The organism is Bacteroides faecis MAJ27 (genome assembly GCF_900106755.1).
Lineage (GTDB): Bacteria > Bacteroidota > Bacteroidia > Bacteroidales > Bacteroidaceae > Bacteroides > Bacteroides faecis.
In genome coordinates, this window is the sequence record NZ_FNNN01000032.1 from 1 (window position 1) to 57,671 (window position 57,671).

At 41.9% G+C, this 57,671-nt stretch carries 38 protein-coding genes (1 of these 38 running past the window's edge); 24 read left to right on the top strand and 14 right to left on the bottom strand.

Going from position 1 to position 57,671, the window contains the following annotated elements; translation table 11 throughout:
• Positions 1-485 precede the first annotated feature (485 nt).
• Genes BLW31_RS20750 through BLW31_RS20760 form a run of 3 tightly spaced genes read right to left on the bottom strand, consistent with a single transcriptional unit; the run spans position 486 to position 4,066 of the window.
• Positions 486-1,517, bottom strand: coding sequence for an endonuclease/exonuclease/phosphatase family protein (locus tag BLW31_RS20750; RefSeq protein ID WP_010537319.1), 1,032 nt, complete (start codon positions 1,515-1,517; stop codon positions 486-488).
• A gap of 28 nt (positions 1,518-1,545) precedes the next feature.
• Entirely contained in the window at positions 1,546-2,232 is a 687-nt protein-coding gene (locus BLW31_RS20755; RefSeq protein WP_010537318.1) for a potassium channel family protein, read from the bottom strand.
• Between the two features lie 4 nt (positions 2,233-2,236).
• A complete protein-coding gene (locus BLW31_RS20760; protein ID WP_010537317.1) occupies positions 2,237-4,066 on the bottom strand; it encodes a TrkH family potassium uptake protein in 1,830 nt (609 codons plus the stop codon).
• A 144-nt stretch (positions 4,067-4,210) separates the two neighbouring features.
• On the opposite strand from BLW31_RS20760, the gene BLW31_RS20765 reads away from it, so the two are divergent.
• Entirely contained in the window at positions 4,211-5,581 is a 1,371-nt protein-coding gene (locus BLW31_RS20765) for a TrpB-like pyridoxal phosphate-dependent enzyme (RefSeq protein ID WP_010537316.1), read from the top strand.
• A gap of 56 nt (positions 5,582-5,637) precedes the next feature.
• Here the strand turns inward: BLW31_RS20765 and BLW31_RS24955 are convergent, their stop codons facing one another.
• Positions 5,638-6,027 (bottom strand): helix-turn-helix domain-containing protein, encoded by a 390-nt coding sequence (locus BLW31_RS24955; protein ID WP_022301711.1) that lies wholly within the window; start codon positions 6,025-6,027, stop codon positions 5,638-5,640.
• Between the two features lie 374 nt (positions 6,028-6,401).
• Between BLW31_RS24955 and BLW31_RS20780 the strand changes: the two genes are divergently transcribed.
• From BLW31_RS20780 to nfo, 19 genes are all read left to right on the top strand, one after another.
• Positions 6,402-7,139 (top strand): anti-sigma factor antagonist, encoded by a 738-nt coding sequence (locus BLW31_RS20780; protein WP_010537313.1) that lies wholly within the window; start codon positions 6,402-6,404, stop codon positions 7,137-7,139.
• 13 nt (positions 7,140-7,152) lie between these two features.
• Positions 7,153-8,103, top strand: coding sequence for an ABC transporter substrate-binding protein (locus BLW31_RS20785; RefSeq protein ID WP_010537312.1), 951 nt, complete (start codon positions 7,153-7,155; stop codon positions 8,101-8,103).
• Between the two features lie 12 nt (positions 8,104-8,115).
• Positions 8,116-10,038, top strand: a complete 1,923-nt coding sequence (locus BLW31_RS20790) for a SpoIIE family protein phosphatase (protein WP_010537311.1) — start codon at positions 8,116-8,118, stop codon at positions 10,036-10,038.
• A gap of 27 nt (positions 10,039-10,065) precedes the next feature.
• Complete coding sequence (locus BLW31_RS20795; RefSeq protein ID WP_022301715.1) at positions 10,066-10,473, top strand: ATP-binding protein; 408 nt, start codon at positions 10,066-10,068, stop codon at positions 10,471-10,473.
• A gap of 101 nt (positions 10,474-10,574) precedes the next feature.
• Positions 10,575-14,636: a hybrid sensor histidine kinase/response regulator transcription factor gene (locus BLW31_RS20800; protein WP_010537309.1), complete on the top strand. Its 4,062-nt coding sequence runs from the start codon at positions 10,575-10,577 to the stop codon at positions 14,634-14,636.
• A gap of 633 nt (positions 14,637-15,269) precedes the next feature.
• Positions 15,270-17,528, top strand: a complete 2,259-nt coding sequence (locus BLW31_RS20805) for a glycosyl hydrolase family 95 catalytic domain-containing protein (protein WP_029425436.1) — start codon at positions 15,270-15,272, stop codon at positions 17,526-17,528.
• Positions 17,529-17,836: 308 nt separating this feature from the next.
• Positions 17,837-19,960: a heparin-sulfate lyase HepC gene (gene hepC, locus BLW31_RS20810; RefSeq protein ID WP_010537306.1), complete on the top strand. Its 2,124-nt coding sequence runs from the start codon at positions 17,837-17,839 to the stop codon at positions 19,958-19,960.
• Positions 19,961-19,980: 20 nt separating this feature from the next.
• Complete coding sequence (locus BLW31_RS20815) at positions 19,981-22,146, top strand: surface glycan-binding family protein (protein WP_010537305.1); 2,166 nt, start codon at positions 19,981-19,983, stop codon at positions 22,144-22,146.
• Between the two features lie 20 nt (positions 22,147-22,166).
• A complete protein-coding gene (locus BLW31_RS20820) occupies positions 22,167-25,319 on the top strand; it encodes a SusC/RagA family TonB-linked outer membrane protein (protein WP_010537304.1) in 3,153 nt (1,050 codons plus the stop codon).
• A 12-nt stretch (positions 25,320-25,331) separates the two neighbouring features.
• Positions 25,332-27,023, top strand: a complete 1,692-nt coding sequence (locus BLW31_RS20825; protein WP_010537303.1) for a RagB/SusD family nutrient uptake outer membrane protein — start codon at positions 25,332-25,334, stop codon at positions 27,021-27,023.
• Positions 27,024-27,123: 100 nt separating this feature from the next.
• Positions 27,124-30,051, top strand: coding sequence for a chondroitinase family polysaccharide lyase (locus BLW31_RS20830; protein ID WP_010537302.1), 2,928 nt, complete (start codon positions 27,124-27,126; stop codon positions 30,049-30,051).
• 1 nt (position 30,052) lies between these two features.
• Positions 30,053-32,488 carry a glycoside hydrolase family 95 protein gene (locus BLW31_RS20835; protein ID WP_022301723.1) on the top strand — a complete coding sequence of 812 codons (2,436 nt, stop codon included), beginning with the start codon at positions 30,053-30,055 and terminating at the stop codon, positions 32,486-32,488.
• A gap of 184 nt (positions 32,489-32,672) precedes the next feature.
• On the top strand, positions 32,673-33,959 hold the full coding sequence (locus BLW31_RS20840) for a DUF4995 domain-containing protein (protein ID WP_010537300.1): 1,287 nt from the start codon (positions 32,673-32,675) through the stop codon (positions 33,957-33,959).
• A 28-nt stretch (positions 33,960-33,987) separates the two neighbouring features.
• A complete protein-coding gene (hepC, locus tag BLW31_RS20845) occupies positions 33,988-35,988 on the top strand; it encodes a heparin-sulfate lyase HepC (RefSeq protein ID WP_010537299.1) in 2,001 nt (666 codons plus the stop codon).
• Between the two features lie 114 nt (positions 35,989-36,102).
• Positions 36,103-37,713: a sulfatase family protein gene (locus BLW31_RS20850; RefSeq protein ID WP_010537298.1), complete on the top strand. Its 1,611-nt coding sequence runs from the start codon at positions 36,103-36,105 to the stop codon at positions 37,711-37,713.
• A gap of 155 nt (positions 37,714-37,868) precedes the next feature.
• Complete coding sequence (locus tag BLW31_RS20855) at positions 37,869-39,497, top strand: PHP domain-containing protein (RefSeq protein ID WP_010537297.1); 1,629 nt, start codon at positions 37,869-37,871, stop codon at positions 39,495-39,497.
• Between the two features lie 160 nt (positions 39,498-39,657).
• Positions 39,658-40,629, top strand: a complete 972-nt coding sequence (locus tag BLW31_RS20860; RefSeq protein ID WP_010537296.1) for an ROK family protein — start codon at positions 39,658-39,660, stop codon at positions 40,627-40,629.
• A 76-nt stretch (positions 40,630-40,705) separates the two neighbouring features.
• The gene (locus tag BLW31_RS20865) at positions 40,706-43,324 is read left to right on the top strand and encodes a DUF4962 domain-containing protein (protein ID WP_010537295.1); all 2,619 of its coding nucleotides are present in this window, start codon (positions 40,706-40,708) and stop codon (positions 43,322-43,324) included.
• 139 nt (positions 43,325-43,463) lie between these two features.
• Complete coding sequence (gene nfo / locus BLW31_RS20870; protein WP_010537294.1) at positions 43,464-44,297, top strand: deoxyribonuclease IV; 834 nt, start codon at positions 43,464-43,466, stop codon at positions 44,295-44,297.
• Between the two features lie 104 nt (positions 44,298-44,401).
• On the opposite strand, the gene BLW31_RS20875 is transcribed toward nfo, so the two are convergent.
• The 10 genes from BLW31_RS20875 to BLW31_RS20920 form a co-directional block, all read right to left on the bottom strand.
• Positions 44,402-45,973, bottom strand: a complete 1,572-nt coding sequence (locus BLW31_RS20875) for a ClC family H(+)/Cl(-) exchange transporter (protein WP_010537293.1) — start codon at positions 45,971-45,973, stop codon at positions 44,402-44,404.
• 121 nt (positions 45,974-46,094) lie between these two features.
• Positions 46,095-48,824 (bottom strand): outer membrane beta-barrel protein, encoded by a 2,730-nt coding sequence (locus BLW31_RS20880; protein WP_010537292.1) that lies wholly within the window; start codon positions 48,822-48,824, stop codon positions 46,095-46,097.
• Between the two features lie 59 nt (positions 48,825-48,883).
• Positions 48,884-49,474: a DUF4890 domain-containing protein gene (locus BLW31_RS20885; protein ID WP_010537291.1), complete on the bottom strand. Its 591-nt coding sequence runs from the start codon at positions 49,472-49,474 to the stop codon at positions 48,884-48,886.
• Between the two features lie 33 nt (positions 49,475-49,507).
• Positions 49,508-49,867: a hypothetical protein gene (locus BLW31_RS20890; RefSeq protein ID WP_010537290.1), complete on the bottom strand. Its 360-nt coding sequence runs from the start codon at positions 49,865-49,867 to the stop codon at positions 49,508-49,510.
• A gap of 4 nt (positions 49,868-49,871) precedes the next feature.
• A complete protein-coding gene (locus BLW31_RS20895) occupies positions 49,872-50,408 on the bottom strand; it encodes an RNA polymerase sigma factor (protein ID WP_010537289.1) in 537 nt (178 codons plus the stop codon).
• A gap of 181 nt (positions 50,409-50,589) precedes the next feature.
• Positions 50,590-50,766 carry a DUF4250 domain-containing protein gene (locus BLW31_RS20900; RefSeq protein WP_010537288.1) on the bottom strand — a complete coding sequence of 59 codons (177 nt, stop codon included), beginning with the start codon at positions 50,764-50,766 and terminating at the stop codon, positions 50,590-50,592.
• Positions 50,767-50,827: 61 nt separating this feature from the next.
• Entirely contained in the window at positions 50,828-52,369 is a 1,542-nt protein-coding gene (locus tag BLW31_RS20905; RefSeq protein ID WP_010537287.1) for a carboxypeptidase-like regulatory domain-containing protein, read from the bottom strand.
• Positions 52,370-52,385: 16 nt separating this feature from the next.
• Positions 52,386-53,228, bottom strand: a complete 843-nt coding sequence (locus BLW31_RS20910) for a FecR family protein (RefSeq protein WP_010537286.1) — start codon at positions 53,226-53,228, stop codon at positions 52,386-52,388.
• The gene (locus BLW31_RS20915; protein WP_010537285.1) at positions 53,225-53,776 is read right to left on the bottom strand and encodes an RNA polymerase sigma-70 factor; all 552 of its coding nucleotides are present in this window, start codon (positions 53,774-53,776) and stop codon (positions 53,225-53,227) included. The genes BLW31_RS20910 and BLW31_RS20915 overlap by 4 nt, the downstream gene beginning before the upstream one ends.
• 50 nt (positions 53,777-53,826) lie before the next feature.
• Positions 53,827-55,083 (bottom strand): carboxypeptidase-like regulatory domain-containing protein, encoded by a 1,257-nt coding sequence (locus tag BLW31_RS20920; RefSeq protein WP_010537284.1) that lies wholly within the window; start codon positions 55,081-55,083, stop codon positions 53,827-53,829.
• 240 nt (positions 55,084-55,323) lie between these two features.
• On the opposite strand from BLW31_RS20920, the gene BLW31_RS25215 reads away from it, so the two are divergent.
• The 4 genes from BLW31_RS25215 to BLW31_RS20940 form a co-directional block, all read left to right on the top strand.
• Entirely contained in the window at positions 55,324-55,764 is a 441-nt protein-coding gene (locus BLW31_RS25215; RefSeq protein WP_010537283.1) for a DUF8440 family protein, read from the top strand.
• Positions 55,765-55,912: 148 nt separating this feature from the next.
• On the top strand, positions 55,913-56,554 hold the full coding sequence (locus BLW31_RS20930; RefSeq protein ID WP_010537282.1) for a DedA family protein: 642 nt from the start codon (positions 55,913-55,915) through the stop codon (positions 56,552-56,554).
• Between the two features lie 79 nt (positions 56,555-56,633).
• On the top strand, positions 56,634-57,281 hold the full coding sequence (locus BLW31_RS20935) for a DUF47 domain-containing protein (RefSeq protein WP_010537281.1): 648 nt from the start codon (positions 56,634-56,636) through the stop codon (positions 57,279-57,281).
• Positions 57,282-57,297: 16 nt separating this feature from the next.
• A protein-coding gene (locus tag BLW31_RS20940; protein WP_010537280.1) for an inorganic phosphate transporter crosses the window boundary here: on the top strand, positions 57,298-57,671 show its beginning. It continues 646 nt past the right edge of the window; the window shows 374 of its 1,020 coding nt (coding positions 1-374); the start codon lies at positions 57,298-57,300; its stop codon lies beyond the right edge, outside the window.

The following is a 57,671-nucleotide window of genomic DNA, read 5'->3' on the forward strand; positions in this document are numbered from 1 at the left end:
TACAAAAACTTTGGGTAATAACAAAGCCCGGGCTTGTGAAAGTCTGGGCTTTGTGCATAAAAAAAGGTTGTGCCAGCGTTTTGACACAACCTCTTCACGTTGCTATTTCATCTTAGCTCCCTCCTGCACTTCTACTGATATCAAGTCAAGTTCGTTTCCCTATTTGAAACTATAGTTCCCATTGCTTGAAACTCTAGTTTCATACGCTCGAAACTTTTGGTTTCAAGCCTTTGGAACTATGGTTTCTTACTGATGAAACTACAGTTTCTCACCGATGGAACCCTAGTTTCAAGCAGTGGAAACTAATTAAGCTACAACGAGTGGCAGTAGCGTGACGGCAAATTCTGCCATCACACTGCTGTCACTCGTTGCCGTCACCATATTTATACCTAAAAATCAACCTGTTACCTCTAAAACAGTGACAGGTGACAGATAATATTTGTTTTTATTTATATAGGATGAAGAAAATATAGATGCTACTGATATTATTTACAGATAAACGTAACCAACAATCCTTTGTGATCGGTTGGCCATACATCAAGCGGCAATAAGAACTTATCTTTGGATGTCTCCTGCACGCGCTGTGCGCGGACAATAGAACCTTTCGGTCCGAAGATGACCGCCTTCCTTGCATCCAGTCCTTCGCCTTTATAGAAAATAAAGTCGATCCGGTCCCGCTCGTCTGCTTTGGGAGCCCATGTGATTTTCTCCGGAGTTTTTGCCGGATTGTCCGAAGGATAAGTAAAGCCGGGATGTGTCAAAGGATTGGGATATATCTTACGGTAACTATCTACAAATCCGGCTTCTTCGAGCAAAGTCGTTACCGTCCAGGGCACAACGAAGCCATTGTGATCGTACATATCTTTATTCTTTTCTATCCAGTCACGGTAAGACGGTTCGTTAAAGTCACCGCCGATAATCACTTTATACCCTGCTGCCAGGTCTTTCTCAGCCTGAGTGATAAACAAACGGATAGCATCGTCACGCTGGGAAGCAACGTTTACTTTCAGTATCTCTTCTACCGATGCCGGCAACGGTATTTCCTTCCAGGTAGAACCGTCATAGCCGCGGGCATTGTAGTATGCACAATCCAGATAATCCAGATGTGACGTGTAAACCGCTACCTTATGCCCGTTTACCGAACTGGTCAGGCGATAGATACTTCCGTGATCGTCTTTCTCGGGAAAAACAGTCAGGGAATCGGTGATAGGATGTTTGCTCAGCAGCCCCGTGTCATAACTATAAAAAGAATAATACGAAAGCCCCTTCTCTTTCAGCGAAGCACAGACGCGGGCTGTGAAATTCGTCTTATTGTAATTCCTGACTTCACTGAAAGTTACAAAGTCCGGTTTCAGGCGAACAATCTCATTGACAATGGCGTCATATCCTCCCGGTACCATCGTACCTTCCTGCCATACATTCCATTGCAGTACTGTAAATTCATTACTCTTCTGACTTCGTGCAAAGACGGAAACAAATAGTAAAAGTGTCGTAAATAGTAAGTTGGTTAATCGCATTTCATTTATTATTTAGCGTGATGTATCTTTAAATAGCTTTCCAGAAAGACTGAAAATCACGGTATTTGCCGTAGCAGACCAGTTCGTCTCCTTCTTCCACCTTTTCATCTCCGGGCAACTCATTTTTGACATGAAGCTCTGTCAGAGAAATGCCCAGACAATTAGTGACACTGTTCGCCCGCTTCAATGCGATAACTTTCAGATGAAACTCTTCATCCATATTCAGTTCATTCACAAAGTATCCTACAAACTTCTTCGGAACGGTAAACTTCACCACATAATAATCCTGGTCGATACGGAACGCTTCCATCGTCGCTCCAAAATCGAGCAACTGCACCAGGCTGCGGGCGGCATCCTCTTCCGGTGTCAGAATCTTCTCCAGACTGAAAGCCTCCAGCACCGCTTTGTGTACCGCATCAATGGCACGGGCAAAGATACGCGATACCTTTTTCTGCTTCAGCAATGCAACAACACGTATGGAGGCACCGAAATTCTCACCAATGGCAACAATGACGATATCTACACTATTCAAAGGCAGCACCGACAATGACTGCTCGTCCGTAGCATCAATGACAAAAGCGGTAGCAACCTTGTCTTTGATTGAATCTACACGGCTTTCACTGATATCCGCTCCAATAATCTCATGTCCCAATGCCGACAATTCCTCGGCAAGCACATGTCCGTAATTTCCTAAACCAATAATAATATACTTCATGATGTTAGTTTATGATGATGTTATCACTCGGATAACGGTATTTTGTATTCTTTTTCTGTTTGACGATTCCCAGCATCAGAGTGATCAGCCCCACACGACCGATAAACATCAGCAAAGATACCAGCAACTTACTCGCATCACACAGCTGAGGAGTCAGATTCAAGCTCGATCCTACCGTACTGAGGGCAGAAACACATTCGAAAGTCAGCGCCAGTAAAGAAGCCTCCGGCTCGAGTATGCTCAATATAAAGATAAAGAGAAACAGTACTCCCAGCGACATGACTACCGTCGCATTGGAACGCCGGATAGAATCGTGAGACAGTTCCCTGCCAAATACTTCCACCCGCTCACTCCCCCGCAATACAGCGACAAGATTCAGCACGACTACTGCAAAAGCATTCACTTTGACACCGCCTGCCGTAGACTGCGAACCACCGCCGACCCACATTAAGAAAAGATAAACCAGCAGAGTCTGCACACTCAAGGATGCCAGATCGACACTGCTGAAACCGGCTGTTCGCGGACAAGTAGCATTAAAGAAAGCTTGCGTCCACTTATCGGCGACAGGCATACCGGCAAAAGAGGCATTCCACTCAAAAGCAGCAACAGCCAATGTACCGGTCAGCAAAAGCAGGAAAGTCATGATTAATACGATTTTCGTATTCAGGTTATAGAGGTGCTGCACCTTATGCCTTTCCAGTTTACGGGTACGTACAAACTTCCAGAAACGGCGCAAATGGTATAATACGATATCTTTGAAATTAACCAGAATCGGGAAACCGATACCTCCAAATATGATAAGTAAGGAAACGGAAATGAACAACCAGTTGTGGTTAGTCATCACCATCGGATTTCCCAAGTTACCGGAAAGGGTGGAAAAACCCGCATTACAGAAAGCAGAGATGGAGTGGAACGCGGCAAAAGCCAGCTCTTCTTCCAGATTCATCCCCAGTGTACCGTGAATGCTGAACCAGATCGATATCATACCTATCCCTTCGATCACCAGCGTAAATCCCAATATATACAGCAAAGTGGACAGCAATGACCCCAGCGAATTGGAACTGACCATATCACGTACGACAAGCTGATTGTAAATGGAAGTATTTCCCATAAAGAACATGGCGAAGAAACTGGTCAATGTCATCACACCCAGTCCGCCAATCTGAATCAGCAGGATAATGACAACCAATCCGCTGGTGGTGAAAGTGGTGGATACATCTACCGGGACCAACCCCGTCACACATACGGCACTGGTCGCTGTAAACAGAGAATCGACCCAGGTGATGCCATTGACCGTACATCGCGGAAGCATCAGCAATCCCGTCCCGATCAGAATAATAGCCAGAAAGCTGACAGCCAGTATCAGAGACGGATTCGTGCGGCGTCCTAAAAGACGCACCAGCCCATTGGATAAGTTCAGCAGAGAAAAGATCAGCAACAATACCAAATGATAGAACTTCCCGTGAAGGAATTCCCAAACCTGCAAAATCGCTCCTTCTTCCTCCGGACGATGGAAGATGACAGGTACCAGAGTGAGATAGAGCAATCCGCTCAATATCCATGCCAGCCTTCGATATTGCTTTTTCGTATTCCGGTATTCCAGCGAAATATGCAATGTGACATCAATCAGGAAGATGATCCATACAGCTTTATACAAGACCTGTATCTGCTCTACTTCCCCCGGGGACAAGGGAAAACCATGTTCGTAAACTACTCCGACAATCAACAACAGAGATGCCAGATACGTGAGTGCTTCTACCAGCCCCAGTATGATGCGTATATAGGGTTTCAGAAGTTTATTCTGATATAACAGAAATTTATGATAAATCTTCATATCACATTTTTTATTGTCGTCTTTGCTATGTCGTGCAAACTTAATTAAAATAACAATCGGATTCCATTCTTTGTTGACAAAATTACACGAATATTAAAAATTTTGCCTACTTTTGGCAGCAGAAAACTAATAAACCACAATATCATGAGTGACAAAAGAAAACGGTATATCCTGCCGGAAGAAGAAATTCCACATTACTGGTACAACATTCAGGCTGACATGGTGAACAAGCCAATGCCTCCGTTGCATCCGGGAACCAAACAACCGCTGAAAGCGGAAGATCTGTATCCAATCTTTGCCAAAGAACTGTGCCATCAGGAACTTAACCAGACGGACGCATGGATTGAAATACCGGAAGATGTACGCGAAATGTATAAATATTATCGCAGTACGCCGCTTGTACGCGCTTACGGATTGGAGAAAGCGCTCGGGACTCCGGCACATATCTATTTCAAGAATGAAAGCGTCAGCCCGATCGGTTCTCATAAGTTGAACTCTGCGCTGGCTCAGGCATACTATTGCAAAGAAGAAGGCGTCACGAACGTTACCACCGAGACCGGTGCAGGACAATGGGGAGCCGCTCTTTCTTATGCAGCCAAAGTATTCGGACTCGAAGCTGCCGTTTATCAGGTAAAGATCAGCTACGAGCAAAAACCTTACCGCCGCAGCATCATGCAGACTTTCGGTGCACAGGTGACTCCTTCTCCGTCAATGTCTACCCGTGCGGGAAAAGATATCCTGACTGCTCACCCTACGTATCAGGGTTCTCTGGGTACAGCCATTTCGGAAGCTATCGAACTGGCGCAAATGACTCCCAACTGTAAATATACACTCGGTTCGGTACTCAGCCACGTAACTCTCCATCAGACAATCATCGGTCTGGAAGCTGAAAAGCAAATGGAAATGGCAGGCGAATATCCGGATGTGGTAATCGGTTGTTTCGGAGGTGGTTCCAACTTCGGAGGTATCTCTTTCCCATTTATGCGTCACAACATTCTGGAAGGAAAGAAGACCCGTTTCGTTGCTGCCGAACCTGCTTCCTGCCCCAAACTGACTCGCGGTAAATTCCAATACGACTTCGGTGACGAGGCCGGATACACTCCGCTGCTCCCGATGTTTACATTAGGACATAACTTCGCCCCTGCCCATATCCATGCGGGCGGTCTTCGCTATCACGGCGCAGGTGTCATCGTTTCACAGTTACTGAAGGACAACCTGATGGAAGCAGTAGATATCCAGCAGCTGGAATCTTTCGAAGCGGGCTGCCTGTTCGCACAGATGGAAGGTATTATTCCGGCACCGGAATCTTGTCACGCGATTGCCGCCGCCGTACGCGAAGCAAACCAGTGCAAGGAAACCGGAGAAGAGAAAGTGATTCTGTTCAACCTGTCCGGACATGGATTGATTGACATGGCATCTTATGATAAGTATCTGGCAGGCGATTTAGTGAACTACGCATTGACTGACGAAGATATCCAGAAGAACCTGGATGAAATAGGAGACTTGTCCAAATAAACTTCGGTATCAGAACCGAACATTATCATTATAAAGCCCGGTACACTGTGCCGGGCTTATTTATTTTCTGCATGCAGCATATCCATATACTCACCGGGGGACATCTTTTCAACATTCGCAAAATAGCGGTAGAAACTGGAACGGGAAGTAAAGCCGCTCATGAACATCAGTTCCTTCACAGAAAGGTCTTTCTGCAGTCTGGCCTGTTCTTTAAAATACTGCAAACGATGGAAATTGATAAAGTCTCTAAAGCCGGAAAAGCCATCGTAATGAAGAGCTTTATCGAGCCTGTTCTCATTCGTATTCAAGTCATTCAACAAGTCCTGCAATGCATATTGAGGATTGGTAAGACAATCACCCGGACAATATGCCACAACGAAAGATGATTCATCGGTACTTCTGTTAAGCGGGGTAACGCATTCGATCCCCCCTGGCTGAAAAGCCATATCCATTCGAGATTATCGCATAACAAAAGAAGAGACAGGATAATGGCAAGCATTCCCCAGGCTTTCTGGAGTCTGTTATCAGAAGAACGGAAAAAAACAATAATTCCCAATACCAGACCCACAACATCCAGCAATAATTCAATGCATAATACTATGACATTTACCATCCTTTTTTTTAAAGGGGCAAAAGTATACTTTTTCAGAAAAGAAAGAGGAGTTCCTTTCTTTAAAAAACGTCCCATTTTAAGAAAATCAACTAAAATGGGAATCTTTTGGAAGGTACAAATTTCCTCCTTCTAATCGGAACAAATACCTTTGTCCGAGTATTCAATTCAAACAATACCAATTTAAATATGACACGCTACTTAAAGAATATGGAAAAAGAAATTATCATCAACAATCAACCTGATGAAATCACAAGAATTGCCCAATTCATCGACGAATTAGGGATGTCATTACAACTTCCGCCGAGTATTACAATGAGTGTTAACCTCGCTATCGAAGAAGCCATCTCCAATATTATCCATCACGGTTACCCGACAAACAAAGAAGGTGAGATCACACTCCTAACTTCTGTTGCCCCCGGAATACTCACCGCCCGAATCATAGACAATGGTATTTCATTCGATCCCACTGAAAGAAACACCGATGCTGACAACATTATATCGCTCGACCAACAGCTGACACAGGGATTAGGACTCTTTCTAATCCGGCGGACGATGGACAAAGTGGAATATCACTCTACGGAATCTCAAAATGAACTGACCCTTATCAAAAAGATCGATATGGACTTCAAACCGGAAGCTTCGCTCAAAACCAATATTTGCAAAATAGAAGAAGTGACCATACTAACTATTGAAGGACGCCTGGATACAGCAAACAGTAACGATTTCAATGTAGTCATCAGTCCGCTGCTAAGCATGCCGACTCCGAATATCATAATCAATGTCGAAGGTTTGCTCTATATCAGCAGTTCCGGTTTGCGCAGTCTGATTACCCTTCAGAAATGCGTCCGGCAACATCAGGGAGTGCTTGTCATAGAAGCAATGAGACCTGAAATCCTGAAGATATTCGACATGACCGGTTGTTCTTCCCTGTTTACCATTCGCTAAAACGCCCTGTCTTATGAAGAAATCAGGTATTATATCCTGTATTCTGCTGTTAACCGCTTTCTTTTCAGCAGGCACAACGAATGCGCAGTCTATCGTCCTCACTCCCAAGTGGACCGCACAGGCACAATTCGCCGGTTACTATGTAGCCGAGAAGATGGGATTTTATAAAGAAGAAGGGCTCGACGTGCGCATACAGCATCCTTCTCTCTCCGAAAGTTCCTTTTCTTTTCTGAAGAAGGGTAAAGCTCAGGCAGTTGTCATGAACTTGTCGTATGCGCTGACTGAGTTCTTTGCAGGCGCACGCGTAGTCAACATCCTGCAGACCTCACAGGAAAACAGTCTGATGCTGGTCAGCCATTCACCATTGAAAGGTCTTACTGCCCTGCAACATCAGAAAATAGCCGTATGGAATCATCTCAGTCAGGAATTACTCGGACAAGTTGCCAATAAATACCAGCTTCAGGTGGAATGGATACGCTTTAACGGCGGAATGAATATCTTTCTCTCAAAGGCCGCGGATATCTGTCTGGTAGGAAGTTACAACGAATTCCTCCAATTGGCGGAATGCGGTATGAAAACAGATTCTACCCACGTCATGCATTTTGCCGATTACGGATACAACCTGCCCGAAGATGGCCTTTACGTTACCGAGGAATTTTACGAGAAGTATCCGGAAGCCGCACGAAAATTGGCAAAAGCCAGTATGCGTGGCTGGGAATGGGCCAATGAACACCGGGAAGAGACCCTCGACATCATTATGGAAGAGGTGCATCTACACAACATAGGAACCAATCGATATCACCAGCGTAAGATGCTGGATGAGGTATTGCGATTGCAAACAAACAGAGAGAGCGGCAAACGAACCTTCCGGCTAAGCCATGAAGGTTTTGACCGGGCAACAAGCATTTTGCTGCCTGCACAGAAGAAAACAGCCCATATCCGTTATGAGAATTTCGTAAAATAACCAGATCATTCCATGAAACATACTTTTTCACGTTCCTTCGCCACACGTCTGAGCATCTACGTGCTTTCATTCACGTTGATTGTCTTCACCACCATCATGGTGCTGGCATATAACTACAGCCAGGAGAAGGTCACCAATTATGCTATCGAACGAACCCACGGATTGTTGAATAACATGGTCACGGAAATCTCCAGCCAGTTGAGTTCTGTAAAAACAACCGTCAACCAATCGCTCTGGATGCTGGAAGGAGGACTGAATCATCCCGATTCACTGCGCCATATCATTACGGAAGTGGTGAAGAACAACCCGTTCATCGTTGGGAGCGGCATTGCCTTCCGACCGGATTATTACAAAGACAAAGGAAAATATTTCATGCCTTACGCCGCGTTCCGCAACGGGAAGGATGGAGAGATTGACTATCATGTATTAGGCAGCCAGAATTATGATTATCCCTGCATGGACTGGTACCTGATTCCCCAGTTACTGAAACAAGAATACTGGAGCGAACCGTATTACGATGAGGGAGGGGGAAATATAATCATGAGTACGTATGCCAAACCGCTATACAACAGTGACGGAGAAGTTTTTGCCATCTTTACCGCCAACATATCCTTATCGCAGTTTACCGATACAATCAGTCACCTGAAACCCTACGAATCAAGTTATACCTATCTGCTCAGCCGCAACGGAAGTTTTCTGACTCATGCGGACCGAAGTAAAATCATGAATGAAACAATATTCTCCGAAGCCTTTGACGGCAACAATCAGGCACAGGAGCAGATAGGACATGAAATGCTGGCAGGGCATACCGGAACGAAGCATTTCAATTATAAAGGAAAAGATTCATATGCCTTCTACACCCCTATCCAACATATAGGATGGTCGGTATGTACGGTCTGCCCGAGCAAAATTATTCTTCATGACCTGGACTCTATTTCCAGAGAGATTATCTATACCTTCCTTGCAGGTATGCTGGCACTGTTCCTGATGGTATACAGCATCATCCGCCGGCTTGCCCGCCCATTGGAGAAGTTCTCCGAATCGGCACGCCAAATCGCTCTCGGAAGGTTTGATGTCAAGCTTCCGAATGTACATTCGAACGACGAGATAAAGGATCTGCACGACTCGCTCTCCTATATGCAACATTCCTTGTCTGCTTATGTAACTGAGTTACAGGCAACCACCGCAAGCAAAGAACGGATTGAAAGCGAATTGTCCATTGCCCGGGAGATACAGATGGGAATGATTCCCAAAATATTCCCTCCCTACCCCGACCGTAATGATGTGGATTTACATGCAATCCTGCATCCTGCCAAAGAAGTAGGCGGCGACTTATATGATTTCTACATAAACGACAACCGCCTCTATTTCGTGATTGGAGATGTGTCGGGCAAAGGAATTCCGGCTTCATTGTTTATGGCGATTACCCGCAGCCTGTTCCGTACCTTGTCTCAGCAGGCTGTTTCACCGGCCAGAATTGTCACCGAAATGAATAACTCGATCTCCGACAATAACGAATCGAATATGTTCGTTACACTGATTGTCGGGATACTCGACTTGCAGACCGGAATACTTAAACTGAGCAACGCAGGACACAATCCCCCTTTCATTATTTATCCGGACGGAGAGGTCTCTCTTCTGGAATTCAAGACGTATCTTTTCGCAGGAGTAATGGAAGACGTGGTCTACTCCGATGAAGAAATAACGCTGAAAGAAGGAAGCAAACTATTCCTTTACACAGATGGAGTAACAGAAGCCGAAGATATAGACAAGCAGCTATACGGAGAAGAAAAGCTGCTGGAAGTTCTGTCTCAAAACACTTCATCGGATGTGCGCAGCACGGTCGACGCCGTAGTCAGTTCCGTAGCCGGACACGTCAAGGAAGCCGAAGCCAGTGATGATTTAACAATTTTACTAATACATTATAAGCCTTAAAAAGACAAACAATAAAGCACAATGATTATGGAAAAAGAAATAAGAATCTCCAACAATCTAAATGAGATTGCCACTTTAGCAAACTTCATTGAAGAGCTAGGTGAGGAACTGTCTTTACCTATGGAAGCAATCATGAACATCAATCTGGCATTGGAAGAAGCTGTTGCCAATATTATTATGTATGCCTACCCTTCCCAGGAGGAGCATATCATTCTACTAAAAGTGACGTCTACTCCCAAACAACTCGTTTTCCTGCTGACAGACAAAGGAGCTTCCTTTGACCCGACACAAGTGGAAGACACGGACATCACCCTTTCTCTTGAAGAACGTCCGATCGGGGGATTAGGAATTTTCCTTATACGAAGCATCATGAACGAAATATCGTATCAGCGTCTTGACAATGAAAATCGATTGACAATGAAAAAAGACATCTGACAACAGACGGAAAAAAGATCATGTAGTTTTCTATCCACAGACATGAGGTATTTAAAGGAAATTACTATCTTTGGTGCCATTATTAATCTCGTGAACTAATAATGAGCAAGCTTAAGAAGATAGTAATCTACTTGTTTTTCCTGTGCATAGGAATGCATTCCGCCTTTCCCGAAACTCCGGAACAAATCACATTTTCCTATATTTCCATCAATGAGGGACTGTCACAAAGTACTGTGTTCTCTATTGATCAGGACAAAAGGGGAAATATGTGGTTTGCCACTTATGACGGTATTAATAAATATGATGGATACGCATTTACGGTTTATCAACACAATGAAGATGATCCGAACAGCATCGCCAATGACATCTCCCGTATTGTAAAAACCGACAGTCAGGGACGGGTGTGGATTGGTACGCGGGATGGATTGTCCCGTTATGATGAAGAAAAAGACATCTTCCAGAACTTTTTCTACGAGAAGAAAGGAAAACACCTGCAAGTCAACGGCATCGAAGAGATTTCACCGGAGCAGTTGCTGATCAGCACTCCGGAAGGGCTGATCATGTTTGATATCAAAGGGTCGAAATTTATAGATGACTCTTTCAGCACTGCGATGCACAAGACCATAGCCTCTACTCTTTACAGACAAGACGATCAAATCTATATTGGCACTCCGACCGACGGACTGTACAATTATTCCATTACCCAGAAGAGTTTTAAGAAAGTGATCCCTGTTTTAGGAACCAAACAGATTCAGGCTATCCTCCAGCAATCCCCTACCCGCATCTGGGTGGCAACCGAAGGAGCCGGACTATTCCTCATTAATCCGAAAACGAAGGAAATAAAGAATTACCTTCATTCCCCCTCCAATCCGAAGAGTATCAGTTCTAATTATATCCGCTCACTGGCACTGGATTCACAGAACCGTTTGTGGATCGGTACTTTCAATGATTTGAATATTTATCATGAGGGCACTGATTCTTTTGCATCCTACAGCAGTAATCCCGTAGAAAACGGCAGCCTGTCCCAGCGCTCGGTCCGCAGTATCTTTATGGATTCGCAAGGTGGTATGTGGCTGGGTACTTATTTCGGCGGACTGAACTATTACCACCCTATCCGAAACCGATTTAAGAATATCCGTAACATTCCTTATAAAAACTCATTAAGCGACAATGTAGTAAGTTGTATTGTCGAAGATAAAGACAAGAATCTGTGGATAGGCACGAATGACGGAGGATTGAATCTTTATAATCCGGCTACGCAACGATTTACATCTTATACGTTGCAGGAAGATGAAAATACGAGAGGTATCGGCTCCAATAATATCAAGGCGGTATATGTAGACGAAAAGAAATCTTTAGTATATATAGGTACCCATGCCGGCGGACTAAGCATTCTTCACCGTAATGGCGGTCAGGTAGAAAGCTTCAATCAGCGGAACAGTCAGCTGGTGAATGAGAACGTCTATGCCATACTTCCCGACGGAGAAGGGAATCTTTGGCTGGGAACTCTTAGTGCACTGGTTCATTTTAATCCGGAAAAGCGGAGTTTTACTACGATTGAAAAAGAGAAAGATGGCACTCCGGTCGTTCTCAAACAAATCACGACTCTATTCCGGGACTCCCATAAACGTTTGTGGATTGGTGGAGAAGAAGGTATATCGGTTTATCAGCAAGAAGGTCTGGAGATACAAAAAGCCGCTATACTTCCGGCTTCCAATGTCACAAAGCTCTTCACAAACTGTATTTACGAAGCTTCCAACGGGGTTATCTGGATAGGTACACGTGAAGGATTTTATTGTTTGAATGAAAAAGATAAGCAGATCAAACGGTATAATACAACCAACGGCCTGCCTAATAACGTAGTATACGGCATTTTGGAAGACTCTTTCGGAAGACTTTGGTTAAGTACCAACCGGGGCATTTCCTGCTTTAATCCGGAAACGGAGAAATTCCGCAACTTTACGGAGTCGGACGGGTTGCAAAGCAATCAGTTCAACACATCTTCGTATTGTCGTACTTCCGCAGGACAGATGTATTTTGGCGGTATCAACGGAATCACAACTTTCCGTCCGGAGTTATTGCTTGACAATCCTTACACCCCTCCGGTAGTTATCACCAAACTGCAACTATTCAACAAAGTAGTCCGTCCGGATGATGAAACAGGTATTTTGACCAAGAATATCAGTGAAACGGAAAGTATCACACTGAAATCCTGGCAAACGGCATTCTCCATTGAATTTGTAGTCTCCAACTATATCTCGGGACAGCATAATACGTTCGCCTATAAACTGGAAGGGTATGACAAAGAATGGTATTATCTGACGGACAGCCGTACTGTCTCCTACTCCAATCTGCCACAAGGAACATACCAGTTCCTCGTAAAAGCCGCCAACAGTGATGGCAAATGGAATCCTATTCCTACAGCATTGGAAATTATCGTTCTGCCGGTCTGGTATAAAACCTGGTGGGCATTACTCATCTTCTTCGCAACCTTCGTCGGTTTCATCACTTTCGTATTCCGCTTCTTCTGGATGCGTAAAAGCATGGAAGCCCAACTCGAAATAGAACGCAGAGACAAAGAACATCAGGAAGAAATCAATCAGATGAAGATGCGTTTCTTCATCAATATCTCACATGAACTCCGTACACCTTTGACATTAATTCTGACCCCGCTGCAAGAGATCATTAATAAAATCAGTGACCGGTGGACGCGCAACCAACTGGAATATATCCAGCGAAATGCAAACCGGCTGCTTCATCTGGTCAACCAATTGATGGATTACCGCCGGGCCGAACTCGGAGTATTCGAACTAAAAGCGAAAAAGGGAAATGCCCATCAACTGATACAGGACAACTTCCTGTTCTACGACAAACTGGCACGCCACAAAAAAATCACTTATACTCTACATTCGGAACTGGAAGACAAAGAAGTTCTTTTTGATGCCAACTATCTGGAACTGATCGTGAACAATCTTCTTTCCAATGCTTTCAAATACACGGAAAGCGGACAAAGCATCACTGTAACGCTGAAAGAGGAAAATGGCTGGTTATTATTGCAAGTCAGTGATACCGGTATAGGTATCCCCATCAACAAACAGGGGAAGATATTCGAACGTTTCTATCAGATAGAAAGTGAGCATGTAGGAAGTGGTATCGGACTTTCGTTAGTACAACGTCTGATAGAACTTCATCATGGACGTATCGAACTGGACAGTGAGGAAAACAAGGGCAGTACATTCTCTGTCTATCTGCCCCAGGATTTATCTGTTTACAAACCTTCCGAACTGGCTTCGAACGACGAACTGAATGAAGAGGAACAAGTATACTCTACCAACTCCAAAGCTATGTATTTCATCGACACGGAGAAAGTGGAAAACGAATCGGTGGAATCCGGTGATAAGAAACGCGGGACAATTCTGATCGTAGAAGACAATAATGAGATCCGCCGCTATCTCAGTAACGGACTGGCTGATTTATTCAATACGCTGGAAGCCGGAAATGGTGAAGAAGCACTGGAAAAACTGAAAGATAACGAGGTGGATGTGATTGTCACCGACGTGATGATGCCGGTTATGAACGGTATCAAGTTATGCAAAAATGTAAAACAGAATATCCGGACTTGTCATATTCCGGTCATCATTCTCTCTGCAAAGACCGATATCAAAGATCAGATGGAAGGTTTGCAAATGGGTGCGGACGACTATATCCCCAAACCTTTCTCGCTTGCCATTCTGACGACCAAAATACAGAACATGATGCGTACACGCAGACGAATGCTCGAGAAATATGCTAAGTCGCTGGAGGTAGAACCGGAAAAGATCACGTTCAACGCAATGGATGAAGCCTTGTTGAAACGCGCTATGGCAATTGTGGAAAAGAACATGGATAACATCGAATTCTCTACCGACGAGTTCGCCAGAGAAATGAACATGAGCCGTTCCAACCTGCATCTGAAATTAAAAGCAATTACCGGAGAATCAACCATCGATTTCATCCGTAAAATACGTTTTAATGAAGCAGCCAAGCTACTGAAAGACGGACGATATACCGTAGCGGAAGTCAGCACCATGGTAGGATTCAATACGCCGTCATACTTTGCGACCAGCTTCAAGAAGTATTTTGGATGTTTGCCTACCGAGTATATTAAAAAGTCTAAAGGATAGTTCGGCATAGACTATAAAGTTACCATTGACAACCTGTGACATTTTTGTGTTATATTAAAGTATTATATGGGGAAAAACAAAAATGTCACAGAGTTATGGATCAGCTATTTAAGTTCAGTCAGAGGTTATTTTTAAGAGAAGTTTACAGAAAACAAGCGGATGTTTTTGCTTTTTTCGGAGGAAAAATTGCACTTTTCTTATAATACAGTCTGTATCATGCCTTTACACCACATTTCTAAACACGATTTATTATTAGTGAATTACTGTGCTGCAACTGCCAAGAAGGACAAGAACAACCAAGCGGTTGCTGAACAGTATTACATCGGTTGCACAAGTGCGACAGAATAATTCTCTCAGAAGAAATGAGCAATAGGCCCAAGCTTTCAGTTAATGCATATGAAGCAAACAGCTAATTCTTCCGCATCATTTGGATGAAAGATACGGTAGTTCTCATTGAAGAAAGTATATTGTTATACAAATTTGATATATAATTCAATAAAACTAATAGTAGCCAAGTTGTTTTTGAATAAAGTATGAACGTTACAAACAAGCATTGGCTGCATTACTCTCTATTTTTGTATAGAGATATTAGAACCCTAAAAAATAAACCAAATGAAAGTAAAAGTTTATACTATGAACTCCAAAAAACGTTTTTTTTTCTATGCCGTTTTATCTTTCTTCTGCACGCTCATGGTCGATGCACGTTCAATAACCATACAGCAGAAGATTGACTGGCCTCAATTCATGAGTAACCAAGACATGATATGGGAAGTGCTACCCGAATATTGGCACGAATCAGCCTATCTGGGAAACGGCAGGCTCGGACTAATGATCTATAAAGAGCCGGAGAAAAACTACATACGACTCGAAACGAGCAATTGTGATGTACACGACCACAGGGAGAAAAGAGATGTATTCGGAATCCCCCGATTGCTTACCGGTCACTTTGCATTGCATCCCAAAGGAAAAATCATCAGTGGTAAAATGCGCCTTGATCTTTGGAATGCAGAGGCTACAACAGATATCATTACTACGAAAGGGAGTATTCATCTAAAAGCATTTGTCCATGCCAACGATATGATTATAGTTATAAAAGCAACGACAGAAGGAGAAGAGAAAGACTTTCAATGGGAATGGATAGCCGCTGAAGGTAACAGCCCCCGCTACCTTTTTTTCAAGAATCAAGGTAAAATGGACAAAATTCCGCAAGACTATCCGCTCAACCCCGTCGCTGAGATCAGTCAAGAAAATGGCATTCACTTATCTACCCAAAAGTTACTTGCCGGCGGCGAAACAGTAGTAGGATGGCAGGAAAATAAAGCAGAAAAAGGAGAACGCATTCTATGGGTAAACCTTACACATACATATCCGCAAACAAATGCCGGAGAAACATGTATGAAAGAAATAAAGAAAGCCAAACGACAGGGATTCAAAAAACTGCAAAGTACCCATCGCCAATGGTGGAATGCCTACTATCCGGCTAGTTTCATCACATTACCCGAAATCCAGAAAGAAAATTTTTATTGGATACAGATGTATAAACTGGCCTCTGCCACTCGTGGTGACCGTGCCTTAATAGATAATACAGGACCTTGGCTGACAGAAACTCCCTGGCCAAATGCCTGGTGGAACCTCAACGTACAACTGACTTATTGGGCATTGAATGCGTCTGATCATCTGGATCTGGCTGCTTCACTCGAAAACGCACTTTACAACCACACAGACGAGTTACGCTTAAATGTTCCTGCTGCTTACCGTTCCAACTCATTAGGGATAGGTGTTGCTTCCAATCTGGAATGTATGTCAACGGAGATAGGTATTCCCGGCAAAGGAAAAGCACAAGTAGGCTTATTGCCATGGGCATGCCATAATCTCTGGCTCATTTATCGTCACAAGATGGATGATAATGTATTACGCGACCAGTTATTCCCACTTTTAAAAGGTGCCATCAACTATTACCTGCACTTTCTGGAAAAAGGAGAAGATGGCAAACTGCATCTTCCTGCCACTTACTCACCTGAATATGACATTGTAGAAGACTGTAATTTCGACCTTGCCCTACTCCGTTGGGGATGCCAGACCTTACTGGAATCGGCAAAACGTCTGAACCTTCAGGAACCATTGATTGAAACCTGGCAAAATGTACTCGATAATCTGGTTTCGTACCCTATGGACGAGAATGGGTTGTTGATAGGAAAAGATATGCCTTATGCTTTTTCCCACAGGCATTACTCCCATTTACTTGCTATTTATCCTTTATATTTGCTCAACACAGAACAACCCGGTGCTGTTGATACGATCGAGAAATCATTAGCCTTTTGGCAAAGTAAGCCCAAAGCGCTCCAAGGTTACTCCTGTACCGGCGCCTCTTCCATCTCATCTGCCATCGGCAAGGGAAATGACGCACTTTCTTACTTGAACAAGTTATTCGGGAAATTCCTCAGCCCTACCACTATGTATAAAGAAGCAGGTCCTGTGATCGAAACTCCATTATCAGGCGCTCAGTGCATCCATGACATGCTGATACAGAGCTGGGGAGGAAAGATCCGGATTTTCCCGGCTGTTCCGGATGCCTGGAAAGATGTCGCCTATTCCGGTTTGCGCACAGAAGGAGCATTCAAAGTTTCTGCCAGCAGGAAACAGGGAAAGACTGAGTTTATACATATAAAAAGCCTCACCGGCGAGCCTTGCGTAGTAATGACTGACATTTCTGATCCTGTTTTTACCGGAAAAAGAGACTTCTCCATCAAATCATCCGATAATGGTACTTATCAGATCGACTTGAAAAAAGGGGAAGAAATCATCATTTATCCTAAAGGTGCATCTCCGGATTTTAGCATCTCACCTATATCACATATGTCTCAAAACTATTTCGGTAAGAAGGCAAGATGACTCATTGAAATCAGCATGTAAAAGAGCTGCTCGAATGAACCTTAAAATCATCCATTTGAGCAGCTTAAATTGTACAAAAGGTAGCTTATAAGAGCATGTAGAGATATTACATTCTGATATCTAAAAAACTAGAATTCAGAGAAGAAACCGGCTTTTTACACAAAAATAGTATATGACTCAACAAAATTAATATCAAAAAAATCATTTTTGAACAAAGTGTGGACAACATAAATTAAGAATCATATTTAATGAGGTTACATTTGCAACAGTAAAATAACACTTTTAATAATTATAAAACCTAATAAAGTATGAAGAACATCTTCTTTATTTGCATTTGTGCCCTATTCGCATTTACCGGATGCACAGATGACGATGATGAACTATTGGCAAATGGAGACTCTAATATTAATTTGCTTCCGAATCCCCAGCCGAATGACGTAATTAATGAAAAGTTATTCGATGTAATCAACCTGGATTATCCGGGACTGGAGAAAGTGAAAGAGTATTATGAAGCTAATGAGTATTATTACGCTGCTCATGAGTTATTAAAATACTATAGAAACAGAGCGGATATCAGTAATCCGAATATTAATCTGATTAACCCTACTATCACTGCTTTTGATCAGAATATAGCCGATCAGGCACTGGAACATAGATTCTATGTACGTAATTTCAAGGAAAAAGAAGAAAATGGCAAAGAAGTCTATTATTCATTTGATAAAGACAAGAAAATAGACTGGACCTATGTGCCTACTGAAATTACAGACCAGGAATTTAAATCTCAGACTCACCGCCACCAATGGATGCTTCCACAGGCTAAGGCTTACCGTGTGAACCAAAATGAGAAGTATATCCAATCATGGATAGAGGTTTATAGCGACTGGCTGAATACTTTCCCTTGCCCGGAAGGAACGGTAAGCAAAGATGCAGTTCAGTGGTATGGCCTGCAACCTGCAGAAAGGGTGCTTGACCAAATCGATATCATGCCTCATTTTATTCAATCCACCAATTTTACTCCTCAATGGCTTTCAACATTCCTCGTTGCCTTTGCCGGTGAAGTAGAATGTATTCGCAACAATTATTATACTGATGGCAGCAATATCTATGTAACTCAGGTACAAGCCATTACCACAGCTGGTATTTTAATGCCCGAGTTCAAAAATGCGGAAGCATGGTTGAGTGAAGGTTCGCAAAAGATCACAGAACAGATTACCGCACAATTTCTGGAGGATGGAGTTCAAAATGAGCTGGACCCAAGTTACCATATCGGAGTAGTTGCCGGCTTCTATAATATATATAAAATCGCTCAACTTAATAACAAGCTAAGCTTATTTCCTTCTACTTACATAGAACAGTTGAGAAAAGCAGCCCGCTTTGTTATGGATATCATCTATCCGGATTATACAATTGATAACTTCAACGATACACGTTCTGCTTCCTATACTAAAAATGTATTATTGAGAAACCTGAGACAGTACTCTGAAATGTTCCCGGATGATGCAGAAATGAAATGGATGTCAACAGAAGGCAAGCAAGGAACAACACCTGCCGGCCTGGTACAGATATACGACGCTTCCGGCTATTATATGTTGCGCAGCGGATGGGGAAAAAGCTCAACCATGATGATTCTGAAGAATAATAACAATCCGGATAACAAATGGCATTGCCAACCCGATAACGGAACATTCGGTATCTATCGCAACGGACGTAATTTCTTCCCGGATGCCGGTGTATATTCTTACGGAGGAACAAGTGCAAGTAATGAAGACCGCAAAACATTCCTCGCAACTAAGAACCACAATACAATGACAGCTCTAAGTGCAACAATTGCCGATGGATATATGAAAGGTGAATTCCTTAAGCATGAAACTAAAGGGAACACACAAATTCTGGTCACTCAGAATCAGATCAAAGCCGGTCTCACTCACCGTCGTGCCGTATTCTTTGTAGATAAAGAATTCTTCGTACTGGTAGATGAAGGATACGGAGATGGCAACAAAGACAAAATCAACCTGAATTTCCATCTTTGTTCAAGCGAAGCCAATGAAACTGTATATGATGATTTGTCCGCTTCTTACCAATATGGCGCACATACCACATTTGCAAACAATAATATGCTGGTTCGCACTTTTGCTGAGACTAACCAAGATTTCGACAAATCAAATGTCAGTTCTGACGTTTCCAATAAATTAGGAGAGAAGAATGCGTCACGCAAAGGGTATCAATACACGATACGGAAACCACAGAATGGAGCAGCCCGCTTTATTACTGTAATCTATCCATTCGAAGCTGTTTCTACACTTGACAAACTGACTATGGATGCTCAGTTTACCGATAATTCCAGCGAAGATGCAGGTACATTCCATACAAACGGTGCTGCTGTAGAAGTGACTATCAATGGCAAGAAATACGAACTGTCTTATACTTTATAATTTAATATACCTAAGAAAAAATGAGATCTAAATTACAAAACATTACTTCAAGATTCCTGGCAATCTTAATGGTAGTTGGGTTGTGTGTCACGAACTCCTCCTGTACGGACCCGGAGACAACTGACTCTACCAAGTTTGCGCTTTTCTATGCCGGTATCACTGACATAGGCCCCTCTATGAGTTTTAATTTGGACGCTCCTACTTATATTGGAGGTGCTCCTTCTGATTTTGCAATAACACGCGTAACTCTGAATGGCGAAACTTATGATACAAATAGTTTTGCAATAGACACAAATACAGGATCAATTTCACTTTCCAATACAAGCGAATTGCCTGTAGGACTATATACCTTAAGTGTATCTTGTTATTCTAATGGTAACTATTATGAGTTTAAGGATATTGTAACGATTAATATGATGAAACCGGTACCGGATGGTATCAGTGTAGAACCTAATAAAATAAGTGCAGAGTTTGCTGACATCATAAGTACAGAAAGCACAATAGAGTTACCTACTGCACAAGTTACTACTGAAGGTGATCATATCTCTATTCAGAAATATATCATTGCCAATGTACGTAAAGACGGAGTACTGGTTGAGGAGAATGATTTCTTCACTATTTCCAGTACAGGTGAGATTTCTATTGTCAAAGGTGAATCTAAAATTCAACCGGGCAAATATGTACTTGATTTAAAGTTAACCACAGCAATTGTGGACGAAGCAGCAGAAGAAGGTATCTTTGAAAATGCCATAGAAATAGATATAACTTCTAAACCTTTAACGTTGACTTATACTCCAAACACGGTCAAAGTAGAAGAAAATGCTCAAAATATATCTGCTGTACCGACATTAGTCGGCTCTTCCGAAGGATTGACTTATGCTATCAAATCAGTAAGCCCGACCTCCTCTTCCGTTACGATTGATCCTGTGACAGGAGTTATCACACTGGCAGCCAACAATCAGATGGAAATCGGCACTACCTGTGAAGTATCCGTAACTGTAACGAATCAATACGGAAGTACTGATTTCGAGAACGCATATACAATGACTATTGTAGAGTTTATTAATCCTATTACCAAATTCGAATACAGCGACACAGAAGAACTCATTCAAGCGACTGCTTTTGAACACCCCGTTAAGACAATAGATGGAGATGAAGTCAGCTTCTCATTTGTCAATCTGGACTCTAAATTAAGCGATTTGACTATCGATGCGACTACAGGTACAATTTCTGCTAAAAAAGGAAATAACATACCGGTAGGTCAACATACAGTTACTGTTTTGGCTAAAAACAACAAAAGTGAATTGCAGGCTTCTTTCAAATTAAATATCAAAACAAATCCATATTATTTCACTTATGTGCATTGGGGAAATAATTTAAATCTTTCACCTGCTCAAAATTATGCAAGCCAATATAGAGTTACATCCAACAACGCTCTGCTTTCTTTATCTATTCCAGTAGCAGAAACAGATATACCGGAAGGTGTAGAAGTAGAATGGACTATTGATAATAGCAGTTCCAGTATATCCGGAGGTTCCATTGATGAAAATGGTACGATTACCTTCACCGCAGGATGGACAAACGCTAAAGTTCTTATGATCCTCGTTAAAGCAACTACAGGTAAAGGTACTGCAGGTGAAATAACCATCAAGACTCCTGTATTTATCCATTGCTCGGGTGCTGTAGCCGGAGTTACAGTGAATTATACTCCATTCGTATTCCAGGTGAATCCACGTACCGGAGGAAGTTCCGTAGCCCCCACAATAACAGGTACAGACTTAAGTACATTTATTGCAGACTACCGCCGTACCTTTAATTACTATAATATCAATGGACCTGCAGAACACAAAAATGGTCAACCGGGTGGTGGTAATGACACCTTCATGTACAGCCTTTGGAAAGCATATTATGAGTCAATTGGAGTTGCAAGCGTAAATACCGGACAGAAGTGGCCGTTATCATATTACGACAATACCTCCAGGCTTGCCGCACCATTAGGATATGTAGATGCAACCAACAACTGTGCTGTTAAAATCAATCCAAACAAATGGCTGAATGAATATGGCTATGCTAACGGAGTAATGATTGGACAGATGACGTTCGTAACAGATGGTAATTCAGGTGGTGTCAGCAGCGGATCATCAATGTTCCCATTGGCAATCTGGTTTGATACGAAATTCCAATAACGAAATAAATATATATCATAATGAATACACATAAATCTATAGTGAACACATTGAGCAAAAGAGGGTATCTCACCCTCTTGGCTCTCTTGATAGCAATCACCTCCTTCGCTCAGGAAATTACAGTGAATGGTACGGTGCTCGACGAGACTGACACTCCTTTAATTGGAGCAACCATCCAGATAAAGAATACTCAAAAGGGTGTAATCACAGACTTTGACGGAAAATTCTCTATCAAAGCAAACAATAATGCAACATTGGTAGTCAGCTATATTGGTTACCAGAATCAGGAAATCAAACTGAAAGGACAAAAGAACCTGAACCTCAAACTTATTCCGGACAATGCTATGCTGGACGAAGTGGTAGTCGTAGGTTATGGCAGCATGAAAAAGAGCGACTTAACCGGCTCTGTTTCTTCCGTGGCAGCCAAATCTATCGAAGGTTTTAAAACCGGATCCGTAGTAGAAGCCCTCGGAGGTCAGATTGCCGGTGTACAAATCACCCAATCGGATGGTACTCCCGGTTCTGGTTTCGATATCAAGATTCGCGGTGTCGGCACAGTAAACGGAGATTCTTCTCCGCTTTATATCGTCGATGGCTTTGAAGTGAGTGATATTGACTACCTTCCTAATTCTGATATTGAATCAGTCGAAGTATTAAAAGATGCTTCTGCATCAGCTATTTATGGTGCTCGTGCTGCCAATGGTGTAGTTTTGGTCACTACAAAATCCGGTAAAGAAGGAAAACCAGTTATTACTTATAACGGCTCTGCCACTTATCGTAACATTCCTAAAAAACTGGATATGTTGAGCACATATGAATTTGCCGCATTACAAGTAGAACTCAATCCGACTAAATACGGAACAACCTACTTTCAGGAAGGAAATGATGCTGACGGAGTACCTTATCGTCATCAAACTCTGGAAGATTATCTAACCGATCCGGGAATTGACTGGCAGGGTGAATCGTTCAAGCCGACTTGGTCTCAGAACCACGATTTCAGTATCAGTGGCGGTACAAAAGAAACTAAGTATGCTGCCTCCTTCTCACATTTCGATGAAAATGGTATCTTCACAAACAGCGGTTATAAAAAGAATGCAGGTAAATTGCGTATCAACCAAAAGATTAATAAATTCATTACCTTCGATGCCACTATCAATTACGCAAATACTGTGAAAGAAGGTATCGGTACTTCAGGTACCGGAGGAACACTGAATATGCTATCTAATATTCTGCGCTTCCGTCCTACCGGAGGTAACAGCGTTACAAACGATGAACTTCTGAATTCTGTATTCGACCCATTGGAACTAAGCGAGAACACAACTTACTCACAAATTAACCCGATCAAACAGGCTGAAGCTGTAAAAGACCGGAGACAATCTGAGTTGTGGGGAGCCAATGCCTCATTGACTGTCCAATTGATGAAAGATCTTACGTTCAAAGCATCTGCCACCTACAATACAACGAATACAAGAAGAGATATCTTCTATGGTGAAGACTCCAGCCAGGCATACCGTAGCGGTGGTGTTTATGGTTCTACACAAATGCAGAAAGACTTGCGTTGGCAGAGCAGTAATACATTGACTTACAGAAAGAAGATCAATAAGAAAAATACATTTGATGTCATGTTAGGACACGAATTCGCATTCAGGAGTTCAGAACTTCTGTATGGACAAGCTAAAGACTTCCCATTCGCAAATCTCGGTAACGACAATTTAGGAATAGGAGCTACTCCTAGTAGTGTATCTACTTCCAGAAGTGACAAGAAACTGTTATCCTACTTTGCAAGAGGTAATTACAATTTCGATAACCGTTACCTGTTCACTGCTACCGTTCGTGCTGACGGCTCTACGGTATTCTCTGCAAAAAACAAATGGGGATATTTCCCGTCATTCTCTGCTGCATGGCGTGTATCGGAAGAAAAATTCATGAAGAACATTACTCCGGTATCAAATCTTAAACTCCGTCTCGGATGGGGTACAGTAGGAAATGACCGTATCACCAACTATCTGTCTATGGATTTGTATACATCGAGCAAATATGGACTGGGACAACAAATGGTAACTGTACTGAATCCGAAACAACTAGCTAACAAAGACCTGAAATGGGAAGGTTCTACTACTGCCAACTTAGGTATTGATGTGGGTCTTTTCCAGAATCGCCTGAATCTGACAGCGGATTTCTTCTTAAAGAACACCAAAGACCTGTTGCTTGAACAAAAACTTGCTTATGTAACCGGATTCAACTCACAATGGCAAAATATCGGTAAAATTGAAAATAAAGGTATCGAATTGAATATCAATTCTACTAATATTCAAACCCGCAATTTTTTATGGCAGACAGATTTCAATATTTCATTCATCAAGAATACATTGAAAGCGTTACAAGATGGAACATCATACATACAGTCGGCTACTAAGTTCAACAGTAATTTCAACGGAAATGACTATATCTCAATCGTAGGATCTTCTCTTGGACAGATGTATGGATATGTTTTTGACGGTGTATACCAAACTTCTGACTTCAACATGCTCCCTAATGGTACTATGCAACTGAAGCCCGGAGTAGCAGACATCAGCAAACATGCAGGAAAAACAGCAGTACCGGGTATGGTGAAATATAAAGATATAGACGGAGACGGTATCATTACGCCTGACGATCGTACTACCATCGGAAATGGCCAGCCAGACTGGTATGGAGGTATCACCAACACTTTCAATTATAAAAATATTGATTTTAGTTTCATGTTCCAGTTCCAGTATGGCAATGACGTTTATAATGCGACACGTATGTTTAATACACAATCGCAAGACGAACGCAGTAACCAATTGGCTGAAGTTGCCGACCGGTGGACTCCGACAAACGCTTCTAATCGCGTGCCTTCTGCGAAAGGGTATGTGAAGTATGAATTATACTCACGCTTTGTTGAAGACGGTTCGTTCCTCCGCTTAAAAAATGTAACTTTAGGATATACACTTCCCAACAAGTGGACCAAGAAAGCATATATCAACCGCCTACGTGTGTATGGTACGGCCCAGAATTTATTCTGCCTGACTAAATATAGTGGTTATGATCCGGAAGTGAATATGAAAAGCAGCCCGCTCATGCCAGGATTCGACTGGGGTGCTTATCCAAAAAGTAGAGTATTTACATTTGGTGTAGAAGTTCAATTCTAAACAAAAAAGACAATGAAAAAATTCAAATACTACTTATGCACATTAGCCTGTGCAATCACCGTTTCATCTTGCTCGTTAGATGAAACCAGCTATACAGAAATTGAGAAAGGAAACTACATGAAGAATGCAGCAGAAGCTGAGAATGTGCTTCTGGGTGTATATCGTGACATGGTTCAGGATGGTATTTACGGTTTCCACTTATCCTTGTATTTTACTATTCCCAGTGATATAGCCAAAGTAACGGGTAATAGTACTGACGGACTCCGTCTGATTCCTTCTAATGCTTATACCAGTTCACAGACCGAAATCGCAACAACATGGGCTAACCTGTACAGTGCTATCTATGATGCGAACGATTTTATCGAAACACTGGGACAAAAAATAGGAACCTATGACGAAGGCAACTACAAGAAAGCAGCTGTTTATATGGCAGAGGCGCGTTGTCTGCGTGCCATGTACTATTTCGAGTTAGTACGCTGGTTCGGAAATGTAGCATTGATTACCAATACGGCTCAATCCCGTCAGCATCCATCTACCTTCACACAAGCTGATCCGGCAGATGTATACAAATTTATAGAAGCAGATTTGCAATATGCCATCGACAACCTGCCTTATGCAGTAGATGATAATATACGTTCCGACAACAGTTTCCGTCTCTCCAAAGGCGCCGCACTCGGATTGTTGACTAAAGTATATGCTACTTGGGCAGGCTACCCTGTACATGATACAAGCAAATGGGAAAATGCAGCGAAGACTGCTAAAATTCTGGTCGAATCGGGCAAACATCATCTGCTTTCCGACTTCGAACAATTATGGAAGAACACTTGTAATGGCGTTTGGGATGGAAACGAGAGTCTGATCGAAGTAAGTTTTTATGCTCCAACTGTTACCGGAGTATCAGCTAATGACCCTTGTGGACGTATTGGCAAATGGAACGGTGTACAGGCAAGCGGTATCAGAAGCGTTCGTAATGCCGGTAACTGGCGTGTTATCCCAACTTTCCTGCGTGACTGGAAAGATCGTGAAAGCGATAACAGATGGAAGTATTCTTTTGCTGATTACAAATATGGTAAAAACACCGAAACCGGTGAAGACGGAGTCAAGCTCGTAATCAATACTAGCGGCAATATTGAAGACGCTATTAAAGACGACGCAACAGACGCATTAAAGAAAGCGTATATCGATAACGTATGCCCGAGAAAATGGGATACAGAAGAATATGTGAACAGTGCCAACTACTTGGTTGATGCCAATCTTTCCAACATTAACTGGTACATATTGCGTTATGCCGATGTATTGCTTTTATATGCCGAAGCTTTGAATGAATGGAAACAAGGACCGACCGATGAAGCGTATAAAGCTATCAATATGGTACGCAGACGCGGCTTTGGTCTTCCGGTAGAAACCGACAACAGTGCTTCAGACTTATCCGGAATGTCTTATACCGAATTCCAGCAAGCTGTACGTAATGAACGAGCTTACGAACTGGCATTTGAAGGACATCGCCGACAAGATCTGGTACGCTGGGGAATCTATTATGAAAGTATCAGAAAAACATCTCAAGATTTAGTGGATTGGTATAGTGGCGGTTACGGATATTATGTTTGTGTCGATTATACCAAAAAGAACAAGAATGAGCTACTCCCCATACCACAACAGGAAATGGATATATGTACTCAATTTGATCAAAACCCGGGATGGTAAATAACCTCACCATAATATAATATGAAAGCGTTACCGAAGAAATCCCCTTTCTTTCGTAACGCTTTTATTTAATCATTCAGTCCACAGATTTCTATATACCATGAAAAAGAATATTAGCACAGCCATTCTTCTGATATCTTTAGCTATCAGCCAATCAGCATTCTCTCAAATCTATTCATTTGAGAATGGAATAGTACCCGAAGATTGGAAAGCGGATAAAGGGACGCTCAGCATCTCCTCCGAAAAATATAAGTCAGGTACTCAGTCACTCCAAATCAATTGGAAACAAGGAGATATCCTTACCATCCCCTCACCTGCCGGTATTTCCGAAGCATGCAAAAGTAAAAATGGAGGTATGAATGTATGGATTTATAATGAATCCCCCATCAAAGAAAAGATAGTCTTTTCTTTCAGAAATGAGGCTGAAAAAGAAGTATGCCAACTCCCCTTTCTACTCAATTTTAAAGGTTGGCGATGCATTTGGGCTAAATTTCAAGGAGACATGAATATGCCATCTAAAAGTAGTATTCAGTCTGTCGAAATACAATTTCCGCAACATACCCAAAAAGGAGTCACTTACATCGACCTTTTAGAATTTACGCCTAAAGTTTCCTGGCAGAATATGTCAGATGCACAATATAAAGTGAACCGTACTGACTACAGCTTAATTCCCGATTTTACAGGCTATAGAAATGCTATTCCAAAAGTAGAAAAAGTAATCACAGATAAAGATGATCAGATTACGGTAATTACAAACAGACTAACAGCATGGTATCTTGGCAGCGAACAGCAATCATCCGAAAAGTGGGTGAAAATGAGAAAAGAAAATGAAAAGGTATTTATTCAAAATGGTCTGAAAGCTGCTCAAAAAATTAAAATACAATATAATGAAGATCGTACTCCTAAGGGAGAGCCATTATTTCCAATGGGTGCACCCAGTACCATAGATGGAATAGAAGCCAAGAAATTCAGAACAATCAACGAAAACATCTTGCTCCCGTTAGCACTGGATTACCGTAAAAATAAAAATGCCCAAAGTCTTAAAAAAGCACTTTATATTTATGACTGGTTCAACGACCAAGGTTGGGCAGACGGTAGCAGCATGGGAACCTTATGTTTTGAAAAGCTGAGAAGTTCGGGCTATTTTCATTCATTCTTCCTGCTGAAAGATCAATTATCTCCTGAACAATTAGAGCGTGAACTTCAGTCACTAAACTGGTTTACCATGTTCGGAATATGCTATCAACTTCCTTCGCACCCGGGCGAAGTAGCAGACAACCTACGCGCGCTGGCTATTCCCAAACTAATATATACTCTATCACAAAACAAAATACAAGAAAGAGAAGTTGCCCTGACCGCATTCAAGCATTATATGGATAACGCATTAGGTATTGCACCGGGATTCTTCGGAACGTTCAAAGCCGATTTCTCCGGCTATCACCACAGAGGGCCTTATAATAGCGCCTATTACCCTCATGCACTTTACGCAGGTGCATTAATCGCCTATTTGTTACACGATACTCCTTATGCACTGTCTGAAACGACCTTGCATAATCTGAAACAAGGATTATTGACTTTCCGTTTCTTTTGTGCCGGTCTGGATGTACCTGCCGGAACAGTCGGACGCTTTCCGAAAGGACAACAGATTCTAGAGACTTTGTTACCAGCATTTGCCTATACCGCTCTGTCATTTAAAGAACCGGATAAAGAATTGACCGCCGCTTTTAAACGAATACTGGAATCCAGTGATAATAAACAGGCCATTACAGAATACATCAGCAATGTGAACTCCAATCTGGCATATACCAGCACCGTAGGAGAAATTGAGTTAATGGCTCAATTGGCATCAACTTCCATTACCAAAGAAAAACCTGTCACCGGTACACTCTTTATGCCTTATTCCGGATTATTGGTTGCCAAAGACAGTCTTTTCCATTTTAATATCAAGGGATTCAGCCGCTATATATGGGACTTTGAATCTTCAGCTACAGAAAATACCAAAGGACGTTATCTGGCATATGGTCAAATAGAATATTTTGACTTAAAAAACAGACACAAATCCTTTAACCCGCAAGAGCCTGACTTTGACTGGAATTATATTCCGGGAGCTACTACTAAAGTATTACCTGATAAAATATTACAAGACAAAGGTGGCTCCAGTTCCGGACATCGCAATTTCTCTGATGAAACATTCTTAACAGGGGTATATGCTTCTGATAAAAACGCCATGTTTTCTTTCAGAATGCACGACATCACATATGATCAATCATTCCGTGCCAACAAATCTGTATTTGTATTCGAAGATTTTCTGTTTTGCCTGGGCTCGGATATCCAAACCAAAGATAAAAGATATCCGACCGTGACTACATTGTTTCAGTCATTCAGCAGAAATACCGGTGAAGAAAGAATACCGGAAGGATATATCCTGACAGACCCTTCACTCATGTATGCAGTTAAAAGAGGAGCTGTCCGAACATCTTGTGAGGGATCACATACACGAGCTTATATAGAACACGGGAATGCACCGGAAGCAGCTAAATATCATTATTATATACTCAAAAATAAAAACAAAGTATTAGCCCGTCAGTTATTGTCCAATGAGAGTCCGATAGAAGTGATAGCTCAAGATAATGATGCGCATATCGTTACTCATAAAACGAAAGAAATCACATGCGGCGCTCTCTTCAATGCACAAAAGACGTATGATGGGCAACTGGTTTCTCAAGTGAATATTCCGCTTTCTTATATACTGGAAAAGCAGAAAGACAATTCATTTAAACTCTCTGTCTGTGAACCGGATATGAGAAGAATATCTCATGCACATATGGGGCTACTGACGGAAGAGGACGTGATACAACAAGAGAAGCCTTATGATACCCGGCTGACAATCAATGGACTATACAATGTGAAAAGTCCTCAAAAACCAGTGGAAGTATCCCTCGACAGGGAAAAGGATAAAACCTATATTACCATTTCTACTATCCGTGGGGAAAACTATACGCTTTTATTACAACAAGCTGATAATTAATATGAAGAATAGATTAATAACATTGTTTATTGTTTCCCTTGGCATAGCAGGTACCAATGCTCAAAACCATCTGACACTCTGGTATAAGTCTCCTGCAAAAGCATGGGAAGAGGCATTGCCTGTAGGAAACGGACGTCTGGGAGCTATGATTTTTGGAGATACTCAAAAAGAGAGAATACAATTCAATGAGAATACTCTTTATAGCGGAGAACCGGAAACGCCCAAAAACATAAATATAGTACCTGATCTTGCTCATATACGCCAGTTGCTCGGTGAAGGGAAAAATGCAGAAGCAGGCACCATCATGCAAGAAAAATGGATTGGCAGGCTGAATGAAGCTTACCAACCTTTTGGAGATTTGTATATCGACTTTGATTCCAAAGAAGCTGTTACAGATTATATGCACTCGCTGGATATGGAAAATGCAGTGGTTACAACTTCTTATAAACAAAACGGCGTAGACATAAGCAGAGAAGTTTTTGCATCCTATCCGGCACAAGCTATTGTCATACATTTGAAGTCTTCCAAACCTGTTTTAAATTTCACCGCCTATCTGGCTTCACCACATCCTGTAACCAAGGAGTCCGATTCGCAAGTAGTTTATCTGAAGGGACAGGCACCTGCACATGCCCAGCGGAGAGACACAGACCACATGAAACGCTTTAACACTCAACGTTTGCATCCGGAATACTTTGATGCTTCAGGACACATCATACAGAAAAAACAGGTGATTTATGGAAACGAAATGGATGGAAAAGGCACTTTTTTTGAAGCATGTCTACTTCCAACCCATAAAGGCGGACAATTGTCCATTTCAGACAATCAGATCACTGCCCGGAATTGCAGCGAAGTGACTCTCATGTTGTATGCAGCCACCAGTTATAACGGACCACGTAAAAGTCCGAGCAAAGAAGGAAAAAATCCGCATCAGGCGATCATGAACTATCGGAGAATCAGTGAGGGAGAAACCTACAAAGAATTAAAGAGGCAACACACCACCGACTATCAGGCTTTATTCAACCGAGTATCTTTCGATCTTCCTGCGAATAAACAGCAAAAAGAATTACCTACAGACGAACGATTAAAAAGATTCAAAGATGAAGAAGACCAGGCACTGATCGCACAATTATTCCAGTTTGGACGCTATTTAATGATAGCCGGCTCCCGGGGTGAAGGTCAGCCCTTAAATCTGCAAGGTCTATGGAATGACCAGATATTGCCTCCATGGAACTCAGGCTACACTTTAAATATCAACCTGGAAATGAATTATTGGCCGGCAGAGGTCACTAATCTATCAGAATGCCACCAACCTTTATTCAAACTTATTGAAGAGATAGCAGATAAGGGAAAAGATCTTGCGCGTGATATGTACGGTCTGAACGGCTGGGCTATTCATCATAATATATCTATTTGGAGAGAAGCATATCCGTCAGATGGATTTGTATACTGGTTTTTCTGGAATATGTCCGGTCCATGGTTATGTAATCATCTGTGGGAACACTATTTATTTACTAAAGACGCCAATTTCCTGAAGAAATACTATCCGATACTTAAAGGCGCGGCCACTTTCTGTTCCGAATGGTTAGTCAAGAACAGCAAAGGTGAACTGGTAACCCCTGTCAGCACTTCTCCCGAGAATGCTTATCTCATGGGCGACCATACTCCGGCATCCGTTTGTGAAGGAAGTACAATGGATATAGCCATTATCCGCTCTTTATTTTCAAATACCATTCAAGCGGCAGAAATACTTCAGACCGATATGGATTTCCGTTCTGAGCTAATCAAGAAAAGGAATAAACTGAAAAAATACCAGATCGGCAGTAAGGGACAACTACTGGAGTGGGATAAAGAATACAAAGAAAGTGAGCCACAACACCGCCACGTATCCCATCTCTTTGGATTGTATCCGGGATGTGATATTACAGATAGTACTCCGGAAGTATTTAAAGCAGCACGAAAATCTCTGGATGACCGTGGAAATAAAACTACAGGATGGAGTATGGCATGGAAAATCTCTCTTTGGTCACGTCTATACGATTCTTCGAATGCTTATGAAGCATTGAGTAATCTTATCAATTACATTGACCCTCATATGAAAGCTGAAAATCGGGGTGGACTATACCGCAATTTATTGAATGCGCTTCCTTTTCAAATTGACGGGAATTTCGGGGCAACTGCCGGTATTGCGGAAATGTTATTGCAAAGTCATAAAGGAAATATCCATCTGCTTCCGGCCTTACCTCCAACCTGGAAAGAAGGAAATATCAAAGGACTCAAAGCAAGAGGTGGATTTACTGTAGATATGGAATGGAAAGAAGGAAAAATAACAGTTGCAAACATCACCAGTCCATATGAACAGACCGTCGAAATTGTTTATAATAACAGTATAAAAAAGACTCATTTCAATGCAGGAGAAAGAAAAAAGATCTCATTTTAAATAATCGAGAACAGGGCCATAACCCCCTTGAAAAGGGTATACTTGACAAATTTAATAGTTTTTTCAACAAAACTAATAGTCGTAAATCTGTTTCAATGTCCTTTTCAACATTCGTATCATTTAAAATTAAATAGATCACCTACTTTTGCATCAGTTACAAAACTTCTAAAAACAATCACTTAAAATGAATAACATGAAAAAGAAACTTGTTCTCTTTGCTTCAGTTGCCATCGCACTTGCGTCGTGCCAAACAACTCCAAAGGAAGACTACAGTTGGATTAAAAAAGGGTTGGATGTAGCTTCTGCCCAATTACACCTTACAGCAGAAGAAATCGACGGAACAGGTCAGCTTCCACGCTCTATCCGTACAGGATATGATATGGATTTTCTATGCCGTCAATTAGAAAGAGATCCATCTACCTTTCAAGACTCACTCCGCCCGCAACCCACTCCCGAACAAATGGGCAAACGTCGTTTATGTGTAGTATACGACTGGACAAGCGGTTTCTTTCCGGGTTCACTGTGGTATGCCTACGAGCTGACAGGAAACGATACACTGAAAGCAGATGCCATTCAATATACTAATCTTCTGAATCCGGTACGCTACTATAAAGGCACACATGACCTGGGTTTCATGATCAACTGCAGCTACGGCAATGCCGAACGTCTGGCTCCGAATGATACTATTAAAGCTGTCATGAAAGAAACAGCAGACAATCTTTGCGGACGCTTCAATGATTCTATCGGTGCTATCCGCTCTTGGGATTTCGGAAGCTGGAACTTCCCGGTAATCATCGACAATATGATGAACCTTGACCTTCTGTTTACTGTAAGCAAATGGACCGGTGACAACAAATACAAAGATATTGCCATCAAACACGCTGTCACTACGATGAACAATCATTTCCGTCCTGATTATACTTGTTGGCACGTAGTCAGCTACAACAATGACGGTACGGTAGAGCGTAAACAAACTCACCAAGGAAAAAATGACGATTCTTCCTGGTCGCGCGGACAGGCTTGGGCTGTATACGGATATACTTCCTGCTACCGTGAAACAAATGATACCACTTTCTTAAACTTTGCAGTGAACATTGCTGACATGATTATGGAACGTGTAAAAACAGACGATGCCATTCCTTACTGGGATTATGACGCTCCAGTTACCGAAGAGACTCCCCGTGATGCTTCAGCTGCTGCTGTAACCGCTGCCGGATTCATTGAACTGAGTACAATGGTTCCCGATGGAAAGAAATACCTGGATTACGCAGAAAAGATACTAAAGAGTTTATCCAGCGATGCATATCTTGCCAAAGCAGGTGAAAATCAAGGATTCATTCTGTTGCACTCTGTAGGTTCATTGCCTAACGGCTCTGAAATAGATACTCCATTGAACTATGCTGACTATTACTATCTGGAAGCATTGAAGAGATTCATGGACCTGAAAGGTATCAATTACCAAAACATCTAATCAATAAAACCATCATTCTGATTATATCATGAATAAAACTATCAAATATATTGTCCTGCTGGCATTTGCATGTTTTGTAGGCAAGGGGTATGCACAAGAATTGAAAAGCGAAGTATTCTCGCTTCTCAATCTGGATTATCCGGGATTGGAGAAAGTAAAGGCATTGCACCAGGAAGGTAAAGATGAAGATGCCGCCAAAGCATTGCTCGACTATTATCGTGCCCGCACGAATGTGAAGACTCCGGACATCAATCTGAAAAATATCACCATTGGCAAGGAAGAACAAAAATGGGCGGATGACGGATTGCAGCACACATTCTTTGTACACAAAGGCTATCAGCCTTCGTATAACTACGGAGAAGATATCAACTGGCAATACTGGCCGGTGAAAGATAACGAACTTCGTTGGCAACTCCACCGTCACAAATGGTTTACTCCGATGGGTAAAGCATATCGCGTATCCGGTGATGAAAAATATGCCAAAGAATGGGCGCACCAATACATCGACTGGATCAAGAAAAATCCGTTAGTTAAAATGGATAAGAAAGAATATGAACTGATAAGCGACGGAAAAATCAAAGGTGAACTGGAAAATGTACGTTTTGCATGGCGTCCACTGGAAGTCAGCAATCGTCTGCAAGACCAGACTTCACAATTCCAGCTGTTCCTCCCCTCTCCTTCTTTCACGCCGGACTTCTTAACCGAATTCCTTGTGAACTATCACAAACATGCCGTACACATTCTGGGTAACTACTCGGATCAGGGCAACCACCTGTTATTTGAAGCTCAGCGTATGATCTATGCAGGTGCATTCTTCCCTGAGTTTAAAGATGCCCCTGCATGGAGAAAAAGTGGTATCGATATTCTGAATCGTGAGGTTAACGTTCAGGTATATAATGACGGCGGACAGTTCGAACTCGACCCACACTACCATCTGGCAGCAATCAATATTTTCTGCAAAGCTCTGGGTATTGCGGATGTTAATGGATTCCGTAATGAATTCCCGCAAGACTATCTGGATACAATCGAAAAGATGATCATGTTCTATGCCAACATCTCTTTCCCCGATTATACCAACCCATGTTTCAGCGATGCCAAACTGACCAATAAAAAAGAGATGTTGGGTAACTACCGTTCATGGAGTAAACTGTTCCCTGAAAACCAGGCTATCAAGTATTTTGCAACAGAAGGTAAAGAAGGCGCATTGCCTGATTATATGTCGAAAGGTTTCTTGAAATCAGGTTTCTTCGTTTTCCGCAATTCTTGGGGAACGGACGCTACACAAATGGTAGTGAAAGCCGGTCCTAAAGCCTTCTGGCACTGCCAGCCGGATAATGGTACATTCGAACTGTGGTTCAACGGTAAAAACCTTTTCCCTGATTCAGGTTCATATGTGTATGCAGGCGAAGGTGAAGTGATGGAACAACGCAACTGGCATCGTCAAACTGCCGTACACAATACTGTGACATTAAATAACAAGAATCTGGAAACGACAGAATCCGTGACTAAATTGTGGCAGCCGGAAGGCAATATCCAAACATTGGTTACAGAAAATCCCGGCTATAAAAACCTAAAACACCGCCGTTCTGTATTCTTCGTTGACAATACTTATTTTGTTATCGTAGACGAGGTGGCCGGTAGCGCCAAAGGTTCTGTCAACCTACACTATCAGATGCCTAAGGGAGAAATAGCCAACAGTCGCGAAGACATGACCTTCCTTACCCAATTTGAAGATGGAAGCAACATGAAACTGCAATGCTTCGGCCCTACCGGCATGACTTTGAAAAAAGAACCGGGATGGTGTTCCACTGCATACCGCAAACGTTACAAACGTATGAACGTTTCATTCAATGTGAAAAAAGAGAATGATGACGCAATACGTTATATCACCATTATCTATCCAGTCAAGAAAAGCGCAGATGCCCCTAAATTTGCCGCTAAATTCAAGAACAAAACATTCAATGAAAACGGATTGGAAGTAGAAGTGAAAGTAAACGGAAAGAAACAGTCATTAAAGTATAATTTATAATATAGCGACCAGCGAGCCTCCGAAGCCTTTTTCCGTAGCAGGCATATATATCCATACGGAAATCAGGCTCCAGTGTCTCGCTGGTTATCACTGTAATCTGATAGTATTTCTATTATGAAAAACAATACCTCCACTTTACTTCTTCCACTGGCAGCACTGAGCCTTGCTTCCTGTGCCGGCCAAAAGAAAGAAGAAACTAAACGCCCGAATATCATTTTTATGATGACGGACGACCATACCACCCAAGCAATGTCGTGCTATGGAGGAAATCTGATTCAAACTCCCAACATGGACCGTATTGCCAATGAGGGTATCCGTTTTGACAACTGCTATGCAGTGAATGCTCTTTCCGGCCCTTCACGCGCTTGTATCCTCACCGGTAAATTCAGTCACGAAAATGGTTTTACCGATAATGCAAGCACATTCAATGGCGATCAGCAGACATTCCCGAAACTGCTTCAACAATCCGGCTACCAGACTGCAATGATTGGTAAATGGCATCTCATCAGCGAACCTCAAGGATTTGACCATTGGAGTATCCTGAGCGGTCAGCATGAACAAGGTGACTACTATGATCCTGACTTCTGGGAAAATGGAAAACACATAGTAGAAAAAGGATATGCTACGGATATCATCACGGACAAAGCGATTGAGTTTCTTGAAGGTCGTGACAGGAACAAGCCTTTCTGCATGATGTATCACCAGAAAGCGCCACACCGCAACTGGATGCCTGCTCCCCGTCATCTGGGTATATTCAACAACACTACTTTCCCCGAACCGGCCAATCTGTTTGACGATTACGAAGGACGTGGAAGGGCAGCCCGCGAGCAGGATATGTCCATTGAACATACTCTGACAAATGACTGGGACCTGAAACTGTTGACCCGCGAAGAAATGCTGAAAGATACAACCAACCGACTATATAGCGTTTACAAACGTATGCCGATAGAAGTACAGGACAAATGGGACTCTGCTTATGCACAACGCATAGCCGAATATCGCAAAGGTGACCTGAAAGGCAAAGCACTGATCAGTTGGAAATATCAGCAATACATGCGCGACTATCTGGCTACCGTTCTTGCTGTAGACGAAAACATAGGCCGCCTGCTGAACTATCTGGAAAAAACAGGAGAACTGGATAATACCATCATCATCTATACTTCCGACCAAGGCTTCTTCCTTGGCGAGCACGGTTGGTTTGACAAACGTTTCATGTATGAAGAATGTCAGCGCATGCCGCTTATCATTCGCTTTCCAAAAGCAATCAAAGCCGGAAGCACCAGCAATGCTATCAGTATGAATGTGGACTTTGCTCCCACTTTCCTCGACTTTGCCGGAATAGAAATTCCATCGGATATCCAAGGCTCTTCTCTGAAACCAATTCTGGAAAATGAAGGTAAGACTCCGGCAGACTGGCGCAAAGCTGCTTACTACCATTATTATGAGTATCCGGCAGAGCACTCTGTAAAACGTCACTACGGAATCCGTACACAGGACTTCAAACTGATTCATTTCTATAACGATATCGATGAATGGGAAATGTATGATATGAAAGCTGATCCGAGAGAGATGAACAATGTTTTCGGGAAGCCGGAGTATGCTGAGAAACAGAAAGAGTTGATGCGACTACTCGAAGATACTCAGAAACAATATAAAGATACTGATCCGGACGAAAAGGAAACAGAACTTTTCAATGGAGACAGAAGACTAATGAAGAATCGTTAAATAATAAATATAGGCACGAATGTCACGGATTTCACGGTTTTGCTTCGCTTTATCGTGTTCGAGAATCCGTAAAACCTATATCATTTGTGCCTAAAAAAGTATAATACGAAAGTTTCATTTGAATAGAAAAAGAATTAACCCAAAATAATTATATCATGGACAGAAGAAATTTTATAAAAAGCACTGGTTGGTCTTTTCTAGGACTGGCAGCTTCAGGCAACCTGCTTGGTTCTTGCGCAGCAGGAAGCAAAGAAGCTAAAAAGATAATGCCATCGGCGAGTAATCTGAAGATGTACTGGGGCGACTTACACAACCATTGTAATATTACATACGGACACGGTGACATGCGCGATGCTTTCGAAGCAGCCAAAGGACAACTGGATTTTGTAAGCGTGACTCCCCACGCTATGTGGCCCGACATACCCGGTGCAGACGATCCGCGTCTGAAATGGGTGATTGATTATCATACCGGTGCTTTCAAGCGCCTACGCGAAGGGGGATATGAGAAATACGTAGCTATGACAAATGAATACAATAAAGAAGGCGAATTCCTTACTTTTGTCGGCTATGAAGCTCACAGTATGGAGCATGGTGACCATGTTGCACTCAACTACGACCTTGACGCACCGCTTGTAGAATGTACTTCTATCGAAGACTGGAAACAAAAAGCCAAAGGGCACAAAGTATTTATCACTCCGCACCACATGGGTTATCAGGGAGGCTATCGCGGTTACAACTGGAAATGCTTTACCGAAGGAGATCAGACTCCTTTCGTAGAAATGTATTCCCGTCATGGTCTGGCAGAAAGTGACCAGGGTGATTATCCGTATCTACATGATATGGGGCCTCGCCAATGGGAAGGAACCATCCAATACGGTCTTGAATTAGGAAATAAGTTCGGAATCATGGCTTCTACGGACCAGCACTCCGGTTATCCCGGAAGTTATGGTGACGGACGTATCGGTGTATTGGCTCCGTCACTGACTCGTGACGCCATTTGGGACGCTCTTCGCACTCGTCACGTATGTGCCGCAACCGGTGATAAGATATTAATAGACTTCCGTCTCAACGATGCTTTTATGGGCGATGTAGTACGTGGCAACAGCCGCCGTATCTATCTGAACGTTGACGGAGAAAGTTGTATCGACTATGTAGATATCGTAAAGAACGGACAGATTCTGGCCCGTATGAATGGTCCATTGACTCCGGTTGCTCCCGAAGGTGACACGGTACGCTGCAAAGTAAAAGTAGACTTCGGTTGGAACCGTGAAGAAAGGTACGTACACTGGCAAGGAAAATTGTCTGTTGACAAAGGACGCATCCTGAGTGTAACCCCATGCTTCCGCGGCGCAGCTTTCACTTCTCCGCAAGAAGGGGAAACAGAATTTCACACTCATGTGAACCGTATTGTATCTGTAGGCGATAAAGAAACGGAACTGGATATGTACAGCAGCAAAAATCCGAATACGACTACCGCCGCCATGCAAGCTGTCATCCTTGAACTGGAAATGCCCAAAGATGGAAAAGTCATTGCCGAATTCAATGGCAAGAAATTTGAACATACATTAGGAGAGTTGCTTGAGGGGTCACGCTCTCACTTCATGATTGGCTGGCTGAGTGAAGCGATTCTTTTCAACCGTGCTATGCCCGAAAGTTGTTTCAAGCTGGAACATTACATGGAAGATAAAGAGCCTCAACGTGATACGGACTATTACTATGTACGTGTTCGTCAACGCGACGGACAATGGGCGTGGAGTTCACCCATCTGGGCAGAAAGAGTATAAGTTGGTATATGAAAGGAAACAGTTGCTTTGTTTGTGCCAAGCCGTTGGCACAGTTGTGTCAAGCCGTTGGCACTACTATGCCAACGCGTTGGCACAAGCGTGCCAATAGGGTGGCACAAACATGGCACAGTATAAACGAATTTAAAGCATACCTGGTTATATGAAAAAAGAATACGCTATAGGAATTGATCTTGGCGGGACTTCTGTGAAATACGCTCTTATTGACAATAACGGCGTATTTCACTTTCAAGGGAAGCTACCGTCGAATGCCGACGTATCAGCCGAAGCTGTCATCGGGCAATTGATCAAGGCAGTCAATGAAGTGAAAAACTTTGCCGAAGCAAAGGGATATACAATAGCCGGTATCGGGATAGGAACACCGGGAATTGTCGATTGTACGAATCGTATCGTATTGGGAGGTGCGGAGAATATTCAAGGTTGGGAAAATCTGAAACTGGCAGACCGGATGGAAAAAGAGAGCGGACTTCCGACCCAACTGGGAAATGACGCTAATCTGATGGGACTCGGCGAAACAATGTACGGAGCCGGAAACGGAGCCACCCATGTTATCTTTCTGACTGTAGGAACCGGTATCGGTGGCGCAATCGTAATTGACGGCAAGCTTTTCAACGGATATGCCAACAGAGGTACCGAACTGGGACATGTCCCTTTAATAGCCAATGGCGAACCTTGCGCCTGCGGTTCAGCAGGGTGTCTGGAACATTATGCTTCCACTGCTGCACTGGTCCGTCGTTTCAGCAAACGGATAGCCGAAGCCGGCATATCTTATCCGAATGAAGAAATAAACGGAGAATTGATCATCCGTCTCTATAAACAAGGAGATAAGATCGCTGTCGAATCACTGGAAGAACATTGCGATTTTCTCGGACACGGTATTGCCGGATTTATCAATATCTTCAGCCCGCAAAGAGTCGTTATCGGTGGAGGACTGTCTGAAGCCGGAGATTTCTATATTCAGAAAGTAAGTGAGAAAGCCCTCCGTTATGCCATTCCCGACTGTGCCGTAAACACGGAAATTATGGCTGCTTCTTTAGGAAACAAAGCAGGAAGTATCGGAGCGGCATCACTTGTATTTACTCAACTTTCCGCTCCTAACTTAGTCAGATTATGAAGAAAAAACAGGGCTCACCCACTGATCAACAATAGGACCGTCAGCCTGAAAGAACTCTTTCTAAAAAATGATTCTAATGAAACAACGATACTACTTACTCCTATTATTTACAGCACTGCTTTCCGGCACTGGATATGCGCAGAAAAGCGTTATGCATTTAAGTCAATCCACGCTGATGCATGAAGTTCGTGAAACACCTTCTCCATTGGACGGACAACACATTGCTGTCAATCCGCCACGCTTTATGTGGCCGGATAAATTTCCTCATCTCGGAGCCGTACTGGACGGTGTAGAAGAAGAGGACTACAAACCGGAAGTTACTTACCGTATCCGGATCTCACGCGACCCGGAGTTCCAATCAGACGTAATCACCGCCGAGAGAAACTGGGCATTCTTCAACCCTTTCAAACTCTTTGAGAAAGGAAAATGGTATTGGCAACATGCCTATGTAGATAAAGATGGAAAAGAAGAGTGGTCACCTGTCTATCATTTCTATGTAGACGAACAGACACGAACATTCAATCCGCCTTCCTTACAAGAAGTATTGACTAAATTGCCTCAAAGCCACCCACGCATTCTGCTCGATGCGAAAGACTGGGATCATATCATTGAACGGAATAAAAATAATCCGGAAGCACAGCTATATATTCAAAGGGCGCAGGAATGTCTCAACCATCCGTTGAAACACCTGGAAGAAGAAATCGATACGACACAAGTAGTCAAACTGACTAACATTGTACAATACCGTTCTGCCCTGATTCGCGAAAGCCGAAAAATAGTGGACCGTGAAGAAGCAAATATCGAAGCTATGGTACGTGCTTACTTACTGACCAAAGAAGAGATTTACTACAAAGAAGGAATCAAGCGTCTTGCCGAAATCCTTTCATGGAAAAACAGCAAATACTTTGCCGGAGACTTCAACCGTTCAACCATCTTATCTATGAGCACTTCCGCCTATGACGCATGGTATAACTTGCTGACTCCGGAAGAAAAGAAACTGCTATTGAGAACTATCCGAGATAATGGCAAGAAATTCTATCATGAATACGTAAATCATCTTGAAAACCGTATTGCCGACAATCACGTCTGGCAAATGACTTTCCGTATTCTGAATATGGCAGCCTTCGCCACCTATGGAGAATTGCCGATGGCTTCTACTTGGGTAGACTACTGCTACAACGAATGGGTATCACGTCTGCCGGGACTTAACACGGACGGAGGATGGCACAATGGAGATTCTTACTTCCACGTCAATCTTCGTACGTTAATCGAAGTTCCTGCTTTCTACTCACGTATCAGTGGTTTCAACTTTTTTGCCGATCCCTGGTATAATAACAATGCGCTTTATGTAATCTACCACCAGCCTCCGTTCTCCAAATCTGCCGGACATGGTAATTCACACGAGACTAAGATGAAACCCAATGGAACACGGGTAGGCTACGCCGATGCACTGGCACGGGAATGCAACAACCCGTGGGCTGCCGCTTATGCACGTACGATCCTGCAAAAAGAACCGGACATCATGAAAAAGTCTTTCCTTGGAAAATCAGGAGATTTGACCTGGTATCGTTGTACAACCAATAAATCTCTCCCCAAAGAGGAACATTCCCTGGCGGAACTGCCTATGACGAAAGTCTTTAATGAAACAGGAATTGCAACCATGCATACTTCACTGGGAAATATAGAAGAAAATGCTATGTTATCATTCCGCTCCAGCCCGTACGGTTCTACTTCACATGCACTTGCCAATCAGAACGCATTCAATACCTTCTACGGTGGCAAAGCTATTTTTTATAGTAGCGGACATCGTACCGGATTCACTGACGATCATTGTATGTATTCATACCGGAATACCCGTGCTCATAATAGTATTCTTGTGAACGGAATGACTCAAACTATTGGTACAGAAGGATATGGATGGATTCCACGCTGGTATGAAGGAGAAAAGATTTCGTATATGGCAGGAGATGCTTCCAATGCATATGGAAAAATCACCGCTCCTATCTGGCTGAAACGTGGTGAACTATCAGGTACTCAATATACTCCCGAAAAAGGATGGGATGAGAATAAGCTGGATTATTTCCGTCGCCATATCATCCAGCTAGGGAATACCGGTGTATATGTGATTTACGATGAATTGGAAGGTAAAGAAGCTGTCACGTGGAGTTACCTTCTACATACAGTAGAGCTCCCTATGGAGATGCAGGAACTTGGCAATGAAGTAAAAGTCACAGGAAAGAACAAGGCGGGAGGTATATCTGTCGCGCATCTTTTCAGTTCTGCTAAAACAGAGCAAGCCATTGTAGATACATTCTTCTGTGCTCCGACCAACTGGAAGAATGTAACCAATGCCCAAGGAAAAGCGGTGAAGTATCCTAACCACTGGCACTTCTCCTCCACAACTGTTCCTTGCAAGATTGCCCGTTTCCTTACTGTAATGGATACGCACGGAAATAACCGTCCGGACATGAAAGTCATCCGCAAAGGAAACACAGTACAAGTAGGTGACTGGATAATTACCTGTAATCTGACTGATAAAGGAAAATCAGCTATCAGCGTCACTAATAAAACGGAGAAAGTTTCTCTAAACTATGATGCTGGTAAAAAGGAAGGTGTAACTATTGTAACCGATCAGGTAAATGGCAAACAAGTAAATAAAGTTTTAACAGACTATTTACCGGACTTCGAAATATAATTATCAGTTCTCAATCATTAGCCCCCGATATTTATGGCATGCCAACATATCGGGGGCTATTATTATATATGCAACGATCAAACATTGAATCCTGCAAAAACGTTATATTTGCAGACAGAAATAAAAAAAGAAACAAAAAATGAAGTATATCGGAGCACATGTAAGCGCATCCGGCGGTGTGGAGTTCGCCCCCATTAATGCGCATGAGATAGGAGCAAATGCGTTTGCTCTATTTACCAAAAACCAACGTCAATGGGTGAGCAAGCCTTTGACCGAAGAAAGTATCCAACTTTTCAAAGAGAATTGTGAGAAGTACAATTTTCAGGCGGACTATATTTTACCACACGACAGTTACCTCATTAATCTGGGACATCCCGAAGAGGAAGGACTGGCGAAAAGCCGCGCTGCCTTTTTGGATGAGATGCAACGCTGCGAACAACTAGGTTTGAAACTACTCAATTTCCACCCTGGCAGTTCTCTCAATAAAATAGCGATAGAAGATTGTCTGGCACTTATCGCAGAAAGTATCAATATCACCCTTGAAAAGACTAAAGGAGTAACGGCAGTAATAGAAAACACAGCCGGACAAGGCAGTAATCTGGGAAGCGAGTTCTGGCAACTTAAATATATCATCGACCGGGTAGAAGATAAAAGCCGTGTCGGTATCTGCCTGGATACTTGCCATACATACACGGCAGGGTATGATATCGTAAATGATTATGATAAAGTGTTCGATGAGTTTGAGAAAGAAGTAGGATTCAAGTATTTACGTGGTATGCACCTGAATGATTCTAAAAAAGAATTAGGCAGTCATGTTGATCGCCATGATAACATTGGTAAAGGGTTAATCGGAAGTACGTTCTTTGAAAAATTAATGAAAGATTCAAGGTTCGACAATATGCCGCTTATTCTCGAAACACCTGATGAAAGTAAGTGGGCAGAAGAGATTTCATGGCTGAGAAGCGTTGAATAACAGAGATAACCGATCCCAATTATACAAAGAATATGCCAATAGCCGGAAGTGTATCATTCCGGTTATTGGCATAAATTAGTAACACAAATTCAGTAGATACTTCACTAATAAATATTTGCCATACTGACTAAAGGCTCATAGAGTTTCTCTATATCCTGTGAATCCATCTCTATCTGCACCTGATCGCCCGGCATCAGCCGTTGTCCTTTAGGAGCCCAATTTTTCCGGTCACGATGAACGTTAATAATAACACAACGTTCCGGCAAGCGAAGTTCATCTACTATTTTACCATCCAGATAAGAGCCACTCATGACCTCTACTGATAAAGTATAGCGGGGCTCTTCTTTAAAGGCAGGGGAGTTAATCATATCATCATATAAAATCACATTGAAGGGTTTTATCTGGAGCATCTCCGTGAAATAGTAAGTCAATCCCCCCACGACAATAGATGGATAAAAGACTTCCAGATGTCCCGTTATCTCTGTAATAAGTACGATAGCCGTCAGTGGAGTACGAACTACAGCTACAAGAAAAGCTGACATACAAATTAACATGATATAGCTGATGTTTTCATAAGCAATCACTCCCTGCCGGACCATTATCAAGGCTACGATTTGTCCCAGCAATCCTCCTGTTACCAATGTAGGGATGAAACTTCCTCCCGGCAAACCCGAAGAAAAAGAAAAGATACTGAATACAAAGTGTAGCAACATCATGCCTACAATCCAAAGAATATGCGTATCCGGACTCGTTGCCTGCAAAAGTAAGAATTGCTCTCCTCCACCAGTCAGATTGACTTCGGCCATAGAAATAAGGAAAGCGATAAAAAGGAGATATAGCATCTTCACATACTCCGGATGCTTGATGGCGGGATAAATCCGTTTAACTTGAAGAGTCGTGACGGAAAAGAACTTTCCGAAAACAGACACCACAGCTGCCAACAAGAGAAACAGCTTAACCTGTGACCAGAAAGTCATTCCCGGTACAATGGCATCGATCTGAAAATAAGGGCTGATCGGAAATATCCAACTGGCAACTCCACCCGCCACTACTCCTGCCAAAAGAGTAGTAATGGCTGTCTTTGGAGCATCAAACCGTTCAATAGATTCGATAACGAGTAAAGAAGAAGCCAATGGGGCAGCAAACGCGGCAGCTAGTCCCGCACCGGCACCTGCGGCCAATAACTGTTTTCGTTCACCAGTAAGCACTCTCCCCCATTTAGAGACCAAAAATCCTACATACGAACCAATCTGTACAGAAGGACCTTCGCGTCCTAAAGACAACCCGGTGCTTAACGCAAGTATTCCACCCACGAATTTAGCAACCAGTTCGATGAACGGATGTTTATATGCCACCCTGCCGTTAATTACTCCACGTGTTTGCGGAATACCTCCACCCGTTATCAAGGGCATCTTCTTCACCAACCATGATACGAATATAAGAATCCCCCACATCAACAGGAAGAGAGGAAGATACCAGTACCATTTAGGGTGCGAATTAAAGAAATCATGCCGAAGATTAAAGAAATACTGAAGCATATAATGGTAGGGTACAGCAATAAGCCCTGTCAGTAATCCAACAAAGATACTGACAAAGTAAAGCCGCGCATCAATCAATTTAAGCTTAAAGATACGCCAGCGCCCTTTATCTTTTAATTTTTTTATCAGTCGAAACATTCAACAGGGGTTTCATTGTTTTAAATGCATGGATACAACAATGGAAACCCCGTTGAGGTTTTTGAATTTCCTTTAAAATTCAGGTGAATAACGATTTAAATAACATCTATTGTTATCTTCTTCAATGTCCCATCAGATTGAGACGCAATATAACATGTACCATAAAATAAGAACCCAGGGCATTATAATCTACATCACGAATAGCCGAGGGAGTAATGGTACGTACCAATGAAATGTCCTGGTGGAGTATATCATATATTTTAAAACGAATCAATAATTGCTTCTTTTTCAGAAACGCCTTGGAAAGTTGACTATTCCACATAAAGTTCTCGCGTGCATTCCCTTCATAGTCATAACCTTCCCGGATAAAGTAAGTCAGGTCTGTATACAGTTCTACCCCCCAGGGAAGATAAAGCTGCAACTGTGTTCCGATCTGGTAATCATAAGTCTCAGTCCTCTTTTCTCCAACATTATTATACGAGCTATTATAAAGCAATCCGGCAAATCCTGTAATCTCTACCTGACAGGTTCGATAAGTTAACTGTAAGCGTTCACGGGCCGTCAAATGCTTTACTGTACTTTTCATTGGTTCCTCTCTATTCAGCGTAGTATATCCATTTTGATTTCGGTATTGTACATAAGAATAGGTGCGGAATATCCAGCTACGATTCCTGAAAGGAGTGTTCAGAGAGAAAGAACCTAAGGCCCGCCAATTACCATTCATATTCATCGGAGTCGTAACACGTCCACCCGTTTCTTCATCATAGGTCACTTGATTGGTTACACTGTTGACTGTATTCTCCACCAAAAGGGAAGCTACAATGTTGCGCTGACGCTTCGTATGATACGAATTGAAGTTTAACGTAAAAGTATTCGTGTATGAGGGCTTCAAAGCAGGATTACCGATACGGATATTCAACGGATTCGTCCGATCTTCCACCGGTTGCAAATCACGGACATTAGGCTGACGTCCTTTTCCCCGATATACTATCTGTAAGCGGGTACGCTTCGAGAATTTATATCGGAAGTTAACCGTAGGAGAGAAATTCAGAACTGATCTCTTCAAAGGCTCTTCCGGGGGATCACTCAATAAAGAATGACTGACCGACTTTTGAGGCTCCAAATCTACACCTACATTATAATTATACTTCTTACGGGAAGTACGCACAGCCAAGTTGAGCAGATGATTGCTATATTGATTTTCAAACTGATTGCTAGCACTTTCATCATAGTCGGGAGTAAATTCTCCTAAATCCTCATTCCAATCATAAACAAAACGATCCGAATTATTCACCTTATACTGATAACTGTAACGAAGCTGAAGATGATGCATCCAAAGTAACGGTTCTACATATACAAGCTGTACCCTATAATTATATCCGTCGATATCATCTTCAATCTTTTGATTCTTACTATCTTCTCTGTCATTTTTAAAGTAATGTGTAGTAGAAAGATTCTTCCTGTCATTAGAAGAAGAATTCGTTCCATAATCTACTTTTAAGGCAACATTCCTTCCTTTCTGGCTAAGTTTACGGCTAAGTTGTAGCATCATTGTCACATTATACTGGGAATTGTGGTTTGAACCGGATGATACTTTCTCATTCAGCAGCACGTCATTCCCCCACCCTTCCTGAAAGCCTTTATTCTCTCTGTCATTGGCAGAAAAACGATATTGAGGACGAAATATCAAGGTAGTTACAGAGTCCATTTTCCATTCGAGGAAAGCATTAGCAACCAGGTTATTATTCTCCGTGCGACTATTATTCGTACTCCGGGTAATTGATTTGTCTTTTCTAATATAATTATCGACGGTGGTACGACTGTCTTCCAAACGATCTGTTCCGACATATTGGATGTTTGAACGGAGTTTGACACGTTTCCAGTCATAAGTCGCATTCACACCCAAAGAACGGGATGTAGTCAGTCCCATACGATTGCGGATATTCCCAGTGGAACTTGAAGATTCTTTCTGTATTTCCGAGAATCCCTGATTATTGGTATTATTGAGATTACCGATGACGGTCAACTGAGAATTATCGCGGAAACGATTCAATGTATTCGCCACCTCATAGCGATCCTTACTGCCATATCCACCCATAAAATTCTCAAGCCAACCTTGTTTCATGCCTTTCTTTACCGATAAATCAAGAATCATTTCTTCTTCTCCGTCATCAATACCTGTCAGACGCGCCAAATCCGATTGTCGTTCATAGGCTTTCAGTTTCTCTACCATTTCTACAGGAAGATTCTTTAGTGCAGCTTTCGGGTCATCGGAGAAAAACTCCTTGCCATCTACCAGAATCTTCTTCACTTCCTTGCCGTGAATCAGCAACTTGCCATCTGCATCAATCTCTCCGCCAGGAAGTTGTTTCACTAATTCTTCGAGCATAGACCCCTCAGGAGTACGGTAAGCAGAAGCATTAAACACAGTTGTATCTCCTTCTGTTATTACCATTGGCGCTTGCCCTACTACCACCGTTTCATCCAGAGCATAGCTTTCCGGTGTTAAGGATATATCTCCCAAATGGGCAGAAACAGTCTTTTGAGAATTGAATACAAGCTGATAAACAGGCTTATATCCAACGAAGGAAACATGAAGAAGCAGAGACTTATTTGGAGTCTTTCTTATGAAAGAAAGCTGGAACTTTCCATTTATATCTGTAGCTCCACCCACTAATAATGTGCTGTCCGGTAAAGACAAAAGCCGGATCGTTGCAAACGATACCGGCTGATAGGTTTCAGTATCAACTACCCGCCCGGCAAAGCTCTCTTTGCCGGACTGTGCATAGACAGCCAAACTTATCAGTAACAAGACATAACAACTAATCAAACGATACTGAAAAGAATACATCTGTCTATGCGCTTTTGTGTTGAATCAGTAAAATAAAACTATAATAAACCTAATATCTATTACTTATTCTGACCTTGATGAGGAGCGTGTTGTCTTTGTCTCTGACGATCTCCCTGTCCGGGTTTGTGACCCTGCCCGGGTCTTTGGTCTTTTCTGCGGTCAAATTCTTTTCTGAATTTATTCATATTGCTCTTCTCTTGCTGGTAGATCTTCATAATTTGCTTCTGAGAGAGAATCTTACTGAACTCATTATAATACTTCTCACGGATATCCAGCATTTTACGGCTTTGTGCAAACTGACCTTTCAGCATCTTGGCTATTTCCGCATCAGTCATTACAGGTCTCGGAGTTCCTTTTGCAGTCTTCGCTTCAGTACCTTGAGCGGTTTCTTTTTTCACTCTAGGCTCACGATTCATCATACGGCAATCACGTAACTCCTTCAGATATTTCTCATAAATGGGAGTAAATTTAGCAGCTGTAGCATCATCCAACATGAGTGCTTTCACCATTTGATTGGTCTGCATCTGCATCATTTGTTCCGGTGTAGGACGTTGTTTCTTTTCTTTATTATCCTTTTCCTGAGCGGAAAGAGTCATCTGGCTTCCCATAAACAAAACCGCCAGCACCACATAAATAAATTTAGTCTTCATAATCTTCACTGTTTAATAATTATTGATTGAGTTTTAGTTTAAAAATATATCGTTCTCAGAGAAGCTGACGAGCTCTTCCAGCTCCTCATCTGATAATTCTTTGATCCATTTATCTACCGGATCAGCAGCTACATTATTATTTTCAATAGCGAGTCTGTTCGAAGTAGCCGGAACATCTGTATTCATATAGCGGAGAGACGGAGTAAACAAAATTCCCGCCAAGACCGCTGCAACAGCTATTACAGCAGGGATAATCCTCTTTAGCCGACGGTTTCTTCGTTGTTCGCCAACCGTACGTTCCAGAATCTTATGCTGTGCCTCCTCGAAAAAGTTCTCCGGAGTGCGATAAGGCGTCCGCTTACCAATATTGTCAAAATCAAAATCCTTATCCATGATGTTACCTATTTAATATGTATTCCTTTATTTTATCCTTCGCATAGTGATAATTCACTTTCAAGGTTTCAACCTTGCTATCCAACACACGTGCAATTTCTTCATATTCCAATTCATCGTAATAGCGCAAGTTGAAAACGATCCGCTGCTTTTCCGGCAAAGTCAATATGGCTTCCTGAAATTTCACAGCCAACTCATCTTCGTAGTCTATATAGTCAGAAGCTTTTAGCTTGTTCATCAGCTCTTCCTGAACCTCTTCTGCCGATATTACTTCTTCTTTACGACCATTCAATAACCGAAGACATTCATTAGTTGCAATTCTGTAAATCCATGTACTCAGCGAACTTTCATCCCGAAATTGGTCTAAATGACGGAATACACGAATAAAGACTTCCTGCAGCACATCTTCTGCATCTTCATGAGACACCACCATTCTCCGGATATAATTATATATCGGTCCCTGAAAACTGTCCACCAGTAACCTGAATCCCCGTTCGCGATCGGAAGAACAAGCTTTTCGGATTTTATCTTCGTTTATCATCTATTATTTCTGAACTTTGATTATTAGAACGTCGAAAAGGAACGAAGTTAAATGTACAAAGAGCGATTTCACATTTATTAATAGAATGGAGAGAGTGAAGAATAAAAAAACACCTTCATAGTCTTTTTCAAGACTATGAAGGTGCTATTCATCCTTTATATACAAGTTAGTTGCCTTAAACTCACCAGAACTTATTATGTTCTGCACTATATTCAAAGCCAACAGCTTTCAACTGACTGATAATATGTTCTTTACTTACGCCCATATCTTCGCAAAGCTCATCCAGTGAAGAATAACAATCGCGTAACTTCATATTGATGACACTAAACAGCATCATCGGATCTTTAGGTAATTCCATAATTCACAATCTTTTAAACCGGGTGCAAAGTTACAGCAATCTCACCGAATAGCAAAACAAATCAAGGACCGATTTCTTCTATTTTCAAAGAGATTCTCTCAATCAGTTTGCTAAGTTCTTCCTCCAAAGGTATCACATTGAAATCTTTCCAGAAATCTTCGTCATATCTGAAATTCATATCAGAAAAGATAGTACGTGTAGGTAATCTCTCTGCCCGAGGAAATGCAGTCACCTGTTCCGTATCCACTTTGCAAGTGATCATTTCAAACCAAATCTGCATATGCGGACTACCAGACAGCAAGCGCCTTCGTTTCACTTTGAAAGAAAGATCGCCGCGGATATGATGAATATAATAAATTCCTTGCCATGGCTTGTAAGAAATAGTATAAACCACCTTTTGCAGTATCATATTAATACCACGCGTACGCCTTTCTACAAACATTCCCGATGCTTTCTTCACACGTTGAGGATCGACCTCAAAACGAGCTTGCAACAAAGCATTTGTCTCAGCATCAATATACAAATCTCCACAGTAGAGAGGCTCGATTATCTCTTTCTTTTGTTCAAAGTGTATAACATTAACACAGCGATCATCAATGAATGTCACTCCCTGTGAAGTGTAGAGATAGCCGTTATCACCTGCATCAGGTATCAGAAATGAAGGCATATCTTTCATTATATCCATCTGAAAACATGCCTGAATGCCGGACTTTACCTTAACAAGCAGACTATCCTTAGCTTCCACATTACTCAACCGACTCATCTTTAGCAGCTTTACCTGATCGGAAACAGAAGGGTGAGTAGCGATTTTATAAACTTTAAAGACTGCTTCAGTTAGATTCTGAACCTTATTTTTCAATAGAACCCCTTCACGGTAGAATGTTGTCAGGTAAGTGGGAGAATGAGAATAATTCTGCTCTCTTTGCCGTCCCATTTCCTTCAACAATTTATAAGGATCAACCCATTGAACCACCACTTCCTGCAGAGGGACCACCTTCGGTTCCAAACTCAAAATATTATGCCTTCCTGCCAAAACGGAAACTTCCAAAGTTTGTGAAACATATCCTATATGGGAAAACACGACCGAATCATTTTGCAAAGAATCCGGTAAAGAAAGTCTGAACTCACCTTCCTTATTAGTGACAATACCCACAGATGTCCTCCGAACTCCTACGGATGCAGAAGCGACAGGCATCCCGGTTTCCTTATCCAGCAAAGTTCCTGTAAGCATAATATTTACAAACTGAGCAGATGCAGGGCCCGCATGCTGCTGTTTAATTTGTGTAAAAGGAGTTATCAGAATATGGGTGCCTATTACTTTAAACTCCAAACTGGTATCTCCTACAATCTCATAAATGGCCTGACGAATAGTTCGTTCTCCTTTTTGTATCTTTACCGTTGCGTCATTATTCACTACCTTGCTATCATAAATAAACAGATAACCCGACTGTTGAGAAATATAGCCTAACAGGGAGTAGACTGTTCCTTTCGTCTTGGGCAGACTGATCATGCTCTCCAGCACATCTTCTCCGGTTGCTCTTAACGTATTCGACACGAAAAAGAGTAAACACAGAATAGCCATATAGCGATAAACCAGCCTCATCTTACTTTTTTTAAAATTATTCTGCCAGCATAAATGTATCTCCCTGTCGTGTACACTTCAAGTTTAGTGCACATGCTATCAGTGTAGCCACCGTCTCTGGAGATTCGTTAGAAAACTCAACTGTCAGCTTTCTTTTTTCAAGTGCAGGAGAAGCTACACGTATCTGTAAACTTCCGGCATTCATATTCATTACTTTCAGAATGTGTTCCAAAGATTCATCCTTAAAACAGACATGTTTCAGATAACGGTTCAACTCTTCCGTATTTTCATTCGCACTAAGTAGCAGTTGCTGCGATTTCAATACCACTGTCTCACCAGCTTTGACATAGCATTCCTTATTCCCTTTTTTTAAGGTTACCCTAACAGTTCCACGTTGTACTGAGAGACGAAACGGAGCATCCTCGACACTCTTCACACTAAAAGCAGTACCCAACACCTCAATCTTCACTTGTTCGGTATCAATCCAAAAGGGTCGTTCCCTGTTCTTCGCCACATCAAAGAAAGCATCTCCCTGTAAACTGACTTCCCGTTTATCGGAAACAAAATGTTCAGGATATCGGATAGAAGTTTCCTTTGCCAAAAATACGACAGAACCATCTTCAAGAGTCGTAACCAATGTAGGAATATCTTGATTTTTCTGTGTAATAAGGCTTGGTAATTCTTCTCTTTGCCCAAATTCCCAATACAGAGTCCCCAAAACAAAACCTACTACTACCGCTGCAACAGCCCCATAGCGTACCCATATCGAAATTTTAGGTTTCCGATGATCTTCAACAAGCAAATGATCTTTGTCCAATCGGTCATACAACTGGTTCCAAGCCTGTTCCGTCTTTATTTTATGAATATCCGTTTTCATCATCTCATTTGAATATAATTTTCTATTTCTTTTCTCAAAGTTCGTAAAGTCTTCGTCATTTCCGCCTCCACCGTTTTAACGGAAAGAGAAAGCAGAAGTGCAATTTCTGCATATTTCTTTCCCTCCTCCCGGTGCATCTTAAAGATTCGCATTCTACGTTCCGGTAATTTTTCAAGGGTACTATTAATCAACTTCTGAAGTTCTTCATATTCCATCTGTTGATAAGGATCTGTAACCTGTTCCGAAGATGGTGCAGTCAATATGGACTCTCTATACCGTTCCTTCACCTCTTCATGTTCACAATATTGAATAGACTGATTACGCGTCGCTCTGTAGAGATAGCTTTTTACAGATTGAAAAATCTGTAATTGTTCCCTATCCTTCCAAAGCACATAAAACAGTTCTTCAACGATTTCCTCAGCTACCTCTATCCGTCCGGTAATGCTTGCCGCATACCAACACAGGGGAGAATAATAACAGCGAAATAATTCCTCAAACGCCTTTATGTCACCTGCTTTTATTTTTGTCAGTATGAGCTGTTCATTCAGCATACTACTATCATTTTACGATTGTTCCCAAATATAAGAAAACAATTCTGATTTTAATTAGATTGCTTTTTCAATTTATCGACAGCATGTTCCAAAGACTCCGTAGGTTCAATGATATTATAATTTCCCCAAAAATCTTCACTCCAGTAGTTTCCTACTTTATCGTAGAAAATCTGATTAGAAGCGAACACTTTATTCCTCGGAATCATTTCGGATGGATTCTCTCTCCTGTCCGTCACCACCATTTCTGATGTTACCGCATAATTCGTAGAGAAAAGTCTCCGTTTCCAGTCACATTTAAAACGAATATCATTTCGGATATAGTTCATATATGTCCTTCCATCAATCGTTTTATAAGTAATCAGAAAAGATAATTCCTGTGGTTTGAATCTCAACCCAAGTGGCTTTTGATGAAGAATAGCAGCAATCGCCTTCGATTTATTCTGCATATCCAGATCCATTTCGACACGTGTAAACGACAGGTTATCACAATCTACATACAATTTTCCATGAAATAACGCATAAGGTAAAAGAACTCTCGGACGGAAATTAATAACATATTGTATCCGGTTATCTATCAGTGCGGATTCACTCATCCAGAACTCATAGTTATTCAGTTCTTCCAGTTCCAGCAAGGCTTCTTTATTCTTCACGATATCCAAAACGACCGATATATTAGGACCACCCATAACCTTTACTGCTAATGTATCACTAGCTTTTTGACTTAACAAACGGCGTCCCTTCAGAACTTGCAATTTATCATCATCCGTAGTACGGTTGGTATATGCCGTTTTCGATACATCAAGTACAGCTTCCGATACACTGATATAACGGTGTCCTTTCTGCACAGTCTCCCGATAAAAACAAGTAAGCATGTTCCGGTTCGCACTATAATTTACCGGAATCTTCTCCATCGCCTTTTCTATGATCGTACGCGGATTATTGGCATAAACTACCACTTCATTCAACTGATTAGTATGAGGAATCATCCAGACCGTCAGTTTTGAGGCATTATGCTTATCCAAAGACACATGACTATTGATATAGCCAATATGAGATATTTCCAGTTCGCGCGGAACCTCCTCTTTTTTTACTTTCAGAGCAAATTCTCCCTCTGCATTTGTCACCGTACCAATATTGCTCCCCTGAACAGACACATTCACGTTTTCAAGCGTTTTTCTATTCTGCTTATCCTTCACCATCCCAACGATCGTGTAATAATCTCCCGCATCTTGCGCCCATATATCAGCATTCCCTATCCATAGAAAAGCTAATAACCATCCAACCCAAAGTATAACAGACTTTTTCATCTTAATAGAGTTTTAAAGTTAATAATTCCTGCTTCTATCAATAAGATCGTTCAAGCCGCCAATACCCTATTGTTTGAAATAAAAAAACAGTATCTTGCCTCGCATACGAAAAATACATTCTCAACAAACAAGAGAAGAAACGCCATCATTCCACTTTGATCTTGCCAGACTCAAATCTAATTGTTAATTATACTTTCATATATATTTCGTATAAAAATAGTTTCTACCTTTGTAGCCGTTATGACGAAATATATATTCTGTATATTATTTGGTATATTTCTGATATGGGGATGCAGTTTAATTCCCGATAAAGAACTACAGGAGTTCCGGACAGAAGCCGGTACTACAGCTATACAATCCCATACCCAACTACAGAATTATAGATCTAAAACAGTCGTTAAACAATCGGGTAAAGAAAAAAGCTTCTTCCAAGCAGGGAAATATGATGGAAAATATGATTGTAATACTGCTGACGGCATTTTAGGAAACTCACTTTTATCTCGTACCACTTCTGTTTCCAAAATCCTAAGATTCAGCGTTTCTTCCGTCACAATTCGGATACTAAGTTCCTTAAAATATCAATTTCCAAAAGAAAAATGGACTGGTCTCCCCTACTATACAAATCTCACCAAATTCTCATATAGATATTACGTCTATACACTAGGACGAATACTTATTTAATATCTCTTTTCCTTCTATGGGATGAGATGAGTGTATCTTCATGCCCATTTTATCCCTTTATATTCAAGGTAAGAAAGCAAGAAGAGTCTTTTCCATTACCGGGAATATGCATACGATTTCTCTTTTACATATTAATAACTGATATATAATGGAATTTATATTAGACTTTATTCTCCACATTGATCAATACATGATTAGTATAGTGCAGGATTACCATACTTGGGCATACGCTATCCTATTCACTATTATATTTTGCGAAACCGGGCTTGTACTCACCCCCTTTCTTCCTGGTGATTCTTTACTTTTCGTTGCAGGAGCCATTTCCGCATTACCCAGTATGTCGATCGATATCCATATTCTTGTTTTAATCTTATTTGCAGCAGCCGTATTAGGTGACTCCTGCAACTACATGATCGGACATTTTTTCGGACGCAAACTTTTTCATAATCCCAACTCCAGGATATTCAAACAAAGTTATCTTGATAAAACGCATGAATTTTATAAAAAATATGGTGGGAAAACGATTATTCTCGCCCGCTTTGTGCCTATCGTCCGCACTTTTGCTCCATTTGTAGCCGGAATGGGAAAAATGCATTACTATTACTTTATGATCTACAATCTGACAGGTGGGGCCATATGGGTAGTTTTATTTTGCTATGCAGGCTACTTCTTTGGCGATCTGCCGTTCGTACAGGAAAATCTTAAACTCTTGATTATCGCTATTATATTTATTTCAATATTACCTGCAATAATAGAAGTATTACGAGCGAAGTTAGGATCGAAGCAATAAAAAACTTTATTTATTTGTTTATTAATAACAACGACCATCAAATTAAACATCTCAAAAACAATTTAATGTACTCATATTTATGAAAAATTCTTTTTTTAGTAAATTCACGCCCAAAGAACCAAAGTTCTTTCCTCTGCTGAAGCAGTTATCAGATGTTTTATCTGCCTCATCCGTTCTACTTGTAGAAAGTCTGCAACATGATCTACCAACAGAAAGAGCTGACTACTACAAGCAAATAAAAGATATGGAACGCGAAGGCGACCGGTTGACTCATTTAATCTTTGATGAGTTAAGCACCACATTCATCACTCCCTTCGACCGTGAAGATATCCACGATCTGGCTTCCTGTATGGACGATGTTATTGACGGAATCAACAGTAGCGCCAAACGAATTGTAATCTATAATCCTCGCCCCATTTCTGAAAGTGGAAAAGAACTGAGCCGTCTGATTCATGAAGAGGCGATTAATATAGGTAAAGCTATGGATGAACTGGAAACCTTCCGCAAAAATCCAAAACCGTTACGCGAGTACTGCTCTAGATTACATGATATAGAGAATCAGGCGGACGATGTTTACGAACTCTTTATCACTAAACTCTTTGAAGAAGAAAAAGACTGTATCGAACTGATTAAGATTAAAGAGATCATGCATGAGCTGGAAAAGACAACCGATGCAGCTGAACATGTAGGCAAAATATTGAAAAACCTGATCGTAAAGTATTCATAAAATCAGAGCAAGACACATGGAATTATTAGTGATTATCATTATACTGGCTCTGATATTCGATTATATCAACGGCTTTCATGATGCGGCAAATTCGATAGCTACCATCGTATCAACCAAAGTACTGACTCCTTTCCAAGCAGTATTATGGGCAGCATTCTTTAACTTCGTTGCGTTTTTCATAGCCAAATATATTATAGGGGGCTTTGGTATAGCAAACACTGTGTCAAAAACGGTTGTAGAGCAATATATCACACTGCCTATCATTCTGGCAGGTATCATTGCCGCTATTTCCTGGAACCTGATTACTTGGTGGAAAGGTATTCCATCTTCCTCTTCCCATACGCTTATCGGTGGTTTTGCAGGAGCTGCCATCATGGCAAATGGTTTTGA

Coding starts and splice junctions, on each gene's coding strand:
- BLW31_RS20750 (WP_010537319.1), bottom strand. CDS start 1,517: ATGCGATTAACCAACTTACTATTTACGACACTTTTACTATTTGTTTCC.
- BLW31_RS20755 (WP_010537318.1), bottom strand. CDS start 2,232: ATGAAGTATATTATTATTGGTTTAGGAAATTACGGACATGTGCTTGCC.
- BLW31_RS20760 (WP_010537317.1), bottom strand. CDS start 4,066: ATGAAGATTTATCATAAATTTCTGTTATATCAGAATAAACTTCTGAAA.
- BLW31_RS20765 (WP_010537316.1), top strand. CDS start 4,211: ATGAGTGACAAAAGAAAACGGTATATCCTGCCGGAAGAAGAAATTCCA.
- BLW31_RS24955 (WP_022301711.1), bottom strand. CDS start 6,027: ATGGCTTTTCAGCCAGGGGGGATCGAATGCGTTACCCCGCTTAACAGA.
- BLW31_RS20780 (WP_010537313.1), top strand. CDS start 6,402: ATGGAAAAAGAAATTATCATCAACAATCAACCTGATGAAATCACAAGA.
- BLW31_RS20785 (WP_010537312.1), top strand. CDS start 7,153: ATGAAGAAATCAGGTATTATATCCTGTATTCTGCTGTTAACCGCTTTC.
- BLW31_RS20790 (WP_010537311.1), top strand. CDS start 8,116: ATGAAACATACTTTTTCACGTTCCTTCGCCACACGTCTGAGCATCTAC.
- BLW31_RS20795 (WP_022301715.1), top strand. CDS start 10,066: ATGGAAAAAGAAATAAGAATCTCCAACAATCTAAATGAGATTGCCACT.
- BLW31_RS20800 (WP_010537309.1), top strand. CDS start 10,575: ATGAGCAAGCTTAAGAAGATAGTAATCTACTTGTTTTTCCTGTGCATA.
- BLW31_RS20805 (WP_029425436.1), top strand. CDS start 15,270: ATGAACTCCAAAAAACGTTTTTTTTTCTATGCCGTTTTATCTTTCTTC.
- hepC (WP_010537306.1), top strand. CDS start 17,837: ATGAAGAACATCTTCTTTATTTGCATTTGTGCCCTATTCGCATTTACC.
- BLW31_RS20815 (WP_010537305.1), top strand. CDS start 19,981: ATGAGATCTAAATTACAAAACATTACTTCAAGATTCCTGGCAATCTTA.
- BLW31_RS20820 (WP_010537304.1), top strand. CDS start 22,167: ATGAATACACATAAATCTATAGTGAACACATTGAGCAAAAGAGGGTAT.
- BLW31_RS20825 (WP_010537303.1), top strand. CDS start 25,332: ATGAAAAAATTCAAATACTACTTATGCACATTAGCCTGTGCAATCACC.
- BLW31_RS20830 (WP_010537302.1), top strand. CDS start 27,124: ATGAAAAAGAATATTAGCACAGCCATTCTTCTGATATCTTTAGCTATC.
- BLW31_RS20835 (WP_022301723.1), top strand. CDS start 30,053: ATGAAGAATAGATTAATAACATTGTTTATTGTTTCCCTTGGCATAGCA.
- BLW31_RS20840 (WP_010537300.1), top strand. CDS start 32,673: ATGAATAACATGAAAAAGAAACTTGTTCTCTTTGCTTCAGTTGCCATC.
- hepC (WP_010537299.1), top strand. CDS start 33,988: ATGAATAAAACTATCAAATATATTGTCCTGCTGGCATTTGCATGTTTT.
- BLW31_RS20850 (WP_010537298.1), top strand. CDS start 36,103: ATGAAAAACAATACCTCCACTTTACTTCTTCCACTGGCAGCACTGAGC.
- BLW31_RS20855 (WP_010537297.1), top strand. CDS start 37,869: ATGGACAGAAGAAATTTTATAAAAAGCACTGGTTGGTCTTTTCTAGGA.
- BLW31_RS20860 (WP_010537296.1), top strand. CDS start 39,658: ATGAAAAAAGAATACGCTATAGGAATTGATCTTGGCGGGACTTCTGTG.
- BLW31_RS20865 (WP_010537295.1), top strand. CDS start 40,706: ATGAAACAACGATACTACTTACTCCTATTATTTACAGCACTGCTTTCC.
- nfo (WP_010537294.1), top strand. CDS start 43,464: ATGAAGTATATCGGAGCACATGTAAGCGCATCCGGCGGTGTGGAGTTC.
- BLW31_RS20875 (WP_010537293.1), bottom strand. CDS start 45,973: ATGTTTCGACTGATAAAAAAATTAAAAGATAAAGGGCGCTGGCGTATC.
- BLW31_RS20880 (WP_010537292.1), bottom strand. CDS start 48,824: ATGTATTCTTTTCAGTATCGTTTGATTAGTTGTTATGTCTTGTTACTG.
- BLW31_RS20885 (WP_010537291.1), bottom strand. CDS start 49,474: ATGAAGACTAAATTTATTTATGTGGTGCTGGCGGTTTTGTTTATGGGA.
- BLW31_RS20890 (WP_010537290.1), bottom strand. CDS start 49,867: ATGGATAAGGATTTTGATTTTGACAATATTGGTAAGCGGACGCCTTAT.
- BLW31_RS20895 (WP_010537289.1), bottom strand. CDS start 50,408: ATGATAAACGAAGATAAAATCCGAAAAGCTTGTTCTTCCGATCGCGAA.
- BLW31_RS20900 (WP_010537288.1), bottom strand. CDS start 50,766: ATGGAATTACCTAAAGATCCGATGATGCTGTTTAGTGTCATCAATATG.
- BLW31_RS20905 (WP_010537287.1), bottom strand. CDS start 52,369: ATGAGGCTGGTTTATCGCTATATGGCTATTCTGTGTTTACTCTTTTTC.
- BLW31_RS20910 (WP_010537286.1), bottom strand. CDS start 53,228: ATGATGAAAACGGATATTCATAAAATAAAGACGGAACAGGCTTGGAAC.
- BLW31_RS20915 (WP_010537285.1), bottom strand. CDS start 53,776: ATGCTGAATGAACAGCTCATACTGACAAAAATAAAAGCAGGTGACATA.
- BLW31_RS20920 (WP_010537284.1), bottom strand. CDS start 55,083: ATGAAAAAGTCTGTTATACTTTGGGTTGGATGGTTATTAGCTTTTCTA.
- BLW31_RS25215 (WP_010537283.1), top strand. CDS start 55,324: ATGACGAAATATATATTCTGTATATTATTTGGTATATTTCTGATATGG.
- BLW31_RS20930 (WP_010537282.1), top strand. CDS start 55,913: ATGGAATTTATATTAGACTTTATTCTCCACATTGATCAATACATGATT.
- BLW31_RS20935 (WP_010537281.1), top strand. CDS start 56,634: ATGAAAAATTCTTTTTTTAGTAAATTCACGCCCAAAGAACCAAAGTTC.